The sequence below is a fragment of the Burkholderia sp. S171 genome (genome assembly GCF_009766085.1).
Taxonomy (GTDB): domain Bacteria; phylum Pseudomonadota; class Gammaproteobacteria; order Burkholderiales; family Burkholderiaceae; genus Caballeronia.
This window is the reverse complement of the sequence record NZ_LMUF01000026.1, coordinates 460-58,130: the sequence shown is the minus strand read 5'-3', so window position 1 is coordinate 58,130 and position 57,671 is coordinate 460. Positions and strand designations below refer to the sequence as shown.

Annotated in this window: 50 protein-coding genes and 1 pseudogene (1 of these 51 running past the window's edge); 20 read left to right on the top strand and 31 right to left on the bottom strand. The window is 60.4% G+C overall.

Going from position 1 to position 57,671, the window contains the following annotated elements:
• Positions 1-42, top strand: partial view of a M48 family metallopeptidase gene (locus GSQ93_RS12420; RefSeq protein WP_158936113.1) — the end only. Its footprint begins 468 nt before the window's first position; 42 of the gene's 510 nt are visible here — the last part of the coding sequence; the start codon falls outside the window, past its left edge; its stop codon occupies positions 40-42.
• A 5-nt stretch (positions 43-47) separates the two neighbouring features.
• Here GSQ93_RS12420 and GSQ93_RS12415 read toward each other — a convergent pair whose 3' ends face one another.
• The gene (locus GSQ93_RS12415; RefSeq protein ID WP_158935953.1) at positions 48-1,589 is read right to left on the bottom strand and encodes a DHA2 family efflux MFS transporter permease subunit; all 1,542 of its coding nucleotides are present in this window, start codon (positions 1,587-1,589) and stop codon (positions 48-50) included.
• A gap of 153 nt (positions 1,590-1,742) precedes the next feature.
• Between GSQ93_RS12415 and GSQ93_RS12410 the strand changes: the two genes are divergently transcribed.
• Positions 1,743-2,186 carry a MarR family winged helix-turn-helix transcriptional regulator gene (locus GSQ93_RS12410; RefSeq protein WP_158935952.1) on the top strand — a complete coding sequence of 148 codons (444 nt, stop codon included), beginning with the start codon at positions 1,743-1,745 and terminating at the stop codon, positions 2,184-2,186.
• Between the two features lie 269 nt (positions 2,187-2,455).
• Positions 2,456-3,739 (top strand): cardiolipin synthase, encoded by a 1,284-nt coding sequence (gene cls, locus GSQ93_RS12405; protein ID WP_158935943.1) that lies wholly within the window; start codon positions 2,456-2,458, stop codon positions 3,737-3,739.
• Positions 3,740-3,772: 33 nt separating this feature from the next.
• Here cls and GSQ93_RS12400 read toward each other — a convergent pair whose 3' ends face one another.
• The 3 genes from GSQ93_RS12400 to GSQ93_RS12390 form a co-directional block, all read right to left on the bottom strand.
• Positions 3,773-4,555 (bottom strand): DUF1828 domain-containing protein, encoded by a 783-nt coding sequence (locus GSQ93_RS12400; RefSeq protein WP_158935942.1) that lies wholly within the window; start codon positions 4,553-4,555, stop codon positions 3,773-3,775.
• Complete coding sequence (locus tag GSQ93_RS12395) at positions 4,552-5,010, bottom strand: hypothetical protein (protein WP_158935940.1); 459 nt, start codon at positions 5,008-5,010, stop codon at positions 4,552-4,554. The genes GSQ93_RS12400 and GSQ93_RS12395 overlap by 4 nt, the downstream gene beginning before the upstream one ends.
• A 141-nt stretch (positions 5,011-5,151) precedes the next feature.
• Positions 5,152-6,402, bottom strand: a complete 1,251-nt coding sequence (locus tag GSQ93_RS12390; protein WP_158936112.1) for a CaiB/BaiF CoA-transferase family protein — start codon at positions 6,400-6,402, stop codon at positions 5,152-5,154.
• A gap of 359 nt (positions 6,403-6,761) precedes the next feature.
• Here GSQ93_RS12390 and GSQ93_RS12385 point away from each other — a divergent pair, with 359 nt between their 5' ends.
• The 4 genes from GSQ93_RS12385 to GSQ93_RS12370 all read left to right on the top strand — a co-directional run bounded on the left by GSQ93_RS12385 (position 6,762) and on the right by GSQ93_RS12370 (position 9,275).
• The gene (locus GSQ93_RS12385; RefSeq protein WP_158935938.1) at positions 6,762-7,136 is read left to right on the top strand and encodes a hypothetical protein; all 375 of its coding nucleotides are present in this window, start codon (positions 6,762-6,764) and stop codon (positions 7,134-7,136) included.
• 155 nt (positions 7,137-7,291) lie between these two features.
• Positions 7,292-7,810, top strand: coding sequence for a sigma-70 family RNA polymerase sigma factor (locus GSQ93_RS12380; RefSeq protein ID WP_031360721.1), 519 nt, complete (start codon positions 7,292-7,294; stop codon positions 7,808-7,810).
• On the top strand, positions 7,807-8,601 hold the full coding sequence (locus GSQ93_RS12375) for an anti-sigma factor (RefSeq protein WP_158935937.1): 795 nt from the start codon (positions 7,807-7,809) through the stop codon (positions 8,599-8,601). The genes GSQ93_RS12380 and GSQ93_RS12375 overlap by 4 nt, the downstream gene beginning before the upstream one ends.
• A gap of 92 nt (positions 8,602-8,693) precedes the next feature.
• Complete coding sequence (locus GSQ93_RS12370) at positions 8,694-9,275, top strand: YbhB/YbcL family Raf kinase inhibitor-like protein (protein WP_254073857.1); 582 nt, start codon at positions 8,694-8,696, stop codon at positions 9,273-9,275.
• A 56-nt stretch (positions 9,276-9,331) separates the two neighbouring features.
• Here the strand turns inward: GSQ93_RS12370 and GSQ93_RS12365 are convergent, their stop codons facing one another.
• The 3 genes from GSQ93_RS12365 to GSQ93_RS12355 all read right to left on the bottom strand — a co-directional run bounded on the left by GSQ93_RS12365 (position 9,332) and on the right by GSQ93_RS12355 (position 12,595).
• Positions 9,332-10,783, bottom strand: coding sequence for a glycosyltransferase (locus GSQ93_RS12365; protein WP_158935936.1), 1,452 nt, complete (start codon positions 10,781-10,783; stop codon positions 9,332-9,334).
• Between the two features lie 68 nt (positions 10,784-10,851).
• Complete coding sequence (locus GSQ93_RS12360; protein ID WP_158935934.1) at positions 10,852-11,454, bottom strand: cytochrome b; 603 nt, start codon at positions 11,452-11,454, stop codon at positions 10,852-10,854.
• A gap of 172 nt (positions 11,455-11,626) precedes the next feature.
• Positions 11,627-12,595 carry a LysR family transcriptional regulator gene (locus GSQ93_RS12355; protein WP_158935933.1) on the bottom strand — a complete coding sequence of 323 codons (969 nt, stop codon included), beginning with the start codon at positions 12,593-12,595 and terminating at the stop codon, positions 11,627-11,629.
• 118 nt (positions 12,596-12,713) lie between these two features.
• Here GSQ93_RS12355 and GSQ93_RS12350 point away from each other — a divergent pair, with 118 nt between their 5' ends.
• The 10 genes and pseudogenes from GSQ93_RS12350 to yacG all read left to right on the top strand — a co-directional run bounded on the left by GSQ93_RS12350 (position 12,714) and on the right by yacG (position 23,775).
• The gene (locus GSQ93_RS12350; RefSeq protein WP_158935932.1) at positions 12,714-14,066 is read left to right on the top strand and encodes an MFS transporter; all 1,353 of its coding nucleotides are present in this window, start codon (positions 12,714-12,716) and stop codon (positions 14,064-14,066) included.
• 1 nt (position 14,067) lies between these two features.
• Complete coding sequence (locus tag GSQ93_RS12345) at positions 14,068-15,090, top strand: hypothetical protein (protein WP_158935930.1); 1,023 nt, start codon at positions 14,068-14,070, stop codon at positions 15,088-15,090.
• A 213-nt stretch (positions 15,091-15,303) separates the two neighbouring features.
• The gene (locus GSQ93_RS12340) at positions 15,304-16,965 is read left to right on the top strand and encodes a tannase/feruloyl esterase family alpha/beta hydrolase (protein WP_158935929.1); all 1,662 of its coding nucleotides are present in this window, start codon (positions 15,304-15,306) and stop codon (positions 16,963-16,965) included.
• Between the two features lie 115 nt (positions 16,966-17,080).
• On the top strand, positions 17,081-18,370 hold the full coding sequence (locus GSQ93_RS12335) for an HlyC/CorC family transporter (RefSeq protein WP_158935927.1): 1,290 nt from the start codon (positions 17,081-17,083) through the stop codon (positions 18,368-18,370).
• 209 nt (positions 18,371-18,579) lie between these two features.
• Complete coding sequence (locus GSQ93_RS12330; RefSeq protein WP_158935926.1) at positions 18,580-19,794, top strand: GspE/PulE family protein; 1,215 nt, start codon at positions 18,580-18,582, stop codon at positions 19,792-19,794.
• Positions 19,791-21,000: pseudogene (locus GSQ93_RS12325) on the top strand (type II secretion system F family protein). The gene GSQ93_RS12330 and the pseudogene GSQ93_RS12325 overlap by 4 nt, the downstream one beginning before the upstream one ends.
• A 39-nt stretch (positions 21,001-21,039) precedes the next feature.
• Positions 21,040-21,951 (top strand): A24 family peptidase, encoded by a 912-nt coding sequence (locus tag GSQ93_RS12320; protein WP_158935925.1) that lies wholly within the window; start codon positions 21,040-21,042, stop codon positions 21,949-21,951.
• A 40-nt stretch (positions 21,952-21,991) separates the two neighbouring features.
• On the top strand, positions 21,992-22,615 hold the full coding sequence (gene coaE, locus GSQ93_RS12315; RefSeq protein WP_158935924.1) for a dephospho-CoA kinase: 624 nt from the start codon (positions 21,992-21,994) through the stop codon (positions 22,613-22,615).
• Positions 22,616-22,771: 156 nt separating this feature from the next.
• Positions 22,772-23,527, top strand: coding sequence for a cell division protein ZapD (zapD, locus tag GSQ93_RS12310; RefSeq protein WP_031360708.1), 756 nt, complete (start codon positions 22,772-22,774; stop codon positions 23,525-23,527).
• 56 nt (positions 23,528-23,583) lie between these two features.
• Positions 23,584-23,775 carry a DNA gyrase inhibitor YacG gene (gene yacG, locus GSQ93_RS12305; RefSeq protein WP_158935923.1) on the top strand — a complete coding sequence of 64 codons (192 nt, stop codon included), beginning with the start codon at positions 23,584-23,586 and terminating at the stop codon, positions 23,773-23,775.
• A 19-nt stretch (positions 23,776-23,794) separates the two neighbouring features.
• On the opposite strand, the gene GSQ93_RS12300 is transcribed toward yacG, so the two are convergent.
• The 4 genes from GSQ93_RS12300 to secA all read right to left on the bottom strand — a co-directional run bounded on the left by GSQ93_RS12300 (position 23,795) and on the right by secA (position 29,366).
• Positions 23,795-24,244, bottom strand: coding sequence for an NUDIX domain-containing protein (locus GSQ93_RS12300; RefSeq protein WP_158936110.1), 450 nt, complete (start codon positions 24,242-24,244; stop codon positions 23,795-23,797).
• Entirely contained in the window at positions 24,241-25,104 is an 864-nt protein-coding gene (locus tag GSQ93_RS12295; RefSeq protein WP_158935922.1) for an ATP-binding protein, read from the bottom strand. Before GSQ93_RS12295 ends, GSQ93_RS12300 begins: the two co-directional genes overlap by 4 nt.
• A gap of 12 nt (positions 25,105-25,116) precedes the next feature.
• Positions 25,117-26,358 (bottom strand): bifunctional glutamate N-acetyltransferase/amino-acid acetyltransferase ArgJ, encoded by a 1,242-nt coding sequence (gene argJ, locus GSQ93_RS12290; RefSeq protein WP_158935921.1) that lies wholly within the window; start codon positions 26,356-26,358, stop codon positions 25,117-25,119.
• A 197-nt stretch (positions 26,359-26,555) separates the two neighbouring features.
• On the bottom strand, positions 26,556-29,366 hold the full coding sequence (gene secA / locus GSQ93_RS12285; protein WP_158935920.1) for a preprotein translocase subunit SecA: 2,811 nt from the start codon (positions 29,364-29,366) through the stop codon (positions 26,556-26,558).
• 261 nt (positions 29,367-29,627) lie between these two features.
• Between secA and GSQ93_RS12280 the strand changes: the two genes are divergently transcribed.
• The gene (locus GSQ93_RS12280) at positions 29,628-30,119 is read left to right on the top strand and encodes a DciA family protein (RefSeq protein ID WP_158935919.1); all 492 of its coding nucleotides are present in this window, start codon (positions 29,628-29,630) and stop codon (positions 30,117-30,119) included.
• A 48-nt stretch (positions 30,120-30,167) separates the two neighbouring features.
• On the opposite strand, the gene lpxC is transcribed toward GSQ93_RS12280, so the two are convergent.
• The 18 genes from lpxC to coq7 form a co-directional block, all read right to left on the bottom strand.
• A complete protein-coding gene (gene lpxC / locus GSQ93_RS12275) occupies positions 30,168-31,085 on the bottom strand; it encodes a UDP-3-O-acyl-N-acetylglucosamine deacetylase (RefSeq protein WP_158935918.1) in 918 nt (305 codons plus the stop codon).
• 366 nt (positions 31,086-31,451) lie between these two features.
• Positions 31,452-31,955 carry a peroxiredoxin gene (locus GSQ93_RS12270; protein WP_089162464.1) on the bottom strand — a complete coding sequence of 168 codons (504 nt, stop codon included), beginning with the start codon at positions 31,953-31,955 and terminating at the stop codon, positions 31,452-31,454.
• Positions 31,956-32,225: 270 nt separating this feature from the next.
• Positions 32,226-33,419, bottom strand: a complete 1,194-nt coding sequence (gene ftsZ / locus GSQ93_RS12265) for a cell division protein FtsZ (RefSeq protein WP_089162465.1) — start codon at positions 33,417-33,419, stop codon at positions 32,226-32,228.
• 99 nt (positions 33,420-33,518) lie between these two features.
• Positions 33,519-34,751: a cell division protein FtsA gene (gene ftsA / locus GSQ93_RS12260; RefSeq protein ID WP_031360698.1), complete on the bottom strand. Its 1,233-nt coding sequence runs from the start codon at positions 34,749-34,751 to the stop codon at positions 33,519-33,521.
• A 27-nt stretch (positions 34,752-34,778) separates the two neighbouring features.
• Positions 34,779-35,531 carry a cell division protein FtsQ/DivIB gene (locus GSQ93_RS12255; RefSeq protein WP_158935917.1) on the bottom strand — a complete coding sequence of 251 codons (753 nt, stop codon included), beginning with the start codon at positions 35,529-35,531 and terminating at the stop codon, positions 34,779-34,781.
• 11 nt (positions 35,532-35,542) lie between these two features.
• Positions 35,543-36,490, bottom strand: a complete 948-nt coding sequence (locus GSQ93_RS12250; RefSeq protein WP_158935916.1) for a D-alanine--D-alanine ligase — start codon at positions 36,488-36,490, stop codon at positions 35,543-35,545.
• Positions 36,487-37,899, bottom strand: a complete 1,413-nt coding sequence (murC, locus tag GSQ93_RS12245; protein WP_158935915.1) for a UDP-N-acetylmuramate--L-alanine ligase — start codon at positions 37,897-37,899, stop codon at positions 36,487-36,489. Before murC ends, GSQ93_RS12250 begins: the two co-directional genes overlap by 4 nt.
• Positions 37,896-39,041, bottom strand: coding sequence for an undecaprenyldiphospho-muramoylpentapeptide beta-N-acetylglucosaminyltransferase (gene murG / locus GSQ93_RS12240; protein WP_158935914.1), 1,146 nt, complete (start codon positions 39,039-39,041; stop codon positions 37,896-37,898). Before murG ends, murC begins: the two co-directional genes overlap by 4 nt.
• Positions 39,038-40,366 (bottom strand): putative lipid II flippase FtsW, encoded by a 1,329-nt coding sequence (gene ftsW / locus GSQ93_RS12235; protein ID WP_158935913.1) that lies wholly within the window; start codon positions 40,364-40,366, stop codon positions 39,038-39,040. The genes murG and ftsW overlap by 4 nt, the downstream gene beginning before the upstream one ends.
• Positions 40,363-41,874, bottom strand: coding sequence for a UDP-N-acetylmuramoyl-L-alanine--D-glutamate ligase (murD, locus tag GSQ93_RS12230; protein WP_158935912.1), 1,512 nt, complete (start codon positions 41,872-41,874; stop codon positions 40,363-40,365). The genes ftsW and murD overlap by 4 nt, the downstream gene beginning before the upstream one ends.
• A gap of 42 nt (positions 41,875-41,916) precedes the next feature.
• Complete coding sequence (mraY, locus tag GSQ93_RS12225) at positions 41,917-43,086, bottom strand: phospho-N-acetylmuramoyl-pentapeptide-transferase (protein ID WP_089162472.1); 1,170 nt, start codon at positions 43,084-43,086, stop codon at positions 41,917-41,919.
• A gap of 15 nt (positions 43,087-43,101) precedes the next feature.
• Complete coding sequence (murF, locus tag GSQ93_RS12220; RefSeq protein ID WP_158935911.1) at positions 43,102-44,514, bottom strand: UDP-N-acetylmuramoyl-tripeptide--D-alanyl-D-alanine ligase; 1,413 nt, start codon at positions 44,512-44,514, stop codon at positions 43,102-43,104.
• The gene (locus GSQ93_RS12215; protein WP_158935910.1) at positions 44,511-46,055 is read right to left on the bottom strand and encodes a UDP-N-acetylmuramoyl-L-alanyl-D-glutamate--2,6-diaminopimelate ligase; all 1,545 of its coding nucleotides are present in this window, start codon (positions 46,053-46,055) and stop codon (positions 44,511-44,513) included. The genes murF and GSQ93_RS12215 overlap by 4 nt, the downstream gene beginning before the upstream one ends.
• The gene (locus GSQ93_RS12210) at positions 46,052-47,917 is read right to left on the bottom strand and encodes a penicillin-binding protein 2 (protein WP_158935909.1); all 1,866 of its coding nucleotides are present in this window, start codon (positions 47,915-47,917) and stop codon (positions 46,052-46,054) included. Before GSQ93_RS12210 ends, GSQ93_RS12215 begins: the two co-directional genes overlap by 4 nt.
• The gene (gene ftsL, locus GSQ93_RS12205; protein ID WP_158935908.1) at positions 47,914-48,258 is read right to left on the bottom strand and encodes a cell division protein FtsL; all 345 of its coding nucleotides are present in this window, start codon (positions 48,256-48,258) and stop codon (positions 47,914-47,916) included. The genes GSQ93_RS12210 and ftsL overlap by 4 nt, the downstream gene beginning before the upstream one ends.
• Positions 48,255-49,220 carry a 16S rRNA (cytosine(1402)-N(4))-methyltransferase RsmH gene (rsmH, locus tag GSQ93_RS12200; RefSeq protein WP_158935907.1) on the bottom strand — a complete coding sequence of 322 codons (966 nt, stop codon included), beginning with the start codon at positions 49,218-49,220 and terminating at the stop codon, positions 48,255-48,257. The genes ftsL and rsmH overlap by 4 nt, the downstream gene beginning before the upstream one ends.
• A 28-nt stretch (positions 49,221-49,248) precedes the next feature.
• The gene (mraZ, locus tag GSQ93_RS12195; RefSeq protein ID WP_158935906.1) at positions 49,249-49,677 is read right to left on the bottom strand and encodes a division/cell wall cluster transcriptional repressor MraZ; all 429 of its coding nucleotides are present in this window, start codon (positions 49,675-49,677) and stop codon (positions 49,249-49,251) included.
• Between the two features lie 400 nt (positions 49,678-50,077).
• Positions 50,078-50,737, bottom strand: coding sequence for a 2-polyprenyl-3-methyl-6-methoxy-1,4-benzoquinone monooxygenase (gene coq7, locus GSQ93_RS12190; RefSeq protein ID WP_158935905.1), 660 nt, complete (start codon positions 50,735-50,737; stop codon positions 50,078-50,080).
• Positions 50,738-51,052: 315 nt separating this feature from the next.
• Between coq7 and GSQ93_RS12185 the strand changes: the two genes are divergently transcribed.
• Positions 51,053-52,204, top strand: a complete 1,152-nt coding sequence (locus tag GSQ93_RS12185) for a porin (RefSeq protein WP_158935904.1) — start codon at positions 51,053-51,055, stop codon at positions 52,202-52,204.
• A 168-nt stretch (positions 52,205-52,372) separates the two neighbouring features.
• On the opposite strand, the gene GSQ93_RS12180 is transcribed toward GSQ93_RS12185, so the two are convergent.
• Positions 52,373-54,046, bottom strand: coding sequence for a long-chain fatty acid--CoA ligase (locus GSQ93_RS12180; RefSeq protein WP_158935903.1), 1,674 nt, complete (start codon positions 54,044-54,046; stop codon positions 52,373-52,375).
• Between the two features lie 164 nt (positions 54,047-54,210).
• The gene (locus tag GSQ93_RS12175) at positions 54,211-56,292 is read right to left on the bottom strand and encodes a molybdopterin-dependent oxidoreductase (RefSeq protein WP_158935902.1); all 2,082 of its coding nucleotides are present in this window, start codon (positions 56,290-56,292) and stop codon (positions 54,211-54,213) included.
• Positions 56,293-56,460: 168 nt separating this feature from the next.
• Here GSQ93_RS12175 and GSQ93_RS12170 point away from each other — a divergent pair.
• A partial coding sequence (locus GSQ93_RS12170) for a M20 aminoacylase family protein (RefSeq protein WP_158935901.1) occupies positions 56,461-57,671 on the top strand: 1,211 nt, incomplete at its 3' end.

Sequence of the window (57,671 nt, the reverse complement as noted above, 5' to 3'; positions counted from 1 at the left end):
CTGACGCAGCGCGAACTTTCACGCGATTCGGCCGTCAAGTAACGTAGTCAATCCGCGGCGGCGTGAGCGAGTGTTTCGCTGGCAACACTGCGCATCGGCCGGATCAGCAACAACAGCGGAACGACCAGCAAGGTCGCCACGAACATCAGCTTGAAGTCGTTCAGGTACGCAATCATCTGCGCCTGCTGATTGATCGACTGATCCATCAGCGCGAGACTCAACTGAGATCCACTCTCGAGCATAGGCTGCATCGACGGATTAAATACGTTCACATTCGCCGCGAGATCGGCGTGCGCCACCTGAGTGCCGCGCGTCATCATGGTCTGCACGATCGAAATGCCGATACTGCTTCCAATGTTACGCATCAGGCTGTAGGTCGCGGTGCCATCGGCGCGTAGTTCGGGCGTCAACGTGGAAAACGTCAGGGCGCTGAGCGGGACAAATACGAAGCCCAGGCCAAAGCCCTGGATCACACCGGGCCACACGATGTCCGACACCGACAGCACGAGCGTGTAATGCATCATCTGCCAGAGCGCGAACGCCGAAATCAAAAAGCCCGCGAGCAACAACAGACGTGCGTCGATGCGTCGTAACAATCGCCCGGCAACCAGCATGGCGACCATCGTTCCCGCGCCGCTGGGCGCCGTGACCAGACCGGTCGTGGCAACGGGATAGTTCATCAGGTTCTGCAACATCGGCGGCAACAGCGCACGGGTCGCGTACATTACCGCGCCGATCATGAAGATAAAAAACACGCCGGTCGCGAAATTGCGGTCCTTCAACAGTTCGTACTTGAAAAACGAGCGCTTGCCGGCGGTAACGGTGTGCGCGAGAAAAAAGATAAAGCTCAGCACCGCCAGAATTGCTTCGATGCGTATTTCGAGCGAGCCGAACCAGTCCAGTTGCTCGCCGCGATCGAGCATAGCCTGGAGTGCGCCGATCGCCAGACCTAGCGTGGCAAACCCAAACGCGTCGAATTTCACGCCGAGCTTCGCCGCTCGCGCCGGCAGGAACGTCAGCACGCCAAAGAGCGCAAACGCGCCGATTGGCACGTTGATGAAAAATACCCAGCGCCAGTTGTAGCTGTCGGTAAGCCAGCCGCCGAGTGTCGGTCCGAGAATTGGCCCGACCATCACGCCCATGCCCCAGACGGCCATCGCCTGACCCTGCTTTTCGCGCGGATTGATGTCGAGCAGGATGGATTGCGAGAGCGGCACGAGCGAGGCTCCGAAAATCCCCTGCAGCAATCGCGACGCGACAATCTGCGCAAGACTCTCCGATAACCCGCACAGCGCCGAAGCGACCGTGAAGCCGGCAATAGAAATGATCAGCAGACGCTTCGTGCTCAGGCGGTCGGATAACCAGCCCGTAAGCGGCGTGGCGATCGCCGCCGCAACGATGTACGACGTCAGCACCCACGTGATCTCGTCCTGCGACGCCGACAGCGTGCCCTGCATATGCGGCAGCGCGACATTGGCGATCGTGCTGTCGAGTGTCTGGATCAGCGTAGCCAGCATGATCGAGATCGTGAGCATGGGCCGGTTGAGCGGCGTGGCCGCCGCGCTTGCCGGCATCGATTCAGAGGACATTCAGGCGCCAATTCAGTTATCAGTTTGCTTATCATAATAGTAAGCATGCTTATTATAAACAGGCTGATGATTGGGACAAGATGTCAAAAATCCGGGGAAACCCGCAGTTGTCCGAATACATGTGGGCGCGTGCTTCTTTCGTATAATCCGGGCATGGAAACGCACCTCGACAAGCGCTTTGGTTTTCTGATCTCGGACGTTGGGCGCTTGTGCAGCAAGCGCTTCGACGAACTCGCGAAATCGTCCCTCGATCTCACGCGGGCGCAATGCCGCGCGCTCGCCTATCTATCCCATTTCGGCGATGTGAACCAGGCACGGCTCGCCGATCTGCTGGAAGTCGCGCCGATATCGGCCGGTCGCTTGCTCGATCGGATGGAGGAAGGCGGGTGGATCGAACGTTTTTCGAATCCCGATGACCGTCGCGAACGGACAGTGAGAATGACAGCAAAGGCTGAAGGCGCACTCGGCAGGGCGCGTCGGGTGGGCGATTCAGTGGCTGGTGAGGCTCTGGCAGGACTCGATACCGACGAGCGCGCGCAATTGATTTCTCTGCTGCGACGCGTGCGCGTGAATCTGAGCACGATTGTGGACGAGTGAGCGATTTGCAGCGGTTCAAGGAGCCACGAACTTATGTCTCTACCTGAACTGCAAAAAGCCACCGCTGTTACGCGCTCAGTCGTGCAATTGCCAAGATGCGGTCGGATTTAGATCCACGAATTTAGACCCATCCCGCGACGCAATAAATAGGAGGTCCAGCCCTTGCTACAAAGCGTGTCGGAACGTCCGCCGCGCGTATCCGAGCTTCCGGGCTCTTGCAACGCGTATGCCCTTCTCCCAATTGCAGCTCGCCTCTTCCGGAATCCGACATGCTCTTGCTCGCCATACCGCTTACGGTAGCCGTCACGCTCGTCATTGTCCTGATCCTTGCAAACTTCGTGAGCGGTGAAAAGAAGGTCGAGCACAACATCGACCGGTTGTATTCCAGCGACGACCCGCAATTCATTCGTTCAATGAGCCTCTTGCTGGGGCCACCGGTGACGTCCGGCAATCGATATGCCGTGCTGCTGAACGGCGACGAAATCTTCCCTTCCATGCTTGATGGCATTCAATCCGCCAAAGAGACCATTACCTTCGAAACGTTCATCTACTGGTCCGGCGAAATTGGCGCGCGATTTGCGACGGCGTTGTCGGAGAAAGCGCGTTCGGGCGTTGCTGTGCATATCTTGCTCGACTGGGTGGGCTGCAAGAAAATGGATCATCGTTATCTCGACGAACTGCGGCAAGCCGGCGCCGACGTCGTGCAATATCACAAGCCGCACTGGACCGGACTCGGGCGAATGAATAACCGGACGCACCGGAAGTTGCTGATCATCGACGGCCGCGCGGGATTCACGGGTGGCGTTGGGATTGCGGAGGAATGGACCGGGCACGCGCAGGACGAGAAGCATTGGCGCGACACGCATTTCCGGGTAGAGGGTCCGGTGGTCGGTCACATGCAAGCCGTGTTCATGGACAACTGGATCAAGGCGACCGGCAATGTGCTGCACGGTCCCAAGTATTTCCCCGAGATAACCCCATTGCCCGAAGGCGATGCCTGTCAGGGTGTCGCGCATATGTTCAGCAGCTCTCCCACCCACGGCGCCGACGACATGGAGCTGATGTATCTCATGGCGATCACGGCGGCCACGCACAGCATTCATCTGGCGAGCGCATATTTCGTCCCTGATGGCCTCGCGATCAACGCCTTGGTGGAAGCTGCACGACGCGGCGTGAGAGTTCGCATTGTGACGCCGGGAAAACGAATTGATACGCATACGGTGCGCGAAGCCTCCCGCGCCTGTTGGGGCGATCTGCTGGCCGCGGGTATTGAGATCCATGAATATCAGCCGACCATGTTCCATTGCAAACTACTCGTGGTAGACGATTACCTGGTTTCAGTGGGATCGACGAATTTCGACAGCCGCTCGTTCAAGCTCAACGACGAAGCGAACCTCAATATCTACGATCGAGAATTCGCTCGTCAGCAAAGCGCGATCTTCGACGCCGATATAGAAAAGTCGCACCTCGTCACGTACGAAGAGTGGCTGCATCGACCGAGGTTAGAGAAGCTGATAGAGAAAGCGGTGCCGTTGCTCGACTGGCAGCTTTGAGCGCCGGCATAGTTTCGACTGCTGGCTAGGACCTCAATGCCGCGTTAGCCCACCGCCCGCCGCCTCAATCAGCTTTCTCATAGGCCACGCCTCGGCATACTGACCGATCACAGCCACCTCACGATCCGCCTGCTCGGGTAGCAAACGGTCGTCCACCACCACGATGATGGACGTGTTGGCGGTCAGTGCATTGCCGCGCAAGTCCACAAGCTTGTATAGCTCCGACGACGAAGCGTTGCGATGACATGAAATCACGTCGATCTGCGTGTCCCCCTGCGACAGGTCGAAGCCGTATTGACGACCCGATACGCCTGCGGCCTTGAACTTGCTCTTGGTCGCCGGGACATCCGGCTTCATTGCGTTGAGATAAAGCCTCGTGTCGCCAATCAGACTGGGCTCGCGAACCGCGAAGTCAGTACCCGCGTTGTCGAACTCCCATCTGGCCAGGCTCATCAATGCATCGACATAGCTCGCGAAACCAGACGCCATGTCGGCAACTTCAAACGTGCCTTCGATTTCACCCTCATGCGTTACGTTGATGCCAGGCTGCTTGATTGCCGCCTTCACGACTTGGTAGTCCCGCAGATGAAACGAACTGATCTGGCGGGCGAAGCAGTGGAATAGTGTCCCTCCTGAATCGAAGAACCGTATCTGCTCGCGGTCCCCCAGATATTCCGCGTAGATCTCGAATGGGTCGCCGCCGTAAAAGCCGAACGGCGTTTGGAGGGCCATCATGGGCGGATATTCATCTTCTAGTTGCACGCAGCCGAAGCCGAGCTTGGCACACATGTCTTGGCAGGACGACTGGATACTCATTTCGACTCCGGAACCGATGGGTCAGGCAAGACGCACGACAGCGTCAAGTTAGTTTTCCTGCAGAAGAGCAGCAGCGCGCTCGCGAAACTGATCGCAGACCATTCAGCGTGCCCCGCCAAGCGGTCGCAGCCCACGTGTTCGTGAGGATGCTGATGAGTATCCACCGGTCGTCGACCACTTTGAAAGACATCAAGCTGGTACGCTCGGCGATTACCCCGATGCTGGGCGTAATACATGCTGAACAGGAATTGCTTAAGGTGCGGTCGCCGGCTGTATCGAACAGATAGATCAGCCGTGATGCCCTGAATGCGCCGGCCCTCGGCATCCGTGACACCGAACTCGCATTTCGCCCACCTTAAAGTTTGCTGCCGCCTTCTCCATCCCGTTGAAGGATCGCCGAATTTGGTGAGGCTCAAGAGGCGTTCCGCCTCGTCCCGTGGAAGATCGTCGATCATATGAGGTCATGGTTTGCATCCTGCGTGCTTGCGTGGATTTCACATGACCAACCATACCTTGACGCGCTTTAGACGAGTCAAGCAGAACGTTGTCATAAAGTGTCTGCTCGCCCGACTCATTCACCTCGCGTCACAATCAACCTACCCGCCGATCACCCCCGTTCGCATCAACGCCTCGATCTGTGCGTCATCCATTCCAAGCACGTCGCGCAGCATGGCGCTCGTATGTTGTCCAAGCATCGGCGGCGCCTGATTGTATGCAACCGGCGTAGCCGATAAACGCAGCGGACTCGCGACCGTTGGCGCCACGCCCGCGACGGGATGCGATATCTCCCGCGTCGCGCCGCGAAATTGCGCCTGTTCGGAATCGAAAGCCTGCGCGATATCGTTGATCGGCCCACACGGCACGCCGCACGCTTCGAACGCGTCGACCCATGCGTCTCGAGGACGCGTCATGAAGACTGCCGCCAGTTGCGGCAGCAATTCCGCGCGGTTCACGCTCCGCCCGCTATTGGTCGCGAAGCGGGCATCGAGCGCAAGTTCCGGCACGTTCATCGCGGTGCAGAGCGAACGAAACTGGCTGTCGTTGCCGCATGCGATGATCACATGGCCATCGCTCACGGCGAAAGTCTGATACGGCACGATGTTCGGATGCGCATTGCCCATGCGCTGTGGCGCGATACCCGTAGTGAGGTAATTCATGGACTGGTTAGCGAGCATGGCGAGCTGGCAATCGAGCAACGCAATGTCGAGATGTTGCCCGAGCCCGCTTTTTTCCCGCTCCATCAGTGCGGCGAGCACGCCGGTAGTGGCATACATGCCGGCCATCAGATCCGTTACGGCGACGCCAACTTTTTCCGGGCCGCCGCCCGCTACGCTGTCGGGTTCGCCGGTAATGCTCATCAGCCCGCCCATGCCTTGGATCAGGAAGTCGTAACCCGCGCGCTGCGATAGCGGACCGCTCTGTCCAAAACCCGTCACCGAGCAGTACACGAGCCGCGGATTGATCGCCGAAAGACTCTCGTAGTCCAGCCCATATTTCCTGAGCCCGCCGACCTTGAAGTTTTCGACCACCACGTCGCACGACTTCGCGAACTCGCGGATCAGCGCGGCGCCTTCGGGTGAACTCATGTCGATGGCAACCGACTGCTTGTTGCGGTTCGCGCACAGAAAATAAGCGCTCTCCGACGTATCGCGGCCCTCGGCATCGCGCAGGAACGGCGGGCCCCACGTGCGGGTGTCATCGCCCATGCCCGGACGCTCGATCTTGATTACTTGCGCCCCGAGATCCGCGAGATTCTGCGTGCACCACGGCCCCGCCAGCACCCTCGATAAATCCAGCACGCGAATGCCGTCCAGCGGGCGTTTTCTGGTTGTACTCGTTGTATTCATATTCGCGCCCGGGTTCTCCGGCGTCGGTTGATTCTTGCTGTCCTGCACCATTTCACCTCGTTCGTTTCAAGCCGGATTTTGGCTGGTCGGCCCGTTCATGGCCGGAAAATATCAATCGGCACGCTTGGTCGGGCGACGGGCGGAGAACCGCATCATCTGATGGCGTCGATTGTAGCCAAGTCGCCAGATAGGGCGGCCGCGGTCCGATGCATGACACACCTCGTGCACTCCAAGACCCACCAGCCAATCAACACGATCAAAATGACGGAACACCGTCGAAATATTTGTCAGGTACCGGAATATTCCGTGAGCACCATCCGTTTATCCCGTACCTGCACACATGGAACGAGACAAACAACATGAGAACGCGAATCCCGACCCTCGCTGCAGCCCTGGCCGTTGTTGCGGCCTTCAGCCTCAATGCCCATGCCGCGCCGCCAATGGCCGGAAGCGGCATGTACACCGACGCGAAAGGCATGACGCTCTACACGTTCGACAAAGACCCGGCGTCGGGCCCGAGCGCGTGCAGCGGCGGTTGCGCCCAGGCGTGGCCGGCGGTTATGGCCGATGCCTCCGACAAACCCCAAGGTGACTGGACCGTGATGCCGGCAGCCGATGGCGGTAATCAGTGGGCGTACAAAGGCAAGCGTGTCTATACGTTTGCGAAAGACATGAAACCCGGCGATGCCAAAGGCGACAACTTCAAGGACATGTGGCATACCGTGAAGCAATGAGCGTGAAGCAGTAAGCGCAAGGTAGTAAGAAGCCATTAGAGCGATGGAGACCAGCATGAAGCGCTCGATAGCCACTGTGCCCGTGTCAGCCATATCGGCGGCATGCGAACAGTGGCCAGGAGCGCTGAAAGTGAACCAGTCATGAGCACAGGCCGTTGAGCTTCGATACCGATCTCGTTGGGGTTCTCCCGCAGTTGCGGCGTTATGCGCGCGCGCTGACGGGAGACCGTGCGTGGGCCGATGACCTCGTGCAGGACGTGACCGAACGGGCGCTGGGCCGATCGAAAGGATTTCGCGTCGGCAGCAATCTGCGCGCGTGGCTGTTTACGATCATGCGCAATCTCTATATCGATCAGTTGCGCGGACGGCGCGATATTGCCGTCGACGATGAAACCGCGCCCTGGCGGCAGATGGCCGCGCCCGTGGGCGAAGTCGACGGGCTCGTGCTGCGCGACGTGCAACGCGCGCTGTATTGCCTGCCGGTCGAGCAACGCGAAGTCATGCTGCTCGTTTGCGTCGAGGACATGAGTTATCAGGAGGCATCCGTGGTGCTGAACGTGCCGGCCGGAACGGTGATGTCGCGACTATCGCGGGCACGTGAACACATGCGTGTGCTGCTCGGTGAGGAACCGGGCCGCAAATCGGCATCGTTGAAAATCGTGAGTGGCACATGACGAATCCCGAACGCCCGGATCAGACGGAAGCAAGCGCGGCAGCCGATGAGTTGCGCGCGCTGTCGGCGTTCATCGACGATGAAGCGACGGAGGCCGAGCGCGCTGAAACCGCTGCGCGCATCGTCCGCGATCCGGCGAGTGCGGCGACGGTGGCCGCGTATCGCGCGCAAGACAATGCGCTGCGGGCGCTGTTTGCCGCCACGGCTGATAAAGAACCGCAGGTCGTGGTCGTGCGTCCGCGCAGGCGTTATCTGATGGCCGCGAGCTGGCTGGTGGTAGGGATCGCATGCGGATTCCTGATGCATATGCTGTTGCCGGTCCTCGATCGGGACCGCCCGGCGCCAACTTTTGCGCAACGCGCGGATATCGCTTACGCCGTATATGCGCCCGAGCAGCGGCACGCGGTGGAGGTCGCGGCGTCACAGGAAGATCATCTTGTGACGTGGTTGTCCAAGCGGCTCAACCGGACGCTCACCATTCCCTCGCTGCACGAATATGGGTTCGAGCTGGTCGGTGGCCGCTTGTTGCCCGGCGAGGACGGACCGGCGGCGCAGTTCATGTATCAGAACGCCAGCGGCGAACGGCTTACGCTGTATATGACCAGCGGTTCGGGCAAGCACAAGGACGAGTACGCCATACGGATGCTGCGCGACGGCTCGCGTCGAACGTTCTACTGGACGACCGATCACGCGGGTTACGCACTCTCGGGACAGATCGGCGAGGCGAAGCTCCGTGCCATCAGCTTCGATACCTGCGCGGCGCTCGGTGGTGATCCGAAGAAATGGCAGTAAGCGGTTTCAGGATCGCGGCGCTTGAAGGGTTGAAAACCCAAGCGCGCGCGGTACCCCAAGCGAAGTTATTAAGACACCAGGCCAGAAGAACAATGAAGAATGATCGAAGCAGCATGTGCCGCGCGAAGCGGCTTTTGCGCGTTGCCGCGACAGGCGCGGGATGTTTTCTGAGCGTAACGGCCATCGCAGCCACCGCCGATGAGCGCTTTACGCTGAGCTCCCCCAGCCTCGCCGATAACGCCACCCTCGACTCCCGCCACGCCGCCAGCGCTCAGGATTGCGGCGGCAAGAACGTCTCGTTGCCGCTGGCATGGAGCAATGCGCCTTCCGAGACCAAAAGCTTCGCGGTTACCATCTTCGATCCCGACGGCGCGCGTGGCCTCGGAATTGTGCATTGGGTTCTCTACGGAATTCCTGCTTCGATGACCGCACTCGACGAAGGCGGGCCGCCGCCTGCAGGAAGTATTGGCGGGATCAACCGGACGGGGAAGGACGGCTATTACGGACCCTGCCCGCCGCATGGCGATGCGCCGCATCACTATGTCGTGCAAGCCTACGCGCTGGATCTTGCCGCGAATGCCCTGCCCGCGGCGCTCGACCGCACCGCTTTGATCGCCGCGATGAAGGGCCACGTGCTGGCGTCGTCGAGTATGGTGGTGCGGTACGCGCGTTGATTCCCGCGATGCGTGATCAAGTAGTGGAATAAACGCATCGCGGCTTATGTCTTCAGTTAGGCCTCATCCGCAGCCGCGAGTCCCGCTCTCGTCTGCACACGCCACGCACGTGAACCGCCAAGGAAGTCGACCCAGCCAAGCGCCGCGCCCGTGTGGCGCAGCAACTGGAACGTGAACGGCTCGACAATCGCCGTCACGACAGCCATCCACAGGCTCGACCCGGCGGTGTCTCCCGTCCAGCGCCGATACAGATGCACGGTCCACAAATGGAAAGCGAAGTCGATAAGAATCTTCGCGCCGATCACGCTGAAAATCGGTAAGACAATAGCGCCGCGCCGATCCACGATAAACCCCAGCAGCAGCGCAAACGCCGTCAAGCCGTAGATGGGCTGCACGGTATCGAAGGCCTTCACGGGCAGCATCAGCAAACCGAGCGTGCCGTAACGCCGGTTGCCCGTCATGTCGCGATTCCAGTATTGCGTCTGCAAAAAACCCGCGAACCAGCGCCGCCGTTGCCGCATGAAACCGCTGAACGAACTCGGCGCGTCCGTGATGGCGTGCGCGTTGCCCACTACCCGCACGTCCCAATCCAGACCGTGATCGACGGAATGACGGCGCAGGCGGTGAATCAGTTCGTAATCTTCCACCAGGCATTGCGGATCGAAACCGCCGACAGCCAGCAGCGCATCGCGGCGAAATGAAGCGAACGCGCCGGAGATCAGCAGCAGGCTATCGGCGCGCATCCACGCAAAACGCGCGATGAAATTGCGGATGTATTCGTAAGTCTGGAACCACTGGAAAAAGCGCCCGCTCATCGTTTTGCTGCACACCGGAACCAGGATGCCCGCCGCCGCAACCAAATTCGGTCGCAATGCAAACGCGCTGCGCATGGCGAGAACGGCGTCATCGGCGAGACGCGTATCGGCATCGACGGTCATGACAATCGGCGTACTGATCTTTTCGATCGCCGCGTTCAGCGCACGCGCCTTGCCGCCGTGCGCCACGCGCAGCCAGAAGAGCGTCGGATGCAGTGTCGACGCCGCGCTCAACTCGCCCTCCGCCGGCGCGACGAGACCAAAACGTTGCGTGAGAAGCTCGGCCGTGGCGTCGGAGGAACCATCATCGGCAATCACGATTTGCGCCGCGCCATGCGTTTGCCCGAGCAATTTCGCGAGCGTGTTGGGCAGCACGGCGGCCTCGTTATGCGACGCCACGATCACGCCGAGCTTCGGCAAACCGCGTTCGCGCTGCTTGCGATCAAGCGGCTTGGGCGCCCTGACGAGCGTCCACGATTTCGCCGCGACGAACATCAGCAACAAGGTGTCGTAGACGACGTAGGCAATGCCAGTCGACCACGCCACCACGCCGTGCAGAAAAAAGGCGCGGGCAAATAGCACGAGCCACAGCACGACTACGCCGCCGTGAATCAGTACGCTCGCGACCGTGATCGGGCGCGGCGCCAAGCGCGGCGAAGCCTGCGCGAGCGCTTCTTCCAGCGAGGGTTGCAAACGCGGTTCCGGTGATTGGGCCGGGGTCTTTTTTGTTCGCATGGGAACGGCGTGAAGTTTCACATCCATTACGGCACCATCCGCGTGATGACCGACTTCTTGTCGATCCACTGATGCTTGAGCGCGCCGCCGACGTGCATCGCCAAAAGAGCGTACAGCGCGTAACCCAGCCACGTATGCAACGCGCCGAAACGATCGTGCAACGATTCCTTCAGCGCCGGATCGAGATGCATCACAAACCCCACGCGCGGCCACGGAATCACGCCGAACAGATGCATCGGATGCGTCGCGGCGTCTTTCCATGCCGAGTCGTGCAGCCAGCCGGACAGAGGTAGGCCGATCATCAGCAGATACAGCAAAAAGTGCGCGATGTGAGCGGCCATGTGTTCCCACTTCGGAAACGCCTTCGGCAACGGCGGCGGCCGATGCGAAACGCGCCACAAGATACGCAGCAGCACCAGCCCGAGCACGGTAATGCCGATGGACTTATGGGTATCGACGATCCGGCGCACCCATGAATCGGGGAACGATTCGGCCGTCAGTCCCAGCACGACGTTGCAGATAATCAGCAACGCGATGAGCCAGTGCAGGACCATCGCGGTGCGCGTGTAGCGCAGCGGCATCTCGGTCGGGGGCGGTTGTGACACCACGTTGGCAGCTTGCGTGGACATTGAAACTCCGTGCGAAAAATGGGGATCGGCTGGATAGTTCTGCGACCTGTCGCGCCGGATTGGTTGATTCAAGCGCGAATGATTGCAGACGACACGATCCAAACGCGCCGTGACGCCGGTTTATTCCATCGATTCTGCGGGAAAACGCTAAGTTACGTTTGTAGCGAAATTGTCAGGTGAGATATTGAAAGGGTTCGACGGCTTCGGCGCCCTTCAGCGATGCATTCGGCGACACAAACGCCAGCACCGCTTGGGCGAACCGCAATGCAGCCGGATTCGCGGCGTCGCGGCGCGTGACGAGGTGGAGCGGCGCAGAGAACGCTTCGTCGCCGGCAACCGCGCAATACACCACGGCTTCCTGCTGGTATCGCTGCATGGATGCAGGCACGAGCGTGATACCGCCGCCCGCCGCCACCAGGTTGATGGCGCTCAGCATGCGCGGCACTTCGCTCACCACCTCCGGCTTGAATCCCGCCGACTCGCACGCGCGGATAAAGTCGGCGTACATGCCCGGTGCGCCCGGCCGCCGCACGAAGATAAACGACTCGCCGGCAAGCGCCTTCAGCGGCACACGCGGCTGTTTGCCCGGGCGCACGCCTTTCGCCGGCAGCAGCGCATGCCCGACCGGCAGCACGAGCACCATGCGCTCCTCGTGCAGCAGGTCGAAGCGCAACTCCGCGGGCGTCTCGATCGGCTTGCGCAAGATGCCTGCATCGACACGTCCATTCACCATCCGTTCGATGATGTCAGCCGCATTGAGCTCGTTCAGGTCGATGGCGATATCCGGATGCGTCGCGCGAAAACGGCGGATCGCGGCGGTGGCGAGCGGATGGAACGCCGCCGAGCTCGTCAGCGCGATCCGCACGGAGCCGAGCTGGCCGTTGGCCACCCGCCGGGCGTTGACCACGCCTTGATCGAGTGCGTCGAGCACGGCGCGGGCATCGACCTCAAAAGCCGCGCCCGCCGACGTCAATTCCACCCCGCGCGGCAGGCGCGTAAAAAGCGCAAAACCGAGTTCGCGCTCGAGCTCCTGAATCTGCTGCGACAACGGCGGCTGCTGAATATGCAGCCGCGCCGCCGCCCGCGTGAACTGGCGCTCCTCGGCGACGGTAAGAAAGTACCGCAGATGACGCAGTTCCATCGAGAGGCCTCACATATGTGACAGATATGGCAATGCCATCCGATATGTATTTTACATTTGCCACTGCGTTTCGTACTCTTCGAGTCAAATACACATAAATGCACAGATCTGGAGACATATGGAAACCACATTCCCACCCAACGCGGCCGACCATCCGCCAGCTTCATTGGCGTCGCTCAGCAAGTCGCAGATTCGCCGCGCCGTGCTGGCTTCGGTGATTGGCAATGGGCTGGAATGGTTCGATTTCCTGATCTACGGCTACTTCGCGAAGATCATCGCGCACGTGTTTTTCCCCGTCGGTAACACGGCGCTTTCAACAGCGCTGACGCTCGGCACATTTGCAGTCGGGTTTATCGTGCGGCCGCTTGGCGGGATCGTGATCGGTGCGTATGCGGACCGCGTCGGGCGCCGCAAGACGCTCTCCATGCTCATTTTGATGATGGCCGCCAGCACCTTGCTGATGGGCCTGACGCCCGGCTATTCGACCATCGGGATCGCCGGGCCGTTGCTGGTACTGCTTGCACGCGTCATGCAGGGTTTATCCGTCGGCGGCGAGTTCGCCACGGCCGCCGCGATGCTCACGGAATACGCGCCGCGCGGCAAGAAAATGTACTTCGGCAGCTTCCAGATGACGTCGCAGGCGGTGGCGCTGGTGCTTTCGTCGGCGTTTGGCTATTTCCTGACATCGAATCTGGACCGGGCATCGCTCGAATCCTGGGGCTGGCGCGTGCCGTTCCTGGTCGGCGCGCTGGTCGGGCCAGTGGGTTTTTATATCCGACACAAAGTCGCGGAGTCGCCCGAGTTCGTGGAGTTGCGCGAACGGCTCGGCCACGCGCCGCGCCAGACTATCCGCGGCTTTTTCCGGCAACGCGGCGACGCGTCGTTATGCGCGATGGGCGTGATCATCGTCGGTACGGCAACGAATTATCTGTGGCACACGTTCATGCCGCTGTATGTGGAGCGTCAGTTGCACCTGCCGCTCAAGAACGCGTTGTTCGGCACGGCGGTGTCAGGGTTGGTCTCCATAGTAGGTTATCCGCTCGCAGGGAAACTCGCGGACCGGATCGGCGCGTACCGGCTGTTCTTTCCGGTGACTATTGTGTGGGTCGTGATCGCGTATCCACTGTTTGCATGGGTGCTCGCCTCGCCCACGCCGGGCCGTGTTTTCGCCGCGCAAATGGTCGCGACCGTGGTGCTGAGCCTGATGTCCGGACCGCATCCCGGCATGCTCACGCAGTTGTTCCCCACCGCCACGCGCTCTACCGGCGTCGCGCTTTCGTACAACATCGCGGTGACGCTGTTCGGCGGCCTCGCGCCGCTGACCGTCTCCACGCTCATCACCGTGACCGGATCGAATATCGTGCCGGCGTACTACCTGATCTTCGCGGGCGTCGTGTCGCTCGCGCTGGTCGGGCTGACGCGTTCCGGGCAACGTCTGCGCCGCGATCCCGATGCCCTCCCGCTGGATTGACATGACTGTTGTGCTCCCTTCCTTCCCTAAACCTCGCAATGAGCGGCCGGTTAGCGCAGTCGGCAACGAACGGCTGCGCGTGGTTATGTCGCGCGGCGCGGGTACTGTGCCGTTTTATCGCTCGATAGAGGAACGAGATGCTGCGAACGTCTCGCGCATCGTGATCCTGCTGCACGGCCGGTTGCGCGATGCCGATGCTTATCTGCTCTCGGCGCAACGTGCGCTGGCGGCGGCGTCGACCGATGCCGCCCATACCTTGCTGCTCGTACCGCAGTTCCTGGCCATCGCGGATATTGCCGCGCACGGCTTATCCGCTGACACATTGCACTGGGAATGGACCTCATGGATGGGCGGCGACGACGCGCTCGGCCCGGTGCCGCTCAGTTCCTTCGATGTCCTCGATGCATTCATCGCGCAATTCGCGGATCTTGCGCGTTATCCGGCTCTGCGCGAAGTCGTGGTCGCCGGGCATTCGGGCGGCGCACAGGTCGCGCACCGGTACGCGATCGTGGGCGCGGGCTGTAACGTGCCTGGCGTGCAGTGCCGGTACGTGATCGCGAATCCATCGTCGTATGTGTACTTCGACTCGATGCGCCCCTACGCGGACGGCGTTCTGCGTCCCGCCAATACCACCGAGTGCCCCGGCGTGGACGACTGGAAGTACGGCGTGCGGCGCGCGCCGCGCTACGCAAATTCCGCGTCATTCGGCGCGCTCGAAACACGTTACGCAGCGAGAGACGTTATCTACCTTCTAGGCCAGGAGGATTGCGACCCGCACCATGACGCGCTCGACCGTTCATGTGCGGCAGCAGCGCAAGGCTCCCATCGGCTCGCGCGTGGACGTTCTTATTTTTCGTACCTCAAGGCCCGCCACTCAGGGCTTGGACATCGCTGTTGGGAAGTCGCCGGCGTAGGTCACAACGGCGCAGCGATGCTCGGTTCGCACGAAGGCGTGCGGGCCTTGTTCGACGCACAACGGCTCTCGAACGTGGTCGATTCATCGACAGCCGGCGCGACGGACTAGACACTGCGCAATGCATCGCGACATTCAAGAACGTTGCCTCGGCGACGGGACTGCTGTCGTCCGGACGGTATGCCGTTCGTTTCTTTGTCGGTTTATCGGTTTATCGGTTTATCGGCAGGCGTTTGGTTGGCTCGTTTGATTCGTTTTTCGGTTGATCGTTTGATTCGTTTTCCCGATGGAAGCAGTAGTTAATAAACATACGGAGACAGCATCATGAAAAACACCCTCGCCGCTTGCGGCGTATCGCTTGTCGTCGTTGCGCTGGCCGGTTGCGGCGGTTCATCGTCGAATAACGACAACCCGCCGCCCACGCCGCCTATTTCGTCCGCCGCGGCATGCTCGGCGCTCGGCGGAACCAAGATTGCGGCGACGTCGATAGGCGTGCCCAGCAACGGCGCAACGGTCGCGAGCACAACACTGGTCGCGGCGTCGAGTACGTCCGGCGAGTATTGCCAGGTGAACGGCACCATTACACCCGTCGATACGACCGCGCCGAACATCAATTTCGAAGTCAACTTGCCGACGACGTGGAACAAAAAGGCGCTGCAATACGGCGGCGGCGGTTTCGACGGCACGCTCATCACCGGCCTTGCCGCACTCGACATGGCGCCCGCCGGTTCGTCGACACCGCTGGCCCGCGGCTATGTGACCTTCGGCGATGACTCCGGTCACCAGAGCAAAAGCATCACCGACGGCTCGTTCGCCGCGAACGACGAAGCGCTCGCCAACTACGGCGGCCTCACGCTGAAAAAGACCCACGACGTCGCCATGCTGTTGCTAAAGGCGCGTTACGGCGCGGCGCCCACGAAAACGTATTTCTTCGGCAGCTCGACCGGCGGCCGCGACGGCCTCACCGTGATCCAGCGCTGGCCCGCCGACTACGACGGCATTGTCGTCAACCGGCCCGCGCTGAACTACACGGGTCTGCGGCTTTCCAACGTGGTGCTTGGCCGGGCGCTTTATCTGAATGGCGGCGCGGGCTGGCTCGACGTGAACAAGACCGTGCTGCTCGAGAACGCCATAACGAAAGCCTGCGACACGCTCGACGGTGTAGCGGACGGCATCATCTCGAACGTCGCGGCATGCAAGCTGCAAGCGCCTGCCGTGCTCGCCGCCCTGCGCTGCGCGGCCGGCAAGGATACGGGAGACACGTGTCTCTCCGACGCGCAGATTGCGACCGTGAACACCATTGCCTCGCCATTACAGCTGCCCTATCCGCTCGCGAACGGCGTCACGCAATACGCCGGGTACAACATCCTCGCCGGATCCGTTTTCGCCGGTCAGTACACCACACGCAACTTCGGCACTTCACCCGTACCGGCCAACCCGGCCGGCAAGAACGACGCGAACCAGTGGGTCACGGGCGACCAGTGGGTGAAGTACTTCATCACGCGTATCCCTACGTTCAATTCACTCACCTTCGACCCGCTGAATCCAGGCACGTACCAGGCGCAAGTCCAGCAAGTCTCGGCTGAAAGCGATGCCACCAATCCCGACCTCTCGGCGTTCATCGCCAAGGGCGGCAAAGCGATCATCACCCACGGTCTCGCCGATGAAATCGTCAGCACGGATTCGTCGGTGGACTACTACAACGCGCTCGTGCAGAAGTTCGGCCAGACTTCCGTCGATAGTTTCGTGCGCTTCTACCTGATGCCAGGTGTTGGCCACGGCACCGGACCGTTCCTGCCGCAAGTCGACTCGCTTGGCGCGCTGGAACAATGGGTGGAAAACGGCACCACGCCGGAAACGCTTACCGTCACAGACTCGACTGCTGCGACTGCCGGACGCACGCGGCCCCTGTGCCGTTACCCGACCTGGCCGAAATACACCGGCGGTGACGTCAATTCAGCCGCGAGTTTCAGTTGTAGTCAGTAATCACTGGGGGAGGACGGGGCAGGTCGAACTATCGTCCGGAAGGCTTGTCGAGCAAGAGAAGCAATCGCTTTCTGCTCTGCTATAGTCTTTCCCATCCTCCCTTTCCAGATCGCGCGTGGACCACATTCCCTTATGGGCGCAAATCTGCGCCATTTTCCTGCTGCTGTTTCTCTCCGCATTCTTCTCGATTTCCGAAACGTCGATGATGGCGCTCAATCGCCATCGGCTGAAACACCTCGCCAACCAGGGTTCGCTGCGTGCTCGCGTCACGCAGGGCCTGCTTGCCAAGACCGATCAACTGCTGAGCGTGATCCTGATTGGCAACAATCTGATCAACACGATCATTCCGGTACTGACAACGTCCATCGCGCTGCGCACTTTCGGCCATAACAATCTGGTGCTGTCGGTGACGACCGGGGTTGTTGCGTTCCTCATCATTGTGTTTGCAGAGATTGCGCCGAAGATTGTAGGCGCGACGTATCCGGAAAAAGTTGCGCTTCCGGCGAGCCTGATTTTGTCGCCTTTGATGCGCGTGGCGAGGCCGCTTGTCTGGTTCGTCAACCTGTTCGCGAACGGCGTGCTGAGGGTTTTGCACATCAATACGAAAGGCGGCCGGGACCAGCGGCTTTCCACCGAAGAATTGCGCACCATCGTGCTGGAATCGGGCAATTTCATGCCGACCAAGCACCGCAGCATCTTGCTGAACCTGTTCGACCTGGAGAACATCACTGTCGACGACGTGATGATCCCGCGCCGCCGGATTGAAGCACTGGATTTCGATGCCCCTTTCGACACCATCCTGCATCAGCTCGAAACCTGCTATCACAACAAGCTGGTGGTTTATCAGGGCGACATCGATCGCGTGCTGGGTGTTCTGCACGTGAGAAAGACGCTCTCGGCGCTGCATAACCAGGAATTCGAGCGCGAGACCTTGCGCGAACTGTTGGCCGAACCGTACTTCGTTCCGGCAGGCACGCCCGTGTTTCAACAACTGCAATTCTTTCAGGAAAGCCGGCATCGAATTGCGATTGTGGTGAACGAATATGGCGAGCTTCAGGGACTGGTGACGCCGGAAGACATCATTGAAGAATTGATTGGCGAGTTCACCACGACCATTCCACGCGGAGCCGGTTCGCGTAGCGGCTGGAACGAGGAAGGCGAATGCATCGTTGCGGGCAGCATGCCGTTGCGTGAGTTGAACCGCTGGCTGAAGCTGACGCTTCCCACCGACGGCCCGAAGACACTCAACGGCCTGATCCTCGAGACGCTGGAAGAGATTCCGGACGGCGACGTGAGCGTGCGTATTGCAGGCGTGCACTTCGAAGTCATGCGCAGCGACGACCAGGCGATCCGCACCGTGAAAATATTCCGGCCGCAAGGCGTGGTGCTGAGAAAGCAAGGGTAGTAACGAAGTTGGGTTCATGGACAGCTCAGGTTTCGCATTGGGCTTCTGGTTGCACCAGCTTGCGCCGTTTCCCCCCATGTATCACCTGCCGGACCGCGTTAGCCGTTCGGCCAGCTTTTTAGCGATGCTAAGCGTTAGCCGTTCGGACGAGTTGGAAAGAGGCACGTGGAAGGACAAGATCGGGGCATCCCGTTCACCGAGCCATGCCCATGCCGTCCGCTCTTCCCGTTACTTTTTCGCGGCCCGCGTCGCCGCTTTCGGCGCGCCCCGCCGATGCAATTCCGGACGTCGACAACGCACCCGCCGTTGCGTTACTCACCGATACCCTGCGCGAAGCAGCTGCACGCGGCGCCTCCGATATTCACGTCGAACCGGGCGAGCACGAGTGGCGTATCCGCTTGCGTATTGACGGTGCGCTGCACGTCTTTCTCAAGCCACCACCGCATTTGCGCGATGCTTTCGTCACGCGGATCAAGGTGCTGGCGCGCATGGACATAGCCGAGCGGCGCGTGCCGCAGGACGGACGTTTGCGGTTGCCGCTGGCGAACGGGAATCCGGAAGACTATCGCGTGAATTCGCTGCCGGTCCTGTTCGGTGAAAAGCTGGTGTTGCGCCGCTTGGAATCACTGCCGGCGGATCTGTCGCTGGCAGCGCTCGGGCTCGCCCCCGATCAGCAGAAGACCGTGGAAGCCGCGATCCACGCGCCGCACGGACTCGTGCTGGTCACCGGCCCCACTGGCAGCGGCAAAACCCTGTCGCTGTATTGCTTTTTGCAGATGCTCAACGCGGAGTCGCGCAACGTCTGTTCGGTCGAAGATCCCGCCGAAATCCAGCTTGCCGGTATCAATCAGGTCAGTGTCCGCGACAAAGCGGGCCTCACTTTCGCGGTCGCGCTGCGCGCATTCATGCGACAAGACCCGGACGTGATCATGGTCGGCGAAATCCGCGATGCCGAAACCGCCGACGTCGCCGTGAAGGCCGCGCAAACTGGCCATCTCGTGCTCTCCACGCTGCATACCAACGACGCACCTGCAGCCATCGCACGATTGATCGATATTGGCATTGCGCCGTACAACCTGGCGTCGGCGCTGAGGCTTGTTACGGCGCAACGGCTGGTGCGGCGGCTATGCGACGCTTGCCGCTTGCCTTCAGACCTGGAGTTCGAGCCGGGCTTCAAACCGTTCGAGCCCCGTGGCTGTGCCGCGTGCCATGGCATTGGTTATCGCGGCCGAGTGGGCGTGCATCAACTGATGCCTGTCTCCGACACATTGCGCGAACTGATCGTCGCACGCACCGCCACGCACGCCGTCACACGGCAAGCACAAAGTGAGGGCATGCCAAGCCTGCGCGACGCTGCCTTCGCACGTGTACGCGAAGGCGTGACAAGCGTAGCGGAAGCCGCCGACGCCACGGAGCTCACATGACCATGAGCCCACTCTCCTTCGATACGCGCTTTGGCTGGCGAGGCATTGACGCAAACGGCGCGGACAAACGCGGCAAGACGATCGCCTCGGATTCAACCCGTGCGCGCGCTGCGCTAAAACGCGCCGGTGTCACCGTGCTGGAACTCACCGCGCTCGGTTCGGCGCCTCCTCCCAAAGCCCGGGCTGCCGAAGTCACACTGTTCACGCGGCAACTCGCCGGCTTGCTGCGCGCTGGCTTACCGCTTGCTTCGTCGCTGGATCTCATCGCCGATCCCTTCGCGCGGTGGCCTGCCACGCATCGTGGGATCGGTTGCACGGGATATCACGCAGGGCGTCGCGTTCTCGGAAGCGCTCGCGCGTCATCCTGCCTGTTTCAACTCGCTGTATTGCCAGCTGGTTGCCGTCGGCGAGGTGGCAGGCGCGTTGCCAGTCGTGCTCGCGCGGCTCGCCGAAGACCGCGAACGGGCGGGCGCTCAACGGGCGAAACTGCGCGCCGCGCTGACCTATCCGGTCGTGGTGCTGTTGTTGTCGCTTGCCATTACCGCGGGATTGCTGATTGGCGTGGTGCCGACCTTCAAGACCATCTTCGATGGTTTCGGCGCTAAATTGCCGGCACCGACCTTGTTCGTGCTCGCGTTATCGGATGGCGTCGCGCGCTGGTGCGGACCGTTCGCGCTCTTTTGCGTGGTGTCCGGCATCGCGTTCAAGCGACTCCTGCGACGCGTCCCCGCAGCGAGAAGCGCGTTTGACCGCGCCATGCTGAAGCTGCCACTCGCCGGATCCCTCCTGCGCGCGTTGGCTGTGGCACGCTGGAGCCGGGCGCTCGGCACGTTACTGGCGGCGGGCACACCGTTATCGGATGCATTCGACTCCTTGGCGAGCGCCACGGGCAACCGTATCTTCGATACCGCTACTGTCGAGATCGCCACGCGCCTTCGACATGGCAAGCGGCTCGCCGCCGCCATGCGCGCGGTCGGCTGCTTTCCGCCAGAAGTGGTGCAGCCTATCGCCGTGGCCGAGGAATCCGGTTCGCTAGACGCGATGCTGCTCGATCTCGCTACACTGGGCGACCGTCAGGTGGACGAACAGACCAGCGCATTCGCGAGCCTGTGCGAACCGGTTGTGATCGTGGTGCTCGGTGCATTGGTGGGCGGCCTCGTAGTCGCCATGTATCTTCCGATCGTTCAACTCGGGAATGTGGTGTAGGTGGTGTAGGATCGCAGCCGAAATCAACCCAGGACAGCCATGCAGCCTTTGTATCAGGCGGAGTTTTCAGGCCGCTATCTCGACGCTTACGGTTCCGCATTCGGCGCTTTGCCGCTCGCGGCGCAGTACGGTTTCGCGATCGTCTTCGGGCTGGTAATCGGCAGTTTTCTGACCGTCGTCGTGCACCGCCTGCCGATCATGCTGGAACGCGCGTGGAAAGCGGAGAACGCTATCGACAGCGAGGACGACGCCCATAAACACGCGCCGCCCGCCCGCTACAACCTCGCAGTGCCTCGCAGCGCTTGCCCGCATTGCGGCCACGTGTTGCGTGCGTGGGAAAATATTCCTGTCGCGAGTTACGTGCTGCTGCGCGGCCGTTGCGCGAAATGCAACGCACGCGTAAGCGCGCGTTATCCGCTGACCGAACTGGCCACCGCGCTGTTTGCCGCGCTATCGCTGTTTGCGTTCGGACCCACGCTGATCGCGCTCGCCGCGTTCGGTTTATGCGCGACGCTGCTGGCGGCGAGCCTGATCGACTTCGATACCCGCTATCTGCCTGACATGCTGACCCTACCGCTGCTGTGGGCTGGCCTGATCGTCAATCTCGGCGACACTGCGTTCGTCCCGCTGCACGAAGCGGTGATTGGTGCGATCGCGGGTTATCTGTTTCTCTGGTGCGTGTATTGGCTGTTCAGGCTCGTACGCGGCGTGGAAGGCATGGGTTACGGCGACTTCAAGCTGCTGGGCGCGCTGGGCGCGTGGCTTGGCTGGCAAGCGCTGCCGCAGGTGGTACTGGTGTCGGCGATAGCGGGCGCCATCTTCGGACTGGCCGCAACAGGTATTGGCAAGATGCGATTTGAGGAACCGCTGCCGTTCGGGCCGTTTCTCGCGGCAGGCGGCGTGATTACGTTATTTTTCGGTACGCCGCTTTACGCAATGTTCGGCGGATAAGACTAAACGAAGCGCAGCGCAGCGAAAAGGGAGTTGAACGATGTTCAGCATCGGCTTGACCGGCGGGATTGGCAGCGGCAAGACCACTGTGGCGGACATGTTCGCCGCGCGCGGTGTGCCCGTTATCGACACGGACCTGATCGCGCACCAGATCACCGCGCCGGGCGGCGTTGCAATGCCGCTGATCAAAAGCACGTTCGGCCCGGAATACGTCGCCGCCGACGGTTCGCTGGATCGGGCAAAAATGCGCACCCGCGTTTTCTCCGATAACACCGCCAAAGCGCAACTCGAATCCATCACGCATCCCTTGATCCGCGCTGAAAGCGAGCGTCAACGCAATGCAGCACAAGGGGCTTATCACATCGTCGTGGTGCCGTTGCTGATTGAAGCGGGCGAACGCGCGAGCAAGGTGGAGCGGATTCTCGTGGTCGACTGCCCGGTGGACACGCAAATCGAGCGCGTGATCCGGCGCAATGGCTTCACTCGCGATCAGGTGCTCGCCATCATCGCGCGTCAGGCCACGCGTGAAGCACGCCTGGCGGCCGCCGACGACGTCGTCGTCAATGACTCTGCCGCCATGCTGGAAACGCTGCAGCGCGAGGTGAACGCCCTGCACGCACGCTATGTTGCAATGGCGTCCGGCACGAGCAAACCGCGTACCTAGCAAGTGCGTGCAACGCGTTCGAACTCCTCACGAACGCCGCTGAAAATGCCCGTCAAATGTGATTAAACGTGCCGATTTGCCGTGAGTTTGATGCGGCATTAGAATGTCCTCACTTTCTGCCATCGAACCTTCCGACCAACGCCGAGGCGAGCGCGCTTGATCCTTTACGAGTACCCCTTCAACGAGCGAATCAGAACGCTGCTGCGTCTCGAAGACCTTTTCGAGCGTTTCACCTTCTTTCTGACTCAAGAAGACCCGCGCGAACATCACGCCGCACTGACCACGTTGTTCGAGATCGCCGAAGTCGCGGGCCGCACGGATCTGAAAGCGGACCTGATGAAGGAACTGGAGCGGCAACGCCAGACGCTCGCGCCGTTCCGCGGCAATCCCGGCATTGAACAAGATGCGCTGGAGTCGGTGCTTGGCGAAATCGAGCAGACATTGGCCGGCCTCGGGCAGATGCAGGGCAAGACAGGCCAGCATCTGGCCGATAACGAATGGCTCGCGAGCATTCGCAGCCGTACAATCATTCCGGGTGGAACCTGCCGCTTCGATCTGCCGTCGTACTTCGCGTGGCAACAAAATCCAGCTGAAGAGCGCCGCGGGGACATCGCGAAATGGGTTACTCCCATGCTGCCGTTGCGCGACGCCGCCACTATCGTGCTGCGTCTCGCACGTGAATCGGGCCAGGCGTCCAAAGTCATGGCAATGCAAGGCAGCTATCAGCAGATGCTTTCAGGTCGAACTTACCAATTGATGCAGGTGCGAGTACCGTCCGACACGCGCCTGATTCCCGAGGCAAGTGCGAACAAGTACATGCTGTGGGTGCGCTTTACGGTTCAGGACGGTGATTTGAGGCCACGTGCAGTAGACGCCGACATCCCGTTCCACCTGACGTTATGCAGTCTTTAAGTTGGGCTTAAAAACCCCATTTACTGAACTCAACCTCTTTAAATCCGCTCTGCAGAATGACCACTATCGTTAAATGCCCGACTTGCGAGAAGGACGTCCGCTGGATTCCTGAAAGTCGCTTTCGTCCGTTTTGTTCAGACCGTTGCAAGCAGATCGATCTCGGTGCTTGGGCGACCGAGAAGTACAAGATCGGCGGCGGTCAGCAAGACACACCGCCCGATGAAAACTCGCATAGCGACCTGAACTAGACCGCAGTAAAAGAAACGTCTAAACCGCTTCAGCAGCAAGCCATTCCAGCACTGGAATGGCCGCGGGCAACAACGGCGTGACGTCCGCGGGAAGGTGCTGCCAGGCCAGCGCCTGACCTTCACGGCCAACAGGCTCACCGCTCCACGCGGTCACCTTGCAGAAATAGAGCCGCACGTAAGCATGGGGGTAATCGTGCTCGAGTGTCCGCCAGCGCTCGCAGGCAGTCACATCGATACCCAATTCCTCATGTAATTCCCGCGTGAGCGCCGCTTCAACGCTTTCCCCCGCTTCCAGCTTGCCGCCGGGAAACTCCCAGTAACCTTCATACGGCTTGCCTTCCGGACGCTGAGCCAGCAGATAACGGCCGTCCGGCTGCACGAGCACGCCGACCGCGACGTCCGTCACTCGACGCCCATCGGGCGCCGTGTCTGAGCCGCTCGTAGTAGTAGAAGAAGTAGAAGCCGTCATGCCTTGCGGCCCGACCAGTCGCGGGCGAATTGCCACGCTACCCGTCCCGAGCGCGAGCCGCGTTCCAACGCCCACACAAGGGCGTCGCCGCGAGCACCGGCAATCTCTTCCGCCTCGCAACCGAAATGCTTCAGCCAGTGCCCGACGATCGTCAGGTAATCGTCCTGTTTGAACGGGTAAAAGCTCACCCAAAGGCCGAAGCGTTCGGATAAGGAAATCTTCTCCTCAATCACTTCGCCGGGATGAATTTCACCGTCGGACGTGTGTTTGTAGGTCTCGTTTTCGCTCATGTATTCGGGCAACAAATGGCGCCGGTTCGACGTCGCGTAGATCAGCACGTTGTCTGATTGCGCGGAGATCGAGCCGTCCAGCGCTACTTTCAGCGCCTTGTAGCCCGACTCGCCTTCTTCGAACGAGAGGTCGTCGCAGAAAACGATGAACCGTTCCGGCCGCGCAGAAATCAAGTCGACAATGTCACCGAGATCATGGAGATCGTCTTTATCGACTTCGATCAGACGCAGCCCTTCCTTGTGATACGCATTCAGGCAGGCCTTGATCAGCGATGACTTGCCGGTGCCGCGCGCGCCCGTCAGCAGCACGTTGTTCGCCGGCGCCTTGCGCACGAACTGCCGCGTGTTCTGCTCGATCAGCCCCTTCTGGCGCTCGATATTGCAAAGATCGTCGAGCGACAACGGCGACAGGTTCGGTACCGGCTGCAGAAAACCGCGCCCCTGGCGCTTGCGCCAGCGAAATGCCACGGCGCTGTTCCAGTCGATTTCCGGCTGTGCCGGCGGCAACATCCCTTCTACGCGCGCCAGGACAGCTTCGGCGCGGGTCAGAAATTGTTCGAGTTTATCCATGGAGATTTGAGGTCAGGAGCGGTAATCGGCGTTGATGCTGACGTAATCGTGCGAGAGATCGCACGTCCAGATGGTGGCGTCGGCTTGACCGCGGCCTAGCAGCACGCGGATCGCGATCTCGCTTTTCTTCATCACGCGCTGCCCGTCTTCCTCGCGATATTCAGGATTGCGGCCACCGTTCTTCGCGACGAGGACGTCGTCGAGGTACAGGTCGATCTTGTTGACATCGAGATCCGCCACGCCCGCATAACCGATAGCCGCGAGAATCCGGCCCAGGTTGGGATCGGACGCGTAGAAGGCGGTCTTGACGAGCGGTGAATGGCCGATCGCATACGCGATCAGGCGGCATTCGGCTTCGCTCGTGCCGCCTTCCACCGTCACCGTCATGAACTTGGTCGCGCCCTCGCCATCGCGCACGATCAGTTGCGCCAGCTCTTGCGCCACCGATGTCACGGCATCGCGCAACGCGACATAGGCAGCGGAGTCTGTCGAAGCGATCAACGGCAACGACGACTTGCCCGACGCAATCACGATGAACGAATCGTTCGTCGAGGTATCGCCGTCAATGGTGATGCAGTTGAACGAGCGATCGGCAACATGCTTGATCAGCGTATCGAGCACCGGTTGCGTGACGGCGGCGTCACAGGCGAGAAAACCCAGCATGGTCGCCATGTTCGGCCGGATCATGCCGGCACCCTTGCTGATTCCTGAGAGCGTGACCGTGTGGCCATCGATCTGAAACAGACGCGATGCCGCTTTCGGCAAGGTATCCGTGGTCATGATGGTTTGCGCGGCGTCGTACCAGTGAGCAGGCTTTTGATTCGCCAACGCGGCAGGCAGTCCCGCCTTCAAACGATCAACCGGCAGCGGCTCGAGAATCACGCCCGTGGAAAACGGCAGGATCTGCGTGGCTTTCAGGTCCAGCAGTGCGGCCAGCGCCTCACACGTTTCGCGCGTATGCGCCATGCCCGACTCACCGGTTCCCGCATTCGCGTTGCCCGTGTTCACCACCAGCGCACGAATGCCCTTGGCGCCCGCACGCACTGCGTCCAGATGCTCGCGACAGACCGTCACGGGCGCCGCGCAGAAACGGTTTTGCGTGAACACGCCGCCGACCGTCGCGCCTTCTTCGATCTGTATGACGAGCACGTCCTTGCGATTCGGTTTTCGAATGTTCGCCTCGGCCCAGCCTAGCGTGACGCCGGCGACGGGAAACAGGTGGGCGGGATCGATCGAGGGGAAATTGACGGCCATGTTCGCGACTCGCTAAAAGTGGCGAGTGCCGGTGCACAGAAAGCGCAACGACACGGAGATGAAAGAAACGGAGCCTGACTTGTTTGAAAGACGGACGTCCGGGGATACCAAAACCAGCCTGCCAAAGACAAACGACGCATTGCTGCGTCGCTGTCTCTAATGCTACCTGTTACTCGCTACTGCGCTTCCACCGTCGATTATGCGAGCTTGCCGTGACAGTTTTTGTACTTCTTGCCGCTGCCGCACGGGCACGGATCGTTGCGTCCGACCTTCGGCACGTCGTCGGTCGCTACGCGCGTGGCAACCGTGGTGTCGTCGCCGTACGCCATCGCCTGATTGATCATCTGCGTGGTGGCGCTGGCCGCAACGGCTGCCGCAGCCGCTCCGCCTTCTTCGAAGTCAGCGTGCTGGAACGACACGTTCTCCAGATGACTGCCCTTCTCTTCATACTGTTCGGCGGCTTCTTCAAGCTGTTCCGGCGACTGGATCTGCACGTTCATCACGACCCGCGTGACTTCCTGCTTTACCGAATCGAGCATGGCGGCGAACAGTTCGAACGCCTCGCGCTTGTATTCCTGCTTCGGGTTTTTCTGCGCGTAACCACGCAGATGGATGCCCTGACGCAGGTGATCCAGTGCGGCAAGGTGCTCACGCCAGCGGCTGTCGAGCGTCTGCAGCATGATCGAACGCTCGAATGCGCTGAACGATTCACGTCCGACCAGCGCGACCTTCGCCTCGTAGCTTTCATCGGCGGCAGTGACCACGGCTTCCAGAATCTCGTCCGCGTCGATGGAATTCGACTCGTTGATCATCTCCTGAACGGCGAGATCGAGCGCCCATTCGTTGCGCAGCGCCTCTTCCAGCTCCGGCGCGCTCCATTGCTCTTCAATGCTTGCCGCCGGAACGTACGTGCGCGTCACCTCGGTGATCACGCTCTGACGCATGGCGGTGATGGTCTCGGCCACATCGGTCGCTTCGAGCAATTCATTGCGCTGCTGGTAGATCACCTTGCGCTGATCGTTCGATACATCGTCATATTCGAGCAATTGCTTGCGAATGTCGAAGTTGCGCGCTTCCACTTTGCGCTGCGCCGATTCGATCGAACGCGTGACAATGCCCGCCTCGATCGCCTCGCCTTCCGGCATCTTCAGGCGGTCCATGATCGACCGGACGCGATCGCCGGCGAAAATACGCAAAAGCGGGTCGTCAAGCGACAGATAAAACCGCGATGAACCCGGATCGCCCTGACGTCCGGCACGTCCGCGCAATTGATTGTCGATACGACGCGATTCATGCCGTTCCGTACCAATGATATGCAGCCCGCCCGACGCCTTCACGCGGTCGTGCAGCGCTTGCCATTCGTCTTCGAGATGCTTGATGCGGCGTTGTTTTTCTTCGTCGGAGAGCGATTCGTCCGCGTCGATAAACGACGACTGCTTCTCCACATTGCCGCCCAGCACGATGTCCGTACCGCGACCGGCCATGTTGGTCGCAATGGTGACCGCAGCCGGCCGCCCCGCTTCCGCGACAATGGCCGCTTCGCGTGCGTGCTGCTTGGCGTTCAACACTTCGTGCTTGAGACCCGCTTGCGTGAGCAGGCCCGACAGCAATTCCGACGCTTCGATGGACGTGGTACCCACCAGCACCGGCTGTCCGCGCTCGACGCAATCGCGGATATCGCGCGTCACGGCGTCGTAGCGTTCCTTGGCCGTCTTGTAGATCTGATCCTGCTTGTCGGTGCGCTTCGGCGGACGGTTCGGCGGGATCACGACTGTTTCCAGGCCGTAGATCTCGTTGAATTCGTACGCTTCGGTGTCAGCCGTACCGGTCATGCCGGACAGCTTCGAGTACATGCGGAAAAAATTCTGGAACGTGATGGACGCGAGCGTCTGGTTCTCGTTCTGGATCTTGACGTGTTCCTTCGCTTCCACGGCCTGATGCAGGCCGTCCGACCAGCGCCGGCCGGTCATCATGCGGCCGGTGAATTCGTCGACGATCACGACTTCATTGGCCTGAACCACGTAATGCTGGTCGCGGAAAAACAACGTGTGTGCGCGCAACGCGGCGTACACGTGGTGCATCAACGTGATGTTTTGCGCCGCGTAAAGGCTCTCGCCTTCACCGATCAGACCCCACTCGGCCAGCAGGCGCTCGGCCTTTTCGTGACCTTGTTCCGTGAGGAAAACCTGACGCGCTTTTTCGTCGAGCGTGTAGTCGCCCACTTTCTCGACGCCCGTGCCGTCCGCCTTCTCTTCGCCGATCTGCTGCTCGAGCAGCGGCGGCAGTGCGTTCATGCGCACGTAGAGTTCGGTGTGATCTTCGGCCTGGCCGGAAATAATTAGCGGCGTACGCGCTTCATCGATAAGAATCGAGTCCACTTCGTCGACCACCGCGAAATTCAGCGGACGCTGCACGCGCGCGTGGGTCTCGTAGACCATGTTGTCGCGCAGATAGTCGAAGCCGAACTCGTTGTTCGTGCCGTACGTGATGTCCGCGGCGTAGGCTTCCTGCTTCTGCGCGTGTTCCATCTGCGACAGGTTGATGCCCCACGACAACCCCAGGAAGTTGTAGAGCTTGCCCATCCACTCGGCGTCGCGTTGCGCGAGATAGTCGTTCACCGTGACCACGTGCACACCGCGTCCGGACAACGCGTTCAGATACGCGGCCAGCGTGGCAACGAGCGTCTTGCCCTCGCCCGTGCGCATTTCCGCGATCTTGCCGTAATGCAGCACCATGCCGCCGATCAGCTGGACGTCGAAGTGACGCATCTTCAGCACGCGTTTGCTGGCCTCACGGCACACCGCGAACGCTTCGGGCAGCAACCGGTCGAGCGACTCGCCGCTCGCCACGCGCTGACGGAACTCGTCGGTCTTCGCGCGCAGTTGCTTGTCCGTGTACTGCTCGATCGTCGGCTCGAAAGCATTGATCGCCGCAACGGTCTTTTGGTACTGCTTGACTAGGCGCTGGTTGCGACTGCCAAAAAACTTTTGGAGGAAACCGGTGGTCATCGGATCAGTGTCTGCGTCGCGGTATCGGCTTAGAGCGCGCTGGCTGCGTCCCAGTTCGGGGAACCTCGGCGGCTTAAGTCCATGGGTGAAATCGAATCGGGGATTTTAGCACGCGCCCCCGATACAGCTTGCGTGCACATCGTTTGTGGTACATCGGCCCGGCGGCGGCCCGTCCGCTTCAAACCGGGAAGCGCACTGCCATGCCGCGTGGTGCGCAGCGTTACAATCAGCGCATCACCGCCAGCCCCCACAGATTGAAAAATGAGCCGATTTCCGCCGAATTCAAGGCCCCCGCCACGCTTCGATCCGCGCAAGCCGCAAGCGCTGACGGAGGTGCTCGGGCGCACCAGCGAGTTTCTCGCCCTGCGTGCCGGCGTCGAGCAAGTGACGGCACTGCAACGCGATCTGGTGGCGCTCCTGCCGGATTATCTTGGATCCAACGTGGAACCGGGCTTCATTAAAGACGGCGTATTGGCCCTTTTCGCCGGCCATAACGCGCTCGCCGCCCGCCTCCGGCACATCGAACCGCGTCTTTTAGTGGATTTACAACAACGCGGCTGGGCAGTGAATGCTCTGAAGATTCGCGTACGGCCGCAGGCGATGAAAGACGTCGTGCCGCCCAAACAAGCGCGCATGTCTGCCGCCGGGGCCGACGCGTTGCAAACGCTCGCGGAAACGCTGGAACCGTCGCCGCTTCAGGAAGCGCTCGCGAAAATGGCCGCGCGCCATCACGCGAAAGCACAAAAAAAATGAGCGGCGCTCGAAAGCAGCCGCTCATTTTATTCTGACTTGCTAAATACTTTACGCAAACGCCGTCTGGGTGTCGAAAGCGAAACCACGCGGTGCCGCTTGCTTGTCTTCGAACGTGACGATTTCGTACGCGTCTTCGTGCGCCAGTAATTCACGCAGAAGCATGTTATTCATTGCGTGACCGCCCTTATAGGCGGCGTACGACGCCAGCAACGGATGACCAACCACATACAAGTCACCAATCGCATCCAGCATCTTGTGCTTCACAAACTCGTCTTCATAACGCAAACCGTCGTTATTCAGAATCCGGTATTCGTCCAGCACGATGGCGTTGTCCATACTGCCGCCCCGCGCCAAGCCGAGTTCCCGCATCATTTCCACTTCGTGCGCAAAACCGAACGTCCGTGCACGGGCAATATCCCGGACGTACGACGTATTCGCAAAGTCGACTTCAAGCGCCTGCCCGGTCTTATCGACAGCCGGATGGCGGAAATCGATGGTGAATTTCAGTTTGAAGCCGAAATACGGATCGAGACGCGCGAATTTATCGCCGTCGCGGATTTCAACCGGCTTCGTCACCTTGATGAATTTCTTTGCCGCGTTCTGCTCTTCAATGCCCGCCGATTGAATCAGAAACACGAACGAAGCAGCGCTGCCATCCATAATCGGGATTTCTTCAGCCGTGACATCGACGTACAAATTGTCGATACCCAGTCCCGCGCATGCCGACATCAAATGCTCGATGGTCGACACGCGCGCGCCGTCCTTCTGCAACACGGAAGCCAGCCGCGTGTCGCCGATAGCCAGGGCCGACACAGGAATGTCCACCGGCACAGCCAGGTCGATACGCGCAAAGACAATACCGGTGTTGGCCGGCGCGGGCCGAAGCGTCAAATCCACCTTGCGGCCCGAATGCAGGCCGATCCCGACAGTTTTGACGATGGTTTTAATGGTTCGCTGCTTCAACATGATTTTTTTCGCTTCGATTGTGACTCTCGATTGAGAGAATCAATCGTGAATTTGTATTCAATAGCGCGAAGTATACTCCAATCGCTTCGCGTCGTCCCGGGCGGAACCTTGCAACTTGTTTCTCCAAGTTACCGGGTAATTTCGGCACGTCAGACGTTTTGCCACGCGAAAACAAGGAGGGTCGGGCCGATGACCGGAATGGAGGCATTCCCGGACATCGGCACCGCGTTACGGCTTTGTTGCGACTTTGTTGCGGCGCATTTCAAGAGAGCGCGCGAACGTCATTTTGTGTGGCACGGATGCAACACAACGCTCGCCTTATCGGCCTGAAACGAGCCCAACATCAACTCAACATCGCTTGAAACATCAGCCCAACGTCGCCAGTACGCTCTCAGCGCTGCTGACTTCAAACTTGCCGGGTGCTTCGAGATTCAGCGTCTTGACCACGCTGTCCTCGACCACCATCGCGTAACGCTGGGAGCGAATTCCCATGCCACGCTCCGACAAATCCTGCTCCAGGCCGAGTGCTCGGGTAAAACGCGCGCTGCCGTCGGCGATCATCTTCACCTTGCCCGAGGTTTGAAGATCGCGTCCCCACGCGCTCATGACGAACGCGTCGTTGACGGAGACACACCAGATTTCATCGATACCCGCGGCAGCCAGCTTCTCTGCGTTGTCGATAAAACCTGGCACGTGCCTAGCGGAACAGGTGGGCGTGAACGCGCCCGGCAATCCGAAGATCACCACGCGCTTGCCCGCCGTCCGCTCGCGTACCGAGAAACCGTTCGGTCCCACGGCGCAACCCTCCGTCGCTACATCGATAAATTCGAAGAGGCGTTCGTCGGGGAGCGTTTCACCAGTCTTGATCATGGATCGGCCTTTCACTGAGTCAGTGCTGGTCGCGCCAGCGATTTGCTACTTGATTCATCACACATCATCACGCCAACGTCGTCGCGCCACGCCCGCTTTCGCTGTTCGATCTCATCTCAATATAGACGATGATGAACGTAATCGAAGCGGTCACTCCGCCACAGTCCAGCGTCCAGCAGACGCGGCCTGAAACTGAGACAGCACGAACTTCGCCTGAAGCATTTGCCTACGGGTGTTTAATACAAAAAAACAACCGCCCGGCAAGCACAATCAGTCGGCTTGCTTACGCAAGAACGCCGGAATGTCATACGTATCGACGCCCTTTTCCTGCAGCGCCTGCACGTGCGAAGCCGCCGTTTCACGCGACGAACGCCACACAGCCGGCGTATCCAGCGCGCCGTAGTCCGTGCCGTTCGATTGCTGCGGTGCGTAGCTGTGCTGCGCATGCGCGATCGGTGCATTGTCCGTGCCAGTACGCAGGAGGGTCATCGGCGCAGCTTGTTGCTTCTTCGCTGCACGGCCGAGGCCCGTGGCTACAACCGTCACGCGCAATGCGTCGCCCATTGCATCGTCATACACCGCACCGAAGATCACGGTCGCGTCTTCTGCTGCATAAGACTTGATCGTGTTCATCACTTCGCGCGTTTCCGACAAGCGCAGCGAACGGCTCGACGTAATGTTCACCAGCACGCCACGTGCACCCGACAGATCCACGCCTTCCAGCAGCGGACTTGCGACCGCTTGTTCAGCAGCCAGGCGTGCACGATCGACACCAGCGACCGTAGCCGTGCCCATCATCGCCTTGCCTTGCTCACCCATTACCGTCTTCACGTCTTCGAAGTCGACGTTGACCAGCCCGTCGACGTTGATGATTTCCGCGATGCCGGCAACGGCGTTGTTCAACACGTCATCAGCGCACTGGAAGCACTTGTCCATCTCAGCGTCATCGCCCATCACCTCGAACAGCTTGTCGTTCAGAACGACGATCAGCGAGTCGACGTGATCCTCCAGTTGCTGCGATCCCGCTTCAGCCACGCGCATGCGGCGGCCGCCTTCAAACTCGAACGGCTTGCTGACCACACCCACGGTCAAGATACCCATTTCCTTCGCGATCTGAGCCACGACCGGTGCTGCACCCGTACCCGTGCCGCCACCCATGCCTGCGGTGATGAACACCATGTGCGCGCCGCGCAATGCATCGGCGATACGCTCACGCGCATCTTCCGCTGCGGCTTTGCCCATGTCCGGCTTCGCGCCTGCTCCGAGACCCGTATTGCCCAACTGGATCACCTGAGTGGCACGCGAACGCGCGAGCGCCTGCGCATCCGTATTCATCACGATGAAGTCCACGCCCTGGACCCCGCGGTTGATCATGTGCTGCACTGCATTACCGCCTGCGCCACCAACACCGACGACCTTGATGATCGTTCCGTTGGTTTCCGTTTCCAGCATTTCGAAATCCATATTGCCTCCGTCAAGAATGAAAATCGGCGTTATTCGGCAAGAGATCGGGCAACCTCTTGTCGCGCGCCAGCCGCCGGCACCAGCGCGAATTCTTTGTGTTCAGAAATTTCCCAGGAACCAATCTTTCATGCGTCCCAAAACCTGCCCCATCGATCCGGACTGCACGGCGACCTTGCGGCCACGCATGCGCTGTGAACGGCCTTCGACGAGCAAACCCATCGCTGTGGAATAACGCGGATTGCGAACCACATCGGCCAGACCGCCCGCGTATTCGGGCACGCCGATACGCACCGGCTTCAGGAAAATGTCTTCGCCGAGTTCGACCATGCCGGGCATCATCGATGCACCGCCGGTCAGCACCACGCCACTGCTCAGCAACTCTTCGTAACCCGACTCGCGCACGACCTGCTGCACGAGCGAGAACAGTTCTTCAACGCGCGGTTCGACAACAGCCGCCAACGCTTGCCGCGACAACGTGCGCGGACCGCGCTCGCCAAGTCCCGGCACTTCGATCATTTCATCCGGATCAGCAAGCGCCTGCTTCGCGATCCCGTAGCTCACCTTGATATCTTCCGCATCGGGCGTCGGCGTGCGCAATGCCATGGCGACGTCGCTCGTGATCTGATCGCCGGCGATAGGAATCACCGCCGTATGGCGGATTGCGCCTTCGCTGAAGATTGCGATGTCGGTCGTGCCGCCGCCGATATCCACCAGCACTACGCCCAGTTCCTTCTCGTCCTCGGTCAACACGGCCAGCGACGAAGCCAGCGGCTGGAGAATCAGGTCGTTCACTTCGAGGCCGCAGCGGCGCACGCACTTCACGATGTTCTGCGCCGCGCTCACCGCGCCCGTCACGATGTGCACCTTCACTTCCAGCCGGATGCCGCTCATGCCGATCGGCTCGCGCACATCTTCCTGGCCATCGATGATGAATTCCTGCGTCAGGATATGCAGCACCTGCTGATCGGTCGGGATGTTGATCGCCTTGGCCGTTTCGATCACGCGCGCCACGTCGGTCTGCGTGACTTCCTTGTCCTTGATGGCAACCATGCCGCTCGAGTTGAAGCTTCGAATGTGGCTTCCGGCAATGCCGGTGAACACGTTCGTGATCTTGCAATCGGCCATCAGTTCGGCTTCTTCGAGCGCTCGCTGGATTGACTGGACGGTGGCTTCAATATTCACCACCACGCCCTTTTTCAATCCCTTCGAGTCGCTCTGTCCGAGCCCGATCACCTCGTAGTGGCCTTCGCCTTTCAACTCGGCGACGATCGCCACCACCTTCGACGTCCCGATGTCGAGGGCGACCAGCAAGTCTTTATAGTCTTTGCTCATAGGGTGCTCATTGCCTGTGATGTCTGCTTACTTCTTCGCTTTGTCGGTGTCGCTGATGAAGCGCATGCCGGCGGCCTTGATCGCAAAGCCGTTCGGATAGCGCAAATCCGCGTACTCGATGTCATTTCCCCACCGCCCCGTCACCGCCGACCACGCCGCCACGAACCGTCGGCTGCGATCAAACAACGTGTCCTGATTGCGCTCGCGTCCCAACTCGATCTGCGTCCCGTTCGAAAGCTTCACTGTCCACGCATATCGCGGCGACAAGATGACTTCTTCCGGATGCGCATCGAGCGGTGCAAACCACTTCGTGAAATCGTGATAGCGCGCGACCACTTCTTTCGCCGATCCATCCGGCCCTTCGAACGCGGGCAGGTCGTCATCGAGCTCGCCCTGGTTCGCCGTGAACAGATCGCCGTCCACGCTCACCAGTTGATCCGTGCCCCACGTGCCGAGCGGCTTGAACTCTTCCAGCGTTACCGCCAGCGCATTCGGCCACACGCGCCGCACGCTCGCGTGGCGCACCCACGGCATCTGTTCGAACGCGGTGCGAGCTGCATCAAGATCGACGGTGAAGTAGTTGCCCTTCAAATGCCCCACCACGCTTGCGCGCACAGTCGGCGAATTGATGTGCGATGTGTCGCCGTCAATCTGGATCTCGCGCAGGCGGAACTCCGGCCGCTGGATCGCCCAGTACCCGGCGGCCCCAAGCAGCACGAACACGAGCAATACGTGCAGTGCGTTGGCCGTGAGGTTCAGTTGGCGAGCGTTATTCCACATGTTCTTTCGCTTCAGTCCTGCAAGGTCAACGACAACACTTTCACCACTAAATCCTTGTAGCTGATCCCGACCGCACGCGCCGCTTTCGGCGGCAACGAGTGATCCGTCATGCCCGGCGCGGTGTTCACTTCCAGGAAGTACGGATTGCCGTCACCGTCCATCATGAAATCGGCACGGCCCCAATCGGTGCAGCCGAGCACATCGAACGCGCGGCGCGAAAGTGCCTTCATGCGCGTTTCGTCGGCGGGCGTGAGGCCGCAGGGAATTGGGTACTGCGTGTCGTCGGCGATGTACTTCGCGTTGTAGTCGTAGAACTCGCCGGCCGGCACGATCTTGATGATCGGCAAATCCAGGTCGCCCGCGATACAGCACGTGTACTCACCGCCACCTTCAATGCTCTTCTCGACCAGCACGATCTTGTCGAACTTCGCCGCTTCGATCAGCGCCGGCACCAGCGTTTCGGCGCTCTTCACCTTGATCACGGCAACGCTCGATCCTTCGCTCGCCGGCTTAACGAACAGCGGCAAACCGAGCTTCAGAATAACCTTCTGCGCCGCGGCTTCGTAGTCGTCGCCGCGCATCACGACTTCGAACGGCGGCGTCGGCACGCCGGTTTGCTGCCACACCAGCTTCGTGCGGAATTTATCGAGACCGAGCGCCGAACCCAGCACACCGCTGCCCGTGTACTTGATGCCGTAGAAATCGAGCGCACCCTGCAACTGGCCGTTCTCGCCGTACCCGCCGTGCAACGCGATAAACACGCGAGCAAACCCTTCGGACTTCAACTCGGCCAGCGGCCGTTCCGCCGGATCGAACGGATGCGCGTCGATGCCGGCATCGCGTAATCCTTGCAGCACAAGACGCCCTGAATTCAGCGATACCTCGCGCTCAGCCGTTTCCCCGCCAAGCAGCACGGCCACTTTGCCAAATACCGTGGGGTCGATTACGTTGCTCGTCATTTCAAACCCTTCGAATCCTGAACTTGCGTCGTCAGCCGAGCGCATACGCCGCCGATAGAACCGGCACCCATCGTGATCACCACGTCGCCATTGCGTGCCAGCGTGGCAATCGCGTCCGGCATCTCATCCACCGATTCGACAAACACCGGCTCCACTTTCCCTGCCACGCGGAGCGCGCGCGCTAACGCGCGGCCATCGGCGGCGACGATCGGCGCTTCGCCTGCCGCGTAGACTTCGGTGAGCACGAGCGCGTCGACCGTGGACAGCACCCGCACGAAGTCTTCGAAGCAATCACGCGTACGCGTGTATCGATGCGGCTGGAACGCGAGCACGAGACGGCGGCCGGGAAATGCACCGCGCGCCGCCGCGACGGTTGCGGCCATTTCGACCGGGTGATGACCGTAGTCATCGATCAACGTGTACGCACCGCCTTCAGACGCTTTCACGTTCACTTCGCCGTATCGCTGAAAACGCCGGCCTACGCCGGTGAATTCTTGCAGTGCCCTCTGGATATCGGCATCGGCGACTTCAAGTTCAGTCGCAATTGCAATGGCGGCCAAAGCGTTCTGTACGTTGTGCGTGCCCGGCAGGTTCAACACGATGTCCAAAGGCGTCGCGTCTTCACGCAGCGTTGTGAAATGCATCTTGCCGTCGCGCGCTTCCACGTTCACCGCACGCACTTGCGCTTCAGCGCCCAGGCCGTATCGGATGATCGGCTTCGAGACAAACGGCAAAATTTCGCGCACGTTCGGATCATCCACGCACAGCACCGCAATGCCGTAAAACGGCAGCCGATGCGTAAATTCGATAAACGCCTGCTTCAGCCGCGCGAAGTCATGGCCATAGGTGTCCATATGATCGGCATCGATGTTCGTGATGACTTCGATCACCGGGAACAGGTTCAGGAATGACGCATCGGATTCATCGGCTTCAGCCACGATGAAATCGCCCGTCCCCAGCCGTGCATTCGCGCCCGCGCTGATCAACCGGCCACCGATCACAAACGTCGGATCGAGTCCGCCCGCGGCCAGCACGCTTGCCACCAACGACGTGGTCGTGGTCTTGCCGTGCGTGCCGGCAATCGCGATGCCCTGCTTCAGGCGCATTAGTTCCGCAAGCATCACGGCGCGCGGCACGATCGGAATCCGGCGATGGCGCGCAGCCAGCACTTCGGGGTTATCGGAGCGCACGGCGGTGGACACGACCACGGCATTCGCGCCATCAATATTCTCTTCACGATGCCCGATCGCCACGCGTGCACCCAGCGTGGTGAGGCGATCGGTCACGACGTTGCTCGTCAGATCCGAGCCGCTGACCTGATAGCCGAGGTTGAGCAACACCTCGGCAATGCCGCTCATCCCCGCGCCGCCAATGCCGACGAAGTGAATGTGTTTGACGATATGTTTCATGGCTGGATTTCCTTCGGCGCTTGTATCAGCGCGCTCAAGCCGGCTACATCGGCGCAGACCCGGCCGACGCGCTCAGCCGCGTCGGGTTTCGCCAGGGCGCGAGCTTTCACGGCCATGTGGCTGAGCGTCTCGCGAGTCTGTTCACGCAACCAGCCGGCGAGCTTTTCCGCCGACAAATCGCGCTGTTGTATTAAGTGGGCCGCGCCCGCATTAGCGAGGAACGCGGCGTTGGTTGTCTGGTGGTCATCGACGGCAAAGGGGAACGGCACGAACAACGCCGCCACGCCAACGGCCGCGATCTCCGATACGGTCATCGCGCCCGAGCGGCAGATCACGAGATCCGCAGCGGCGTAGGCGCTCGCCATATCGTCGATAAACGGCACCAGTTGCACGTGGTCATCCGCCGATAAACCCGCTGCCGCGTAGTTCGCTTTCAACGCATCGATATGCTTCGCGCCTGCTTGATGCACGACGCGCGGACGCAGTGCGGGGTCAAGCAACGCGAGCGCTTTTGGTACGGTTTCATTCAAAGCGGCTGCACCCAGACTGCCCCCGACGACCAGAACGTTAAGACGCGCGTCATCATCAACATTGCGCGCGGCGTAGCGTTCTTTGGGTGGCAATGCTTCGCTAAGTTCCGCACGAATTGGATTTCCGGTCCATTCAGCATTCGGCAGCGCATTCGGGAACGCAACCAGCACGCGTTTGGCCACATGCGCGAGCACTTTGTTCGCGAGGCCCGCGATTGAATTCTGTTCGTGGAGCACAAGCGGCGTGCCGCTCAGCTTCGACATCAAACCCGCCGGAAACGTGATGTATCCGCCCATGCCGAGCACCACATCCGGCTTCACCTTGCGCAGCGCGTGCAGGCTTTGCGAACATGCGCGCAGCAGGTTCACCGGCAGCATCAGCTTCGTCTTGATGCCCTTGCCGCGCACGCCGCCAAAGCGCACGTATTCCATCGCGATACCGTGCTTCGGCACCAGCGTCGCTTCCATGCCCGACGCATTGCCGAGCCACACGACACGCCAGCCGCGCGCCTGCATCCAGTGAGCGACCGCGAGCCCCGGGAACACGTGTCCCCCGGTGCCGCCGGCCATCACCATCAGCGTGCCTGCGCGAGATGACGTCGAAACCGTCATACCTTCCCTCCGCGCATGAGCACCCGGTTTTCGTAGTCCACGCGCATGAGTACCGCCAGCGCGACACAGTTCAGCAAGATGCCCGAACCGCCGTAGCTCACCAGCGGCAAGGTCAGACCTTTGGTCGGCAAGAGACCGAGATTCACGCCCATGTTGATGAAGGTCTGCGCGCCAAACCAGAGGCCGATACCCTTCGCCATCAACCCGGCAAACGTACGGTCGAGCGCGAGCGCCTGACGGCCGATTTCGAACGCGCGCCGCACGATCCAGTAGAACAGCAGGATCACGATCAGCACGCCCACGAACCCAAGTTCCTCGCCGATCACCGCGAGGATAAAGTCGGTGTGCGCTTCCGGCAGATAGTTAAGCTTCTCGACACTGCCGCCCAGTCCCACGCCAAACCATTCGCCGCGGCCGAACGCGATCAGCGAGTGCGTCAACTGGTATGCCTTGCCTTGTGCATAGCGGTCGTCCCACGGATCGAGGTAAGCGAAAATCCGTTCACGACGCCACGGCGATGCCCACACGAGCAACGCAAACGTGCCAACGGCCGTTGCCACCAGACCGCCGAACAGCTTGGCGTTCACGCCGCCGAGGAACAGCACGCCCATGGCGATAACCGCGATCACCATGAACGCGCCCATGTCCGGCTCGAGCAGCAGCAACGCGCCGACGAAGCCGACGGCAACGGCCATGGGCAAGAAGCCACGGCCGATGCTGTGCATGAACTCCTGCTTGCGCACCGTGTAGTTGGCTGCGTAGATGGTCACGGCGAGCTTCATGATTTCCGACGGCTGCATGTTCGTGATGCCGAGCGGAATCCATCGACGCGCGCCGTTCACGCCCTTGCCGATGTGCGGAATCAGCACGATCACCAGCAGGAACAGCGACGCCAGGAAGAACTTCGCCGCGTACTTGTCCCACGTCGACACAGGAATCTTGAACGCGATGATCGATGCAACTACAGCGGTCGCGATGGATACAAGATGGCGCACCAGGAAGAAGTAGTCTTTGTACTGCGCGTATTTGGGCGAATCAGGCATGGCGATGGATGCCGAATACACCATCACGACCCCTATCCCGAGCAGCGCAATGGTCACCCACAGCAGCGAGTAGTCGTAGTCGAGCATGCGCGAACGAATGGGCGTCACGCCGTTCACCGCGCTCGAAATACCGCTCGTCCGCTCGGCCACGCGCGCGCCAATGCCACCCAGTGAACCAACGCCGCCCGTACGCGAGGTGCGGCCGCCGAGCGTGGCGCTGTCGTTGGCAACGGCGTTGCGTTGACCGGTCAGTTTCGAGCCAAAACGTTCGGACCAGCTCATAACATCACTCCCCGTTCTGCCGCAATGTCCGCCACCGCTTGCCGGAATACGTCCGCGCGATGTGCGTAATTTTTAAACATGTCGAAGCTGGCGCACGCTGGCGACAGCAACACCGCATCGCCCGGTTCAGCCAACTGCGCGGCCGCTTGCGTCGCGGCTTCGAGCGTCGCGTGGTCATGCAGCGGGACGTTCGTGTCCGCCAATGCCTCACGGATGCGCGGTGCATCGCGGCCAATCAGCATCACCGCCCGGCACCAACGCGTGACGGGTGCCGCGAGCGGTGAAAAATCCTGGCCCTTGCCGTCGCCACCCGCGATCAGCAACGTCTTTTGCGCCAGGCCATCGAGCGCCGCGACGGTCGCGCCGACGTTCGTGCCTTTGCTGTCATCGACGAAATCAATGCCTTCTATTTGCGCGATCACTTCCACGCGATGCGGCTCGCCGTGATATTCACGCAAGCCGTGAAGGAGCGAAGCCAAAGGCAAATCGATAGCCCGTGCGAGCGCCAAAGCCGCCAGCGCGTTTGCCGCGTTATGCAGGCCGCGAACGCGCAGTGCATCGACGGGCATCAGGCGCTTCGAATACACATTCGGCTCAGCGGCGACATCGCTTTTACGCCGACGCGTGGGCGCGGGTTCATCGCTGAGATCGCGGTCGTTGCCCTGCGCCAGCCATGCGATGCCGTTCTCGCGCAGCAGACCGTAGTCGCCGAGACGCTTCGGCTCGTTCAGACCAAACGTGACCACTAGCGCGGGATTTCCCGATCCCAGCGCCATGGTCCGCGCGTCGTCACGATTGAGCACGCGCACGGTCTTTTCACCGAAGATGCGGCCCTTCGCTGCAGCGTAAGCGTCAAGGCCGCCATGCCAGTCCAGATGATCCTGCGTAATGTTGAGCACAGCAGCAGCGTCCGGCGCGAACGAGTGTGCCGTCTCAAGCTGAAAACTCGACAACTCCAGCACCCAGATATCGGGCAGCGCGGTGTTGTCGATTGCTTCACTTAACTTGTCCAGCATCGCCGGGCTGATGTTTCCCGCCACCGCCACGGTCTTGCCGGCACGTTCACACAACAACCCAGTGAGCGCAGTCGTCGTGGTCTTGCCGTTGGTGCCCGTAATGGCGATCACCTTCGGCGCGTAGCCGTTCGCGCCAAGCGACTTCAACGCTTGCGCGAACAATTCCAGCTCGCCCCACACAGGGACGCCGCGTTCCCGCGCGGCGTCGAGGAGCGGCCTCAAATCATCAGCCAGAGGCGACAGTCCCGGGCTGATTGCAACAATTTCGATACCGCCATCGAGCAGCGCCGGTGTGAATGCACCGCCGACAAACTCTGCATCGATGCCATGCACAGCGAGTTCCGACAGGTTCGGCGGCGTGGCGCGGGTATCGGCCACGCGCAGACGGCACCCGTGACGCGCGCACCACCGCGTCATCGCGAGGCCGGATTCACCGAGCCCCAGCACAAGCACCATCGGACTCGGCCGATCGAAGAACTTCTCGCCAAACATCGCTTTACCTTTTTCCCGGCTGAATAAACATCAACACAACAATCAACGCAACTTGAGCGTCGACAAACCGAACAGACACAACATCAGCGTGATGATCCAGAAGCGCACGACCACTTGCGTTTCCTTCCATCCTGACAACTCGAAATGGTGATGCAGCGGCGCCATCTTGAAGATGCGCCGCCCCTCGCCGAAGCGTTTTTTCGTGTACTTGAAATAGCTGACCTGCATCATCACGGACACCGTTTCCGCGACGAACACGCCGCCCATGATGAACAGCACGACTTCCTGCCGAACGATCACGGCGATGGTCCCGAGCGCGCCGCCGAGCGCGAGCGCGCCGACATCGCCCATGAAGACTTGCGCGGGGTGCGTGTTGTACCAGAGAAACGCGAGCCCCGCGCCTCCCATTGCGGAACAAAAGATCAGTAATTCGCCCGCGCCGGGAATGTGCGGGAACAACAGGTACTTGGAGTACACCGAGCTACCCATCACATACGCAAACGCGCCGAGCGATGCGCCCACCAGCACGACCGGCATGATGACGAGACCGTCGAGGCCATCGGTGAGATTCACTGCGTTGCTCGATCCGACGATCACCAGATACGTCATCGCGATGAAACCCCACGTGCCGAGCGGATAGCTGATCGATTTCAGGAACGGCAGCATCAGGTCGGCGCGGGCGGGCAAGCCCATCGACAAACCGCTTCGCACCCACGCCATGAACAAGTCGAACACGCGCGCGTTGTTCGCCTCGGACACGCTGAACGCGAGATACACGGCGGCGAACAAACCGATCACCGATTGCCAGAAATACTTTTCCCGCGACGACATTCCGCGCGGGTCTTTATGCACGACCTTCCGATAATCATCGACCCAGCCGATCACGCCGTAACCGAACGTGACGAGCATTACGATCCACACGAAACGATTGGTCAGGTCGGCCCAAAGCAAGGTGGAAAATGCGATGCCCAACAGGATCAGCACGCCACCCATGGTCGGCGTGCCGGACTTCACCAAATGCGTTTGCGGGCCGTTCGTACGCACGGCCTGACCGACCTTCAACGAGGTCAGTTTGCGAATCACCCACGGGCCGCAGACGAGGCCGACGAACAACGCCGTGATCGTCGCGCCGACAGCGCGGAACGTGAGGTAGGTAAACACGCGCAGAAAACTGGCGTCATTCTGAAGCCATTGCGCGAGTGCGAGTAGCATGCTGGTCCTTCTTCTTCAGTGCGCAGCGGGCGTTTTGCCCGTTGCGGGTTGGTGTGGACTCGTCACGGCGTCCACCACGCGTTCCATCTGCATGAAGCGCGAGCCTTTCACGAGAAACGTGGCGTCAGGTCCGAAGCCGGCGCCGGTGAGTGCTGCAATGAGTGAGGTGATATTGGTGAAATGTTGTCCTGCCGGGCCGAAGGCTTTGCTTGAATCGATGCTCGCATCGCCGAGTGCATACAGCACGTCGATACCCCGTTGCGCCGCGTAAGCACCCACTTCACGATGAAACGCCGGCCCTTGATCGCCGACTTCGCCCATGTCGCCCATGACCAGAACACGCGGCGACGGTTGCGACGCGAGCACGTCGATAGCCGCGCGCATGGAGTCGGGATTCGAGTTGTACGTATCGTCGATAACAGTCGCGCCTTCGATCGGTTTGAGCACTGCGCGCTTCACTTGCAGGCGTCCCTTTACCGGCTCAAAAGCTTCGAGCCCGCGCTTGACGGCGTCGAGTGAAACATTCGCTGCAAGAGCGGCAGCCGTAGCCGCCAATGCATTGCGCGCGTTGTGTTCACCCAGCACGCCCAAAGCGACGTCGAGCGCGCCTTGCGGCGTGCTGATCTTGAGTGTCGCGCCAACCAGCTTTCCGGTCACGGCCGCGGCCGTTTGCGATGCGTCCGTATGCAACGCGAAATCCAAAATCGGATTGCCCGTCGCGGCGACGCGCCAGATGCTCGCGTATTTGTCGTCGGCGGGGAAAACGGCCGTGCCGTTGGCGGCCAGCGCGTGAATCACCGAGGCGTGTTCGAGCGCGACTGCTTCCACCGTCGCCATGAATTCCTGATGCTCGCGCTGCGCGTTGTTGACGACAGCAACCGTAGGCGCAGCGATCTTGCCGAGCGTTTCGGTTTCGCCCGGATGATTCATGCCCAGCTCGATGACCGCCAGCTTGTGTGATTCATTCAGACGGAACAACGTCAGCGGCAAGCCGATGTCGTTGTTGAAATTGCCTGCCGTCGCAAGCCGCGCGCTTTCGCCCACAGCAGCCGCGAGGATCGACGCGATCATTTCCTTGACCGTAGTCTTGCCATTGCTGCCGGTGACTGCAATCAGCGGAATCGTAAAACGCTTGCGCCATCCGTGGGCCAACGCGCCGAGCGCCACGCGCGTGTCCTTCACCTTGATCGCAGGCACGTGAAAATCGTCCGGCGTGTGCGTGACCAACGCCGCTGCAATGCCGCGCTGCGCCACTTGCGGCAGGAACGTGTGGGCATCGAAACGATCGCCCTTGATCGCGATGAACAGATCGCCCGGACCGGCTGTGCGGCTATCCGTCGATACCCGGTCGAACGCGACGTTTTCATCGCCTATGACGGTCGCACCCGGAATCTGCAACGCGGCGTCGCGCAGTGTGAACAGCGTCATTCGCCACCTCCGCGCGCTTGCGTGGCGCGAGCGGCAAGCGCAAGACGTGCGTGATCCTGATCGGAGAATGCGCGCTTTTTTCCCATGATTTCCTGCGTGGCTTCGTGGCCCTTGCCGGCCAGCACGACCACGTCCTCGCGCGCCGCGGTGCGGATCGCCTGGAGGATCGCGCTCGCGCGGTCTTCTATACGACGCGCTTTCGACGCGTCATGAAAGCCCGCAGCAATCTGATCGATGATCGCAAGCGGATCTTCTCCGCGCGGGTTATCGCTTGTGATCACGATGTGATCCGCATTCTTCTCCGCAATCGCACCCATCAGCGGACGCTTGGTTGCATCCCGATCGCCGCCGCAGCCGAACATGCAGATCAACTGACCGCCACGCGTTTCGGCGATCGGGCGCAGCGCTGCCAGCGTTTTCTCTAGCGCGTCCGGCGTATGCGCGTAGTCGATCACCACCAGCGGCTCATCGTTCTGCAAACGGCCGCCGAGGCGTTGCATCCGTCCACTTACCGGTTCGAGCTTCGTGATCTGCCCGAGCGCGGCGTCGAGCGGAATCTGCGCAGCCAGCAACGCGCCCAGCACGCCGAGCAGATTGCTTACGTTGAATTCGCCGAGCGTCGCGACTTCCACGTCGGCGTCGCCCCAGTCGGAACTCAGGTGGAACGCCGTGCCCGTCGCGGTGGCGCGCACGCGGCTGGCAAGCAGCAGGGCGTCGGCTTTGACTTCGGCGCCGGTGGCATTTTCAGCAATTCCATACGCAATCGTTCGCGTCCTGCCGTGACACGATGCAATCAGGCGCTGTCCACCCAGGTCGTCGCGATTGATCACCGCGGCTTTCAACGCCGGCCACGCGAACAGCTTCGCCTTCGCCCCTTCGTACGCGGCGAACGTGCCGTGATAGTCCAGGTGGTCCTGCGTAAGATTCGTGAAGATGGCAATGTCAAACTTCGTGCCATTCACACGCCCCTGATGCAACGCATGCGACGACACTTCCATGGCCACGGCCTTCGCGCCATCAGTCTTGAATTGGGCAAACGTACGTTGCAGTTGTGGCGCGTCGGGAGTCGTAAAACCGGAATGCACGAGCTTGCCCGGCATGCCACTTCCCAGCGTCCCGACCACCGCGCACGGTGTAGCCAACGCCGACAGCGCCGTTGCAAGCCAATGGCTGCACGACGTCTTGCCGTTCGTGCCGGTCACGCCGGCGACCAGCATGGAGTCCGTGGGTTCGCCGTACCACGCCGACGCGATCGACCCGGCCAGTTCATTCAGCGCCTTGACCGCAAACGCACGCGACGCGTCCGGCTTGCCGCTGAAATTCTCCGGCTGATACAGCACGGCAGCGGCGCCGTTTTGGAGCGCGGCATCGATGAAAGGACGGCTGTCCGCGCCATCCACTGCGTAGGCAAAAAACACATCACCGGGTTTCAGCGAGCGCGAGTCGGCATGCAATTGCGCATCGGCGCCCGCGTGCGCACGCAACCACTCAACCGCTTTCGCGATCCGCGCCTGCTGCTTGACCAAGTCCAAACCGCTCATCGAACGACTCCCGGGTGATTCTTCGGATTCGTCGATACCTTCAGCTTCTTCGGCGCATTCGTGTTCGTGTTCGTCGCGTTCGGCTTCTTGATGTCGGTGGCAGGCGTGCTGGAGGCGGGGTCATCGGACACCACCATCTGCTTCACCGCCATGTCGGGCGGAATGTTCAGCGAACGCAAGGTATCGCCGGCGATAGCCGAGAACACCGGACCCGACACCTGGCCGCCAAAGTGGCTGCCGGCCGTCGGTTCATCAACCGACACCGCCACCACGATGCGCGGATCCGGCATCGGCCCCATGCCGACAAACGATGCGCGATACCGCGATTTATCGTAGCCGCGTCCTGCGTGCTTGTACGCCGTACCCGACTTCCCCCCCACGCGATACCCCGGCACGGCGGCATCCGGCGACGTACCGCCCTTCGCCGTCACCATTTCCAGCATGGCGCGCACTTCACGCGCGGTGGTCGGCGCAAATACTTGTGGCCCCGTCACGGGCGCGTCGCCCGGCGTGCGGAAAATAGAGACCGGCAACACCTGCCCGTCATGCGCGATGGCCGTGTAGGCACGCGCAAGCTGGAACAGCGACGCCGACAGGCCATAGCCATACGACATGGTCGCCTGCTCAATCCGGCGCCAGCTTTTCCACGGCCGCAGCCGACCCGACACCGCGCCCGGGAAACCCACCTTCGGCGCTTGCCCGAGCCCGATACTCGTATACATGTTCCACATCTCTTCGGGCCTCAACTGCATCGCGATCTTGGTGGCGCCAATGTTGCTCGACTTCTGGATCACGCCGCCCACGGTCAGCACGCCGAACCCCGAGTCGTCGGTAATACGCGCGCCGTCGAGCACGAACGAACCGTTGCCGGTATCGACGAGCGTGTTCGGCGTGACGCGATGCAGATCGAGCGCCAGCGAAATCGTAAAAGGCTTCATGATCGAGCCCGGCTCGAACGTGTCCGTCATGATCCGGTTGCGCAACTGCTCGCCGGTCATGCGCGAGCGGTCGTTCGGGTTGTAGGTCGGGTAATTGACGAGCGCCAGCACTTCACCGGTCTTTACGTCGATCACGATCGCCGCACCCGCCTTCGCCTTGAACTTCTCCACGGCGGCTTTCAGGTTCGTGTACGCGATGTATTGGATCTTGCTATCGATCGACAACTCCACGTCGTCACCGTTATGCGGCACGACCTGCTCGTCCACGTCCTCGACGATGTGCCCCATCCGGTCCTTGATCACGCGACGCATGCCTGGCGTACCGGCGAGAACGCCCTGATCGCCAAGTTCCACGCCTTCCTGACCCTTGTCTTCAATATTAGTAAAGCCGATCAGATGCGCCGTGATCTCGCCTTCCGGATAGAAGCGCTTGTATTCACCCCGCGAATAAATACCGGGAATGTCGAGCGCCGCGACTTTCTGCGCGACCTCGATCGACACCTGGCGCTTCACATAGACAAAGGTCTTGTCCATGGAAAGCTTCGCGCGCAGTTCCTTCGGCGACATCTCGAGCAGCGTGGCGAGCTGGCCGAGCTTGTCGGCGCCTAGATCGTCGGGAACGGCTTCGGGGATTGCCCAGATCGCCTTTACCGGCAAACTGGTCGCCAGCACGAGGCCATTGCGGTCCTTGATCTGGCCGCGCGTGGCCGGCATTTCAAGCGTGCGCTGATAGCGGCTTTCACCCTGCTTCTTGAAGAACGCGTTGCCGGGGCCCTGGATCCAGAACGCACGCCCCGCGAGCGCGACGAACGCCATGAACAGCATGAACACGACGAGCTTCGAGCGCCACATGGGGAGGCGCACGGAGAGAATGGGATTGGGCGTGAAGGCGACGCCCTTGTTCTTCTTTGGCGACGGTTTCATCGTTTCACCCCGCGCGCGGGAGGAGCCGACGCCGGAACCGGCGCAGGCAACGGCGCGTCCGTTGCCGTCGACGTCGCCGGGTCATAGTTCAGATATTGCGTGCGGCCCGTGGTGACGGGCTGCATCTTGAGAGACGTGGTAGCCAACTGCTCGATACGCGATGTTTTCGACAACGCGCTCTGCTGATATTGAAGCTGCGAAAAATCCTGCTGCAACTGACGCTCTTCCGACTGCGCCCTTTGCACATTGATGAAAATCTGCCGCTGCTTGTTCGAGGCGCTCACCGCCGACAACGCGCAACCGAGCACGACGATCAACAGGAAGATGTTGAGACGATTCATGGCGCCGCCTGCCCGCTAGGCTGCTCGGTAACACGCTCGGCAATCCGCATGACAGCGGAACGCGCGCGCGGGTTCGCCGCGACTTCAGCCTCAGACGCAAACACACGGCCCATCAGCTTGAGCGGCGGAGTGGGCAGATCGGCGGCGCGAATCGGCAGGCGGCGGTCGATCGCAGGCCCGCTTGCGTGGGCCTGCATGAAACGTTTGACGATCCGGTCCTCGAGCGAATGAAAGCTGATCACGACGAGGCGCCCCCCTTGCTCCAACAACGCCAATGCTGCGTCCAGAACTACTTGCAGCTCCGCAAGCTCTTGATTGATGTGAATCCGTATAGCCTGAAAGGTGCGGGTTGCCGGATCCTTACCCTTCTCACGGGTTTTGACGACATGACCCACGATTTTGGCAAGCTCGCCCGTGGTGACGAGAGGCCCAAGACTATCGGACTCTGCCCGGCGAGCAACAAGCGCCTTTGCAATCTGAAAAGCAAACCGTTCTTCCCCATAATCTTTAATCACCTCCGTCAGTTCCTGCACCGTTGCCCGCGCCAGCCATTCCGCGGCAGATTCGCCACGGCTTGGGTCCATCCGCATGTCGAGCGGGCCATCGGCCCTGAAACTGAAGCCGCGATCCGGATCGTCCACTTGCGGCGACGACACCCCCAAATCCAGCAACACGCCCGACACCTTCCCAACTCCTCGCTCGGCAGCGGCATCGGCTAACGAGGCGAAACTCTCATGCACTATGGAAAATCTTGAATCCTGAATCTGTGCCGCTGTCGCAATGGCCAACGGGTCTTTGTCGAAGGCAATCAGCCGGGCGCCTTCCGCCAGCTTCGTCAGGATCTGACGGCTGTGACCGCCGCGCCCAAACGTTCCATCTATATAAGTACCGTCCGCGCGCGTAACCAGCGCATCTACCGCCTCATCCAGCAGCACCGTGCGATGCTGCAATTCGTTTTTCATCGCAGGGGCCATGTTCTTTAGCGCCGCGTCAAAACGTAAAATTCTTCAGCGCGTCGGGCATGCCTTGCGCCATTGCCGCTTTTTCCTTCTCTGCGTAAGTCACCGCGTCCCACACTTCCAGGTAATTGCCCATGCCAAGCAGCGTCACTTCTTTGGTCAGCGATGCCGCCGCGCGTAATTCCGGCGATACCAACACCCGTCCAGCGCTATCGAGCTCGACATCCATGGCGTTGCCGAGATAGATCCGGCGAACCCAGATTGCGTCCATAGGGAGTGCAGCGATTTTCGAGCGAAAGATTTCCCACTCAGGGCGAGGAAAAAGCAACAGGCATCCATCCGGGCTCTTCGTGAGCGTAACCCGGCCTTCTGCCTGCCCTTGCAGCGCTTCCCGATAGCGAGACGGGACAGACATCCGTCCTTTCGCATCGAGCGACAGCGCCGAAGCCCCTTGGAACACTCGCCCTCTCCTCTTCACGCCACAGCGGCGCGTCACAACTTTGTTGGAATATGCCTGAAAGTGCTCGCTGAATCACACAAAAATACACTTTCTCACACCATTTCCCACTGTAGAGGAAGGCATTTCGCGGGTCAATACGATCTGGCATTTTTTGACTAAATTTGTTTGTTAGAACAATGACTTAGCGCAGACCGCTAAAGTAGGGCGAAATTTCGAAAAGCGTTATGAATGAATGACGTAGTGGCGAATGTGAAGGTACTACGTGAAATGGCGGGCAAAGACTAGGGATGGTTTTGTTCTGCGAAGGCCCACAGGACGAATTGCGGGTCAGATGCAATGCAGAAAGTAGACGAGAAACTGGGGAGCGCATCCCACCGGATTCGGCGAGATGCGTGATTGATTAAATATAGTATGCCGTGCGGGTCATGACCTTCGATGTCGCGCGCATCAACGCACGCACCGGAAACGGCAGTTCGACGCCGCCCGCGTTGATGGCCGCTACAGCATGCGCGGCTTCATCGGTACGCATTTGCTCGACGATCGCGCGCGATGCATGGTCGTTCGCAGGCAGACTCGTCATGTGGCTGTTCAAGTGCTTCTCTACCTGACGTTCAGTTTCCGCCATGAACCCGAGACTGACGCGGTCGCCAAACCTTCCCGCGATAAACCCCAGTGCCAGCGACCCGGTATACCACAACGGGTTAAGCAGACTGGGCCGCGAGTCGAGGTCGCGCAAACGTTGCATGGTCCACGCCAGATGGTCTTCTTCCTCGCGCGCCGCTTCCTCGAAGCCACGCTTCAACGTGGCCGACTTGGTCGCGAGTTTTTGCGCCTGATACAACGCCTGCGCGCACACCTCACCAACGTGATTCACGCGCATCAACGCGGCTGAATGCGCCTTCTCTTCCGCGCTCAGTGTTGTATCCGTTTCGTCGCCGGGCGACTCGGTACTGTCCACCTGAACTGGAACCACCTCCGGTATGGGGCGTGACATCCGGGATACACCGGTCATTGACCGTAGTCCGCGATCGAACTCAGAGATCAGTTCATCGAGTGTCATTTCATAACTCCTGTTTCGATCTCCTGAGCGATCTTGCACCGGACGGAGACCGATCGTCCAACCAACAAATTACCCACTCTTCAAAACGTGTAACTAGGGCAAATACGGGTCGCAAATAGCCGGAAACCTCGATTTTACTGCATGTTGCGTAAACGTCACACGAGGGAAACGGAGGAGCCGCTTTTCCTTTGTCACTAAAAGCCTCTTTGTTACATTACGTTCAACTTCAATTTTGAAGTACCGGCGGGGACGTCAACACACTGGCGCAAAGAACAGTGACCTTGCCAAACAGTTTCAACACTCTGGAGATCATCAATGAAAAAGTCGCTTCTCGCTTTGGCTGCGCTGGGTACGTTCGCAGGTGCCGCGCATGCTCAAAGCAGCGTGACGCTGTACGGCATTGTCGATGCAGGTTTCGTGTACAACAACAACTCGGCTGGCAACAAGCTGTACTCGACGAGCGCCGGTAACCTCCAAGGCGATCGTTGGGGCCTGCGTGGTACGGAAGACCTGGGCGGTGGCCTGAAGGCGCTGTTCGTGTTGGAAAACGGTTTCAACGCTTTCACCGGCAAGCTGAATCAAGGCGGTGACGAATTCGGCCGTCAAGCCTACGTTGGCCTGTCGAGCCAGTACGGTACGGTTACCCTCGGTCGTCAATACGACTCCGTGGTGGACTACACCGGTGCGTTGGAAGTCGGTAGCCAGTGGGCGTCGTTCTACGCTGCGCACCCGGGCGACCTGGACAACATGAACAACTCGAATCGGGTGAACAACTCGATCAAGTACGCAAGCACGAACTACAGTGGTATCACGTTCGGCGGCTTGTACAGCCTGGGCGGCGTTGCTGGTCAATTCAACCGCAATCAGATTTTCTCGGCTGGTCTTGGCTATGCGCAAGGTCCGTTGGTGTTGGGCGCCGGTTACTTCAACGTCAAGAACCCGAACTACTCGTTCTTCGGTAACAACTCGTCGTCGAGCGCAACGGCTTCGAACATGACGGGCTCGCAAGTGTACTCGGGCTTTGCAACGGCTAAGACGCAGCAAGTGATCTCCGCTGCCGGTGCTTACACGTTCGGCCCGGCAACTGTCGGCGCAACGTACAGCAACACGCAGTTCAAGGATCTGGGACAGACCGCTGTTGCTGGCGCGCGTGCCGTCACGGGCGACGCCAAGTTCCACAACGCCGAACTGAACTTCAAGTACCAGTTGACCCCGGCGTTGCTGCTCGGCGCAGCGTACGACTACACGAAGGGATATAGCGTCGCGAACGAAAAGATCCATCAAGGTATGTTGGGCGTGGACTACTTCCTGTCGAAGCGTACCGACCTGTATGCCGATGGTATCTATCAACACGCATCGGGCACGAACTCGCTCAACGGCACGGCTACGGCGCAGATCAACGGTTTGTCGGCATCGTCGACGGCTAACCAGGTCGCAGCTGTTGTCGGTATTCGCCACAAGTTCTAATAAGTCGTAATAAAACAGTTGTCTTGAAAGGCGCCTCCGGGCGCCTTTTTTTCGTGCTGATTCCGGTCCGGATCGAGTTGGCTTCGATGCATGTGATGAAAAAAAGGCCTCCGCATCTTGCGATGCGAAGGCCTGCTATTAATTTGCTCTTTGGCGGCTGATCCGCTGTCAGGCGTTGCCGTCGCGCAACTCCCGGCGCAATATCTTGCCGACATTACTCTTCGGCAGCTCTGTCCGGAACTCAATCACGCGCGGCCGCTTGTAGCCCGTCAACCGTTCCTTACAGAAGGCTATTACATCGGCTTCGGTCAAATGCGGATCGCGGCGAACGACAAACAGTTTGACCGCTTCGCCCGACGTCGCATCCTTCACGCCGACGGCGGCCACTTCAAAGACGCCCGGAAGCTTCGCCACCACGTCCTCAATCTCATTCGGGTACACGTTAAACCCCGACACCAGGATCATGTCCTTCTTGCGGTCCACGATTTTCACGTATCCGCGTTCGTCCATGATGCCGACGTCACCCGACTTGAAGAAGCCGTCGGTGGTCATGACTTTCGCCGTCTCATCGGGACGGTTCCAGTAGCCCGCCATCACCTGTGGACCACGAATGCAGATCTCGCCGGGCTGGCCAAGCGGCATGTCGTTGTTGTCGTCGTCGCGGATGACGAGTTCGGTGGAAGGGAACGGCAAGCCGATCGTGCCCGTGTATTCGGTCGCCGTCACCGGATTGCACGTCACGCACGGAGATGTTTCGGACAACCCATAACCTTCGATAATCGGCGAACCCGTTGTCTCGAACCATCGCTTCGCTACGGCTTCCTGCACAGCCATGCCACCACCGTTCGCCGCGATCAGCTTGGAAAAATCGAGCTTGGCGAATTCGGGATTGTTCAGCAGCGCGTTGTACAGCGTGTTCACGGCCGGAAACGTGTTGATTTGGAAGCCTTTCAGCTCCTTGATCGTGCCCGGGATATCGCGCGGATTCGGGATCAGGATACCCATGCCGCCCGTACGCAGGGTCAGGAAGCCGCAAACGGTCAGCGCGAAGATGTGATAAAGCGGCAGCGCCACGACGGTCACAAACTGATCGATGTCCGGTCGGTTCTTGCGTCCCGGTTCGAGCCAGACTTCGGACTGCAAGACGTTCGCAATCAGGTTCCGATGCAACAGCATCGCGCCCTTCGCTACCCCGGTCGTACCACCGGTGTACTGGAGAAAAGCGATGTCGTCGGGACCTTGCTTGATGGGTTTGAGCGTTTCACGCGTACCTTGTCGAAGGGCTGCGTTGAAACTCACATGGCCAGGAAGGCTCCACGCCGGCACTAACTTCTTCACACGCCGGACGACAAAGTTGACGATCACGCCTTTCGCGCCCATCAGGTCGCCCATCGACGCAACCACCACATGCTTGATCGCGGTGTTTTTCGCGACGGCCTGCACGGTATGCGCGAAGTTCTCGAGCACGACGATTGCCTCGGCGCCGGAATCCCTCAACTGATGCTCGAGTTCACGCGGCGTATAGAGCGGATTCACGTTCACAACGATATAACCCGCACGCAAAATGGCGGCGATCGCGACCGGGTATTGCAGCACGTTCGGCATCATGATCGCGACGCGTGCGCCGGTCTTAAGCCCTCGCGACTGGAACCACGCAGCTAGCCGAGCGGACAGCGTGTCGAGTTCGCCATAGGTGATCGCCTTGCCCATGCAGACAAACGCGCGTTTGCTGCGATGTTCGCGAAAACTCTCATCCAGCAAATCAGAAAGCGAGTTGTACCGGGTCTCATCGATTTCCTGGGGCACGCCTGCCGGATAGGACTTCAGCCAAATTTTTTCCATACGGCGTCTCCTTTGTATGATTTTAGAATGGTCGTGCGAAAATTGTCCGTAGCGCATCGTAGCCGCTCGATCGCATTCCGACAACCGGGTTAGACGCCAGCTTCCAATCTCACCCGTTCGTGCTTCCCCTTACGCCTGCTGGCTTCCACGCAATTTTCCTCAACTCAGTAAGCCGTCTCGACCTCCACGAGACAGTCATAAAATGTCGCTGACCCGCCCAGATCGGTCAGCGCCTGGCTCGTTACCTGGTTGGCGTTGCAGCCATCCGGCGCGAGTTTCTTCCACCATACCGATAACCCCACCACTACGCCTTCCCGCGCGCGATCGGTCACCCGCACACGCGCTTGCATCGAACCGCGGTCGTTGAATACGCGCACCAATTCACCTTCGGTGATCTGACGAGCGTGGGCGTCGGCGGGATGCATGTCGAGATGCGGTTCACCCTCTGTTGATCGCAGGCTTTCCACATTGACGAAGCTGCTGTTGAGGAAATTCCGCGCGGGCGGCGAGATCATCGCAAGCGGATAACGCGCGGCGAGTGCCGGCGCGTACTCGGCGGATTCGTACGGCGGCAGGTAATCGGGCACGGGTTCCAGTCCCGCACGTTGCAAACGCTCGCTGAAAAATTCACATTTCCCCGATGGCGTGTGGAAACCGCCCTCGGCGAACGGCGCTTCCGCCAGCTTGAGTTGCGCCCAGCCTTTTGTCTTCAGCGTGTCCCAGGTCACGCCGGCCAGCGCGGGATCGTCCCAGCGGAATGCCTTCGACGCCAGCGCTTCATCGCTTTCAAATAGCGCCGGATGCGTCAGCCCCATCGCCTTGGCCAGGCCGCGGAAAATCTCCGTGTTCGCCCGCGACTCACCCACCGGCGCGATCGCCGGCAAGTTCGCCATCACGTGCGTGTGGCCGTATGACTTGTGGGCATCGAGGTGCTCTAGCTGCGTGGTCGCCGGCAGGATGAGGTCGGCGTAGTCGGCGGTATCGGTCTGGAAATGTTCGAGCACAATAGTGAACAGATCCTCACGCGCGAACCCTGCCGCGACTTTCGCGGAATCCGGGGCGACGGCGACCGGGTTCGAGTTGTAGACGATCAGTGCTTCGACTTTCGGGCCGAAGCTGGCGTCGCCGGCGTGCAGCAACGCGTCGCCGATAGCATTCATGTTCACGATACGCGGCAGTTTCGACGGCCATCCCGGCAACAAGTCCGGCCGTTCGAGCGCGTTGACATCGACCGGTGCCCAACTCGACGACGATAGCAGCAAGCCCCCCGACCGCTCGCGCCATGCGCCCGTCAGCGAAGGCAGACAGGCGATTGCGCGAACCGCATTGCCACCGCCGCGGACGCGCTGCATACCGTAGTTGAGGCGTATCGATGCTTTTTTCGTCGATCCGAAAGCCCGCGCGAGATCGACCACCACCTTCTCTTCGATCCCGCATATTTCCGCAACACGCGCCGGCGGATAAGCGTCGGCGCGTGCCTTGAGTTGATCGAAACCGAGCGTGTAGGCGCCGATGTATGCCTGATCGATCAGCCCTTCACCGATCATCACATTCATCATGCCAAGCGCCAGCGCGCCGTCCGTGCCCGGTTTCAACGCAATGTGCTGATGGCATTTTTCAGCCGTCAGCGAGCGGTAGGGATCGATGGCAATCAACCGCGCACCGCGTCGCTTGGCTTCCTGCGCGCGCGTCCAGAAGTGCAGATTCGATGCGATCGAATTCGATCCCCAGATCAGGATCACTTCGCTTTCCTCGAAATACTCGGTATGCATGCCGAGACTTCCGCCGTACGTGTAACGCAAGCCCGCAGCGCCGGCAGCCGCGCAGATCGTGCGGTCCAGACGCGACGCGCCGAGCACATTGAAGAAGCGCGCCGCGATGCTCTCGCCTTGCACCAAGCCCATCGTGCCCGCGTAGCTGTACGGCAAGATGGCTTCGGGTGCGCGGACCGCGATTTCATTCAGGCGCTCAGCGGCAAATGTCAGCGCTTCATCCCAGCTCACCGCTTCGAACCGGCCCTCTCCCTTTGGACCAACGCGACGCATCGGCGTGAGCAATCGATCCCGATGGTGAGTTCGTTCGGCATAACGCGACACCTTCGTGCAAAGCACGCCTTGGGTGGGCGGATGATCGGGGTCGCCCGTCACCTTGATGGCGCGGCCGTCCTTTACGGTGACGCGCATCGCACAGGTGTCAGGGCAATCGTGCGGACAGACAGCGCGAGCGAATTCGGCGGGAGCATTCATGCGGATATCCGGAGAAAATGTGCAAAAAGCGGACAGACAAAACGATTTTATTACGATTGATCGAACTCGCCGTCTCGCGCTTCGATAAATAGTCGCGGGCGTAGAATGGTGCAATCGACGCGGACGAAAGCACGCGCAACGTTATTTTTTCAGACAGAGGCCAGTTTCATGAATCTGATTCCAGAAATCGAAGCGTCGCACGAGGAAATCAAAGCGCTGCGACGAACGATCCACGCGCATCCCGAGTTGCGTTATGAAGAAGTCGGCACAGCAAAGCTGGTCGCCGACAATCTCGAACGATGGGGTTTGGAAGTACATCGCGGCATGGGAAAGACCGGCGTCGTCGGGGTGTTGAAACGCGGCTCGGGTAAGCGATACGTGGGTTTGCGCGCCGATATGGACGCATTGCCGATCGCCGAGATCAACACGTTCGGACATCGATCGCAAAACGAAGGACGCATGCACGCATGTGGACACGACGGCCACACCGCCATGTTGCTCGGCGCGGCGAAACATCTGGCTGAGCACGGCAAGTTCGATGGCACGATCGTGTTCATCTTCCAGCCGGCTGAGGAAGGTGGCGCAGGTGCCAAGGCGATGATTGAGGACGGGCTGTTCGAACAATTTCCCGTCGATGCCGTGTTCGGGATCCACAATTGGCCAGGCATGCCCGCCGGCCACTTCGGGGTCACGCCCGGTCCGATCATGGCGTCGAGCAATGAATTTCGCATCAATATCAAGGGCATTGGTTCGCATGCGGCGCTACCGCACAGCGGACGCGACCCGGTTTTTACGGCAGTCCAGATCGCCAATGGGCTGCAAGGGATCATCACGCGTAGCAAAAAGCCCATCGATACCGCCGTCCTTTCGATCACGCAGATCCATGCTGGAGATACGTCGAATGTCGTCCCCGATGACGCCTGGCTCGGTGGCACGGTGCGAACATTTACCGTCGAGACACTCGATTTGATCGAGCACCGGATGCGGACGATTGCAGAGGCGACTGCGGCGGCCTACGAGTGCGAGGTTTCCATCGACTTTCATCGCAACTATCCGCCCACGATCAACGACGCTGAGCAGACGCGCTTCGCGGCGACGGTGATGACGGAAGTAGTTGGGAAAGAAAACGTCAATGCCTCCGTCGAACCCACGATGGGCGCCGAGGACTTCGCTTTCATGCTGCTCGCGAAGCCAGGTTGCTATGCGTTTTTGGGGAATGGCGAAGGGTCACATCGGGAAACTGGACACGGCTTGGGGCCCTGCACACTTCACAACGCAAGCTACGATTTCAACGACTCGCTGTTGTCGGTCGGATCAACGTATTGGGTGCGGCTTGCAGAAAAGTTTCTGGCTGCGGGAGGAGATCAAGCGACGCGGTG

Coding starts and splice junctions, on each gene's coding strand:
- GSQ93_RS12415 (WP_158935953.1), bottom strand. CDS start 1,589: ATGTCCTCTGAATCGATGCCGGCAAGCGCGGCGGCCACGCCGCTCAAC.
- GSQ93_RS12410 (WP_158935952.1), top strand. CDS start 1,743: ATGGAAACGCACCTCGACAAGCGCTTTGGTTTTCTGATCTCGGACGTT.
- cls (WP_158935943.1), top strand. CDS start 2,456: ATGCTCTTGCTCGCCATACCGCTTACGGTAGCCGTCACGCTCGTCATT.
- GSQ93_RS12400 (WP_158935942.1), bottom strand. CDS start 4,555: ATGAGTATCCAGTCGTCCTGCCAAGACATGTGTGCCAAGCTCGGCTTC.
- GSQ93_RS12395 (WP_158935940.1), bottom strand. CDS start 5,010: ATGATCGACGATCTTCCACGGGACGAGGCGGAACGCCTCTTGAGCCTC.
- GSQ93_RS12390 (WP_158936112.1), bottom strand. CDS start 6,402: ATGAATACAACGAGTACAACCAGAAAACGCCCGCTGGACGGCATTCGC.
- GSQ93_RS12385 (WP_158935938.1), top strand. CDS start 6,762: ATGAGAACGCGAATCCCGACCCTCGCTGCAGCCCTGGCCGTTGTTGCG.
- GSQ93_RS12375 (WP_158935937.1), top strand. CDS start 7,807: ATGACGAATCCCGAACGCCCGGATCAGACGGAAGCAAGCGCGGCAGCC.
- GSQ93_RS12370 (WP_254073857.1), top strand. CDS start 8,694: ATGAAGAATGATCGAAGCAGCATGTGCCGCGCGAAGCGGCTTTTGCGC.
- GSQ93_RS12360 (WP_158935934.1), bottom strand. CDS start 11,454: ATGTCCACGCAAGCTGCCAACGTGGTGTCACAACCGCCCCCGACCGAG.
- GSQ93_RS12355 (WP_158935933.1), bottom strand. CDS start 12,595: ATGGAACTGCGTCATCTGCGGTACTTTCTTACCGTCGCCGAGGAGCGC.
- GSQ93_RS12350 (WP_158935932.1), top strand. CDS start 12,714: ATGGAAACCACATTCCCACCCAACGCGGCCGACCATCCGCCAGCTTCA.
- GSQ93_RS12345 (WP_158935930.1), top strand. CDS start 14,068: ATGACTGTTGTGCTCCCTTCCTTCCCTAAACCTCGCAATGAGCGGCCG.
- GSQ93_RS12340 (WP_158935929.1), top strand. CDS start 15,304: ATGAAAAACACCCTCGCCGCTTGCGGCGTATCGCTTGTCGTCGTTGCG.
- GSQ93_RS12330 (WP_158935926.1), top strand. CDS start 18,580: ATGCCGTCCGCTCTTCCCGTTACTTTTTCGCGGCCCGCGTCGCCGCTT.
- GSQ93_RS12320 (WP_158935925.1), top strand. CDS start 21,040: ATGCAGCCTTTGTATCAGGCGGAGTTTTCAGGCCGCTATCTCGACGCT.
- coaE (WP_158935924.1), top strand. CDS start 21,992: ATGTTCAGCATCGGCTTGACCGGCGGGATTGGCAGCGGCAAGACCACT.
- yacG (WP_158935923.1), top strand. CDS start 23,584: ATGACCACTATCGTTAAATGCCCGACTTGCGAGAAGGACGTCCGCTGG.
- GSQ93_RS12300 (WP_158936110.1), bottom strand. CDS start 24,244: ATGACGGCTTCTACTTCTTCTACTACTACGAGCGGCTCAGACACGGCG.
- GSQ93_RS12295 (WP_158935922.1), bottom strand. CDS start 25,104: ATGGATAAACTCGAACAATTTCTGACCCGCGCCGAAGCTGTCCTGGCG.
- argJ (WP_158935921.1), bottom strand. CDS start 26,358: ATGGCCGTCAATTTCCCCTCGATCGATCCCGCCCACCTGTTTCCCGTC.
- secA (WP_158935920.1), bottom strand. CDS start 29,366: ATGACCACCGGTTTCCTCCAAAAGTTTTTTGGCAGTCGCAACCAGCGC.
- GSQ93_RS12280 (WP_158935919.1), top strand. CDS start 29,628: ATGAGCCGATTTCCGCCGAATTCAAGGCCCCCGCCACGCTTCGATCCG.
- lpxC (WP_158935918.1), bottom strand. CDS start 31,085: ATGTTGAAGCAGCGAACCATTAAAACCATCGTCAAAACTGTCGGGATC.
- GSQ93_RS12270 (WP_089162464.1), bottom strand. CDS start 31,955: ATGATCAAGACTGGTGAAACGCTCCCCGACGAACGCCTCTTCGAATTT.
- ftsZ (WP_089162465.1), bottom strand. CDS start 33,419: ATGGATTTCGAAATGCTGGAAACGGAAACCAACGGAACGATCATCAAG.
- ftsA (WP_031360698.1), bottom strand. CDS start 34,751: ATGAGCAAAGACTATAAAGACTTGCTGGTCGCCCTCGACATCGGGACG.
- GSQ93_RS12255 (WP_158935917.1), bottom strand. CDS start 35,531: ATGTGGAATAACGCTCGCCAACTGAACCTCACGGCCAACGCACTGCAC.
- GSQ93_RS12250 (WP_158935916.1), bottom strand. CDS start 36,490: ATGACGAGCAACGTAATCGACCCCACGGTATTTGGCAAAGTGGCCGTG.
- murC (WP_158935915.1), bottom strand. CDS start 37,899: ATGAAACATATCGTCAAACACATTCACTTCGTCGGCATTGGCGGCGCG.
- murG (WP_158935914.1), bottom strand. CDS start 39,041: ATGACGGTTTCGACGTCATCTCGCGCAGGCACGCTGATGGTGATGGCC.
- ftsW (WP_158935913.1), bottom strand. CDS start 40,366: ATGAGCTGGTCCGAACGTTTTGGCTCGAAACTGACCGGTCAACGCAAC.
- murD (WP_158935912.1), bottom strand. CDS start 41,874: ATGTTTGGCGAGAAGTTCTTCGATCGGCCGAGTCCGATGGTGCTTGTG.
- mraY (WP_089162472.1), bottom strand. CDS start 43,086: ATGCTACTCGCACTCGCGCAATGGCTTCAGAATGACGCCAGTTTTCTG.
- murF (WP_158935911.1), bottom strand. CDS start 44,514: ATGACGCTGTTCACACTGCGCGACGCCGCGTTGCAGATTCCGGGTGCG.
- GSQ93_RS12215 (WP_158935910.1), bottom strand. CDS start 46,055: ATGAGCGGTTTGGACTTGGTCAAGCAGCAGGCGCGGATCGCGAAAGCG.
- GSQ93_RS12210 (WP_158935909.1), bottom strand. CDS start 47,917: ATGAAACCGTCGCCAAAGAAGAACAAGGGCGTCGCCTTCACGCCCAAT.
- ftsL (WP_158935908.1), bottom strand. CDS start 48,258: ATGAATCGTCTCAACATCTTCCTGTTGATCGTCGTGCTCGGTTGCGCG.
- rsmH (WP_158935907.1), bottom strand. CDS start 49,220: ATGAAAAACGAATTGCAGCATCGCACGGTGCTGCTGGATGAGGCGGTA.
- coq7 (WP_158935905.1), bottom strand. CDS start 50,737: ATGACACTCGATGAACTGATCTCTGAGTTCGATCGCGGACTACGGTCA.
- GSQ93_RS12185 (WP_158935904.1), top strand. CDS start 51,053: ATGAAAAAGTCGCTTCTCGCTTTGGCTGCGCTGGGTACGTTCGCAGGT.
- GSQ93_RS12180 (WP_158935903.1), bottom strand. CDS start 54,046: ATGGAAAAAATTTGGCTGAAGTCCTATCCGGCAGGCGTGCCCCAGGAA.
- GSQ93_RS12175 (WP_158935902.1), bottom strand. CDS start 56,292: ATGAATGCTCCCGCCGAATTCGCTCGCGCTGTCTGTCCGCACGATTGC.